The sequence below is a fragment of the Haemophilus haemolyticus genome (genome assembly GCF_003352385.1).
GTDB classification, from domain to species: domain Bacteria; phylum Pseudomonadota; class Gammaproteobacteria; order Enterobacterales; family Pasteurellaceae; genus Haemophilus; species Haemophilus haemolyticus_I.
The window spans coordinates 1,046,887-1,104,557 of the sequence record NZ_CP031243.1 but is presented as its reverse complement, the minus strand read 5'-3'; the positions used below and the strand labels follow the sequence as shown (position 1 = coordinate 1,104,557).

At 38.8% G+C, this 57,671-nt stretch carries 42 protein-coding genes (2 of these 42 only partly in view); 18 read left to right on the top strand and 24 right to left on the bottom strand.

Annotation, left to right across the window (positions count from 1 at the left end; translation table 11 throughout):
• The 3 genes from DV428_RS05415 to dapD all read right to left on the bottom strand — a co-directional run.
• On the bottom strand, positions 1–2,991 hold the 5' portion of the coding sequence (locus DV428_RS05415; protein ID WP_153066467.1) for a Hia/Hsf adhesin N-terminal domain-containing protein. 774 nt of this gene lie to the left of the window's left edge; the window shows 2,991 of its 3,765 coding nt (coding positions 1–2,991); the start codon lies at positions 2,989–2,991; its stop codon lies off the left edge, out of view.
• Entirely contained in the window at positions 2,937–4,892 is a 1,956-nt protein-coding gene (locus DV428_RS05410) for an ESPR-type extended signal peptide-containing protein (protein WP_114908958.1), read from the bottom strand. Before DV428_RS05410 ends, DV428_RS05415 begins: the two co-directional genes overlap by 55 nt.
• A 330-nt stretch (positions 4,893–5,222) precedes the next feature.
• The gene (gene dapD, locus DV428_RS05405; RefSeq protein WP_114908957.1) at positions 5,223–6,050 is read right to left on the bottom strand and encodes a 2,3,4,5-tetrahydropyridine-2,6-dicarboxylate N-succinyltransferase; all 828 of its coding nucleotides are present in this window, start codon (positions 6,048–6,050) and stop codon (positions 5,223–5,225) included.
• Between the two features lie 359 nt (positions 6,051–6,409).
• Between dapD and purR the strand changes: the two genes are divergently transcribed.
• Together purR and ppc are read left to right on the top strand one after the other, a co-directional pair.
• Entirely contained in the window at positions 6,410–7,420 is a 1,011-nt protein-coding gene (gene purR / locus DV428_RS05400) for an HTH-type transcriptional repressor PurR (RefSeq protein ID WP_114908956.1), read from the top strand.
• A gap of 183 nt (positions 7,421–7,603) precedes the next feature.
• Entirely contained in the window at positions 7,604–10,243 is a 2,640-nt protein-coding gene (ppc, locus tag DV428_RS05395) for a phosphoenolpyruvate carboxylase (protein WP_114908955.1), read from the top strand.
• A gap of 37 nt (positions 10,244–10,280) precedes the next feature.
• On the opposite strand, the gene DV428_RS05390 is transcribed toward ppc, so the two are convergent.
• Positions 10,281–11,693 carry a YcjX family GTP-binding protein gene (locus DV428_RS05390; protein ID WP_114908954.1) on the bottom strand — a complete coding sequence of 471 codons (1,413 nt, stop codon included), beginning with the start codon at positions 11,691–11,693 and terminating at the stop codon, positions 10,281–10,283.
• 69 nt (positions 11,694–11,762) lie between these two features.
• Here DV428_RS05390 and DV428_RS05385 point away from each other — a divergent pair, with 69 nt between their 5' ends.
• The 6 genes from DV428_RS05385 to DV428_RS05360 are packed head-to-tail and all read left to right on the top strand — an operon-like array spanning position 11,763 to position 18,189.
• Positions 11,763–13,457, top strand: a complete 1,695-nt coding sequence (locus DV428_RS05385) for an ABC transporter substrate-binding protein (protein ID WP_114908953.1) — start codon at positions 11,763–11,765, stop codon at positions 13,455–13,457.
• Positions 13,457–14,422 (top strand): ABC transporter permease, encoded by a 966-nt coding sequence (locus tag DV428_RS05380; RefSeq protein ID WP_114908952.1) that lies wholly within the window; start codon positions 13,457–13,459, stop codon positions 14,420–14,422. Before DV428_RS05385 ends, DV428_RS05380 begins: the two co-directional genes overlap by 1 nt.
• Entirely contained in the window at positions 14,412–15,299 is an 888-nt protein-coding gene (locus tag DV428_RS05375) for an ABC transporter permease subunit (protein WP_114908951.1), read from the top strand. Before DV428_RS05380 ends, DV428_RS05375 begins: the two co-directional genes overlap by 11 nt.
• A gap of 3 nt (positions 15,300–15,302) precedes the next feature.
• The gene (locus DV428_RS05370; protein ID WP_114908950.1) at positions 15,303–16,352 is read left to right on the top strand and encodes a peptide ABC transporter ATP-binding protein; all 1,050 of its coding nucleotides are present in this window, start codon (positions 15,303–15,305) and stop codon (positions 16,350–16,352) included.
• The gene (locus DV428_RS05365; RefSeq protein ID WP_114908949.1) at positions 16,352–17,161 is read left to right on the top strand and encodes a peptide ABC transporter ATP-binding protein; all 810 of its coding nucleotides are present in this window, start codon (positions 16,352–16,354) and stop codon (positions 17,159–17,161) included. The genes DV428_RS05370 and DV428_RS05365 overlap by 1 nt, the downstream gene beginning before the upstream one ends.
• An 11-nt stretch (positions 17,162–17,172) precedes the next feature.
• Positions 17,173–18,189, top strand: coding sequence for a YeiH family protein (locus DV428_RS05360; protein ID WP_114908948.1), 1,017 nt, complete (start codon positions 17,173–17,175; stop codon positions 18,187–18,189).
• Between the two features lie 92 nt (positions 18,190–18,281).
• Here DV428_RS05360 and truA read toward each other — a convergent pair whose 3' ends face one another.
• A complete protein-coding gene (truA, locus tag DV428_RS05355; protein WP_114908947.1) occupies positions 18,282–19,091 on the bottom strand; it encodes a tRNA pseudouridine(38-40) synthase TruA in 810 nt (269 codons plus the stop codon).
• Positions 19,092–19,325: 234 nt separating this feature from the next.
• Between truA and fbp the strand changes: the two genes are divergently transcribed.
• Positions 19,326–20,327, top strand: coding sequence for a class 1 fructose-bisphosphatase (gene fbp / locus DV428_RS05350; RefSeq protein WP_114908946.1), 1,002 nt, complete (start codon positions 19,326–19,328; stop codon positions 20,325–20,327).
• 84 nt (positions 20,328–20,411) lie between these two features.
• On the opposite strand, the gene DV428_RS05345 is transcribed toward fbp, so the two are convergent.
• The 3 genes from DV428_RS05345 to rsmI all read right to left on the bottom strand — a co-directional run bounded on the left by DV428_RS05345 (position 20,412) and on the right by rsmI (position 23,488).
• Entirely contained in the window at positions 20,412–20,963 is a 552-nt protein-coding gene (locus DV428_RS05345) for an NlpC/P60 family protein (protein ID WP_114908945.1), read from the bottom strand.
• Between the two features lie 122 nt (positions 20,964–21,085).
• Complete coding sequence (tldD, locus tag DV428_RS05340) at positions 21,086–22,534, bottom strand: metalloprotease TldD (protein WP_114908944.1); 1,449 nt, start codon at positions 22,532–22,534, stop codon at positions 21,086–21,088.
• Positions 22,535–22,636: 102 nt separating this feature from the next.
• Positions 22,637–23,488, bottom strand: coding sequence for a 16S rRNA (cytidine(1402)-2'-O)-methyltransferase (gene rsmI / locus DV428_RS05335; protein WP_114908943.1), 852 nt, complete (start codon positions 23,486–23,488; stop codon positions 22,637–22,639).
• A 71-nt stretch (positions 23,489–23,559) separates the two neighbouring features.
• Between rsmI and DV428_RS05330 the strand changes: the two genes are divergently transcribed.
• The 6 genes from DV428_RS05330 (at position 23,560) to nrdB (ending at position 30,627) form a co-directional block, all read left to right on the top strand.
• Positions 23,560–25,287 (top strand): penicillin-binding protein activator, encoded by a 1,728-nt coding sequence (locus DV428_RS05330; RefSeq protein WP_114908942.1) that lies wholly within the window; start codon positions 23,560–23,562, stop codon positions 25,285–25,287.
• Positions 25,287–25,646 (top strand): YraN family protein, encoded by a 360-nt coding sequence (locus tag DV428_RS05325; protein WP_114908941.1) that lies wholly within the window; start codon positions 25,287–25,289, stop codon positions 25,644–25,646. The genes DV428_RS05330 and DV428_RS05325 overlap by 1 nt, the downstream gene beginning before the upstream one ends.
• A 12-nt stretch (positions 25,647–25,658) precedes the next feature.
• Positions 25,659–26,243, top strand: coding sequence for a D-sedoheptulose-7-phosphate isomerase (locus DV428_RS05320; protein ID WP_114908940.1), 585 nt, complete (start codon positions 25,659–25,661; stop codon positions 26,241–26,243).
• A 55-nt stretch (positions 26,244–26,298) separates the two neighbouring features.
• The gene (gene dolP / locus DV428_RS05315; protein WP_114908939.1) at positions 26,299–26,880 is read left to right on the top strand and encodes a division/outer membrane stress-associated lipid-binding lipoprotein; all 582 of its coding nucleotides are present in this window, start codon (positions 26,299–26,301) and stop codon (positions 26,878–26,880) included.
• Positions 26,881–27,124: 244 nt separating this feature from the next.
• Complete coding sequence (nrdA, locus tag DV428_RS05310; RefSeq protein ID WP_114908938.1) at positions 27,125–29,395, top strand: class 1a ribonucleoside-diphosphate reductase subunit alpha; 2,271 nt, start codon at positions 27,125–27,127, stop codon at positions 29,393–29,395.
• Positions 29,396–29,496: 101 nt separating this feature from the next.
• Positions 29,497–30,627 carry a class Ia ribonucleoside-diphosphate reductase subunit beta gene (nrdB, locus tag DV428_RS05305; RefSeq protein ID WP_005628461.1) on the top strand — a complete coding sequence of 377 codons (1,131 nt, stop codon included), beginning with the start codon at positions 29,497–29,499 and terminating at the stop codon, positions 30,625–30,627.
• Between the two features lie 115 nt (positions 30,628–30,742).
• On the opposite strand, the gene odhB is transcribed toward nrdB, so the two are convergent.
• The 8 genes from odhB to proQ all read right to left on the bottom strand — a co-directional run bounded on the left by odhB (position 30,743) and on the right by proQ (position 41,405).
• Complete coding sequence (gene odhB, locus DV428_RS05300; protein ID WP_114908937.1) at positions 30,743–31,972, bottom strand: 2-oxoglutarate dehydrogenase complex dihydrolipoyllysine-residue succinyltransferase; 1,230 nt, start codon at positions 31,970–31,972, stop codon at positions 30,743–30,745.
• 106 nt (positions 31,973–32,078) lie between these two features.
• Positions 32,079–34,886 (bottom strand): 2-oxoglutarate dehydrogenase E1 component, encoded by a 2,808-nt coding sequence (sucA, locus tag DV428_RS05295; protein WP_114908936.1) that lies wholly within the window; start codon positions 34,884–34,886, stop codon positions 32,079–32,081.
• 204 nt (positions 34,887–35,090) lie between these two features.
• The gene (locus tag DV428_RS05290) at positions 35,091–35,723 is read right to left on the bottom strand and encodes an MBL fold metallo-hydrolase (protein ID WP_114908935.1); all 633 of its coding nucleotides are present in this window, start codon (positions 35,721–35,723) and stop codon (positions 35,091–35,093) included.
• A gap of 9 nt (positions 35,724–35,732) precedes the next feature.
• On the bottom strand, positions 35,733–36,488 hold the full coding sequence (locus DV428_RS05285; RefSeq protein WP_114908934.1) for a TatD family hydrolase: 756 nt from the start codon (positions 36,486–36,488) through the stop codon (positions 35,733–35,735).
• Between the two features lie 52 nt (positions 36,489–36,540).
• A complete protein-coding gene (gene mepK, locus DV428_RS05280; RefSeq protein ID WP_114908933.1) occupies positions 36,541–37,101 on the bottom strand; it encodes a peptidoglycan L,D-endopeptidase MepK in 561 nt (186 codons plus the stop codon).
• A 27-nt stretch (positions 37,102–37,128) separates the two neighbouring features.
• A complete protein-coding gene (locus tag DV428_RS05275) occupies positions 37,129–38,589 on the bottom strand; it encodes a L,D-transpeptidase family protein (protein WP_479680704.1) in 1,461 nt (486 codons plus the stop codon).
• 75 nt (positions 38,590–38,664) lie between these two features.
• Positions 38,665–40,740, bottom strand: a complete 2,076-nt coding sequence (gene prc, locus DV428_RS05270; RefSeq protein ID WP_114908931.1) for a carboxy terminal-processing peptidase — start codon at positions 40,738–40,740, stop codon at positions 38,665–38,667.
• Between the two features lie 26 nt (positions 40,741–40,766).
• A complete protein-coding gene (proQ, locus tag DV428_RS05265; protein ID WP_162790781.1) occupies positions 40,767–41,405 on the bottom strand; it encodes an RNA chaperone ProQ in 639 nt (212 codons plus the stop codon).
• 179 nt (positions 41,406–41,584) lie between these two features.
• Between proQ and DV428_RS05260 the strand changes: the two genes are divergently transcribed.
• Positions 41,585–42,835, top strand: a complete 1,251-nt coding sequence (locus DV428_RS05260) for a PqiA/YebS family transporter subunit (protein WP_114908930.1) — start codon at positions 41,585–41,587, stop codon at positions 42,833–42,835.
• A complete protein-coding gene (locus DV428_RS05255) occupies positions 42,819–45,461 on the top strand; it encodes a PqiB family protein (protein ID WP_114908929.1) in 2,643 nt (880 codons plus the stop codon). Before DV428_RS05260 ends, DV428_RS05255 begins: the two co-directional genes overlap by 17 nt.
• 44 nt (positions 45,462–45,505) lie before the next feature.
• Here DV428_RS05255 and DV428_RS05250 read toward each other — a convergent pair whose 3' ends face one another.
• The 3 genes from DV428_RS05250 to lptF all read right to left on the bottom strand — a co-directional run bounded on the left by DV428_RS05250 (position 45,506) and on the right by lptF (position 48,611).
• On the bottom strand, positions 45,506–46,348 hold the full coding sequence (locus DV428_RS05250; RefSeq protein ID WP_114909581.1) for a patatin-like phospholipase family protein: 843 nt from the start codon (positions 46,346–46,348) through the stop codon (positions 45,506–45,508).
• Between the two features lie 86 nt (positions 46,349–46,434).
• Positions 46,435–47,511, bottom strand: a complete 1,077-nt coding sequence (lptG, locus tag DV428_RS05245) for an LPS export ABC transporter permease LptG (protein WP_114908928.1) — start codon at positions 47,509–47,511, stop codon at positions 46,435–46,437.
• 5 nt (positions 47,512–47,516) lie between these two features.
• Complete coding sequence (gene lptF, locus DV428_RS05240) at positions 47,517–48,611, bottom strand: LPS export ABC transporter permease LptF (protein WP_009500994.1); 1,095 nt, start codon at positions 48,609–48,611, stop codon at positions 47,517–47,519.
• Between the two features lie 107 nt (positions 48,612–48,718).
• Here lptF and DV428_RS05235 point away from each other — a divergent pair, with 107 nt between their 5' ends.
• Positions 48,719–50,194: a leucyl aminopeptidase gene (locus DV428_RS05235; RefSeq protein ID WP_114908927.1), complete on the top strand. Its 1,476-nt coding sequence runs from the start codon at positions 48,719–48,721 to the stop codon at positions 50,192–50,194.
• Positions 50,195–50,229: 35 nt separating this feature from the next.
• Here DV428_RS05235 and DV428_RS05230 read toward each other — a convergent pair whose 3' ends face one another.
• From DV428_RS05230 to DV428_RS05210, 5 genes are all read right to left on the bottom strand, one after another.
• The gene (locus tag DV428_RS05230) at positions 50,230–52,257 is read right to left on the bottom strand and encodes a BCCT family transporter (protein ID WP_114908926.1); all 2,028 of its coding nucleotides are present in this window, start codon (positions 52,255–52,257) and stop codon (positions 50,230–50,232) included.
• Between the two features lie 384 nt (positions 52,258–52,641).
• The gene (locus DV428_RS05225; RefSeq protein ID WP_114908925.1) at positions 52,642–53,871 is read right to left on the bottom strand and encodes a fimbrial protein; all 1,230 of its coding nucleotides are present in this window, start codon (positions 53,869–53,871) and stop codon (positions 52,642–52,644) included.
• A complete protein-coding gene (locus DV428_RS05220; RefSeq protein WP_114908924.1) occupies positions 53,864–54,496 on the bottom strand; it encodes a fimbrial protein in 633 nt (210 codons plus the stop codon). The genes DV428_RS05225 and DV428_RS05220 overlap by 8 nt, the downstream gene beginning before the upstream one ends.
• A 13-nt stretch (positions 54,497–54,509) precedes the next feature.
• Positions 54,510–55,109: a fimbrial protein gene (locus DV428_RS05215; RefSeq protein ID WP_162790780.1), complete on the bottom strand. Its 600-nt coding sequence runs from the start codon at positions 55,107–55,109 to the stop codon at positions 54,510–54,512.
• Positions 55,110–55,124: 15 nt separating this feature from the next.
• Positions 55,125–57,671, bottom strand: partial view of a fimbria/pilus outer membrane usher protein gene (locus DV428_RS05210; protein WP_114908922.1) — the 3' portion only. The gene runs 51 nt beyond the window's last position; 2,547 of the gene's 2,598 nt are visible here — the last part of the coding sequence; its start codon lies off the right edge, out of view; the stop codon is at positions 55,125–55,127.

The window sequence follows — 57,671 nt, the reverse complement described above, 5'->3', positions numbered from 1 at the left end:
ACCTTTATCTTTTAGATATTGTACTTTAGCTTCTTCTTTCGCAGCTTTTACTGCGGCTTCAGACGCTGCAGCAATTACATCATCTGGCTGTCCCTTCAATAATTCTTTAATCTTAGTTTTTGCGGCTTCTGCAGCAGCTTCTTGTTTACCTGTCAATTCACCAAGCTGAGTTGGAGTTAAACCTTCTTCACGACTTGTTGTTGAGGTATATTTATCTCCTAAGCCATCAGGATCCATTGAAGCTGATGTACGAACGTTACTTGGTTCTAAGGCTTCTTTGGTTGTATCAGGTTTACCCTCTTTAACTGGGTACCATTTACCATCCGCAGCTTTAGCAACCTTATTACCATCCTTATCTTCAGAGGTAATTTGACTAATTGGTAAATCAACATTAAATCTCACATAAGTATTTGTGATTTTTTTACCATCTTTATTCACCTCATCCATAGTTGCAGCTTGAACTTTGGTATTTTTACCATCGGCAAAACGAACATTGTCATCTGGATTTACTTTCTCAAGTTTATCTGCTGATAAGGCTTTACTGTCACCCTTAAATGCGTCATTAGCTTTAGATGAATCAGCCAAACCAACATTCCAACCAGATTTTTCAATTGCATCACCAACTTGGTTACCCGTTACAAAACCAGCACCTTTATTTATAGTTACTGGATTTGTAGTTACATCAACTGCATCGGCACCAGTTTTAGGTTTACCATCAACACCTAAATCAGACTCTTTATACCATTTATTATCATCACCTTTCACAACATCCACTTTACCCTCAGGTGTTGTGATTGTGCCCCGTTTGCCCTCTTTATTAGTAGAAACCACATCACCAGATTTCATAGAGACTGTAATTTCTCGAGTTCCATCAGCAGTAGTTTTTCCAGTGACTTCAATACCATTTCCACCTTTAAAGTCTACTTTGTTAGCATTACGTACTTGGTCTGAATACCCATTATCACTAGTGGATACAACAAATCCTAAGTTTTGTAAATCTCCAACAGTAGCCGCATTGTTAGGATTAGAATTGCTGAAATCAACAAGACCTGATTTACCAATATTATTTGGCAGATCTGCATCTGCTATTGGAGTAGCATTTTCTTTTGGTTTGCCATTAGCCTCTACTTGAGATGCTAGATACCATTTACCATCATTAGCCACTTTCACAGGATCTTTCGCATCTGCTATTGCATCTGTACCAGGTTTTAAAATACCGTTTTCTACTTTGTCTGCAGGGTAGAACTTGTCCCCTACTTGTACAAGTTTTGTGCCATCAGCAGCTACAGGTTCAAATGTTTTTGCTCCATTTGCTACATTTGTTAATGTACTTGGTGTTCCTACTTTACCACCTTCCGCATCATTTGGATTAACCAAACTAGATACTATATTATCTTTTGCTTCTGGTTGTTTATCTAAATCTGCTCCATCAGAATTTTTAAATTTCTTAGTTGTTGGATCATACACTTTTCCTTCTAAATCTTTAGGATTGTAATATTTTCCATCTTCACCTTTTTTAACAATGTTTCCATCTGCATCTGTATATTTTACAGGTAAGTCTACAACATCAACTTTTACAGTTGTTACTGTTTTAACTTTTCCAGAAGCATCTAACTCTTCCTTAGTTGCAAGTTTCACATTGGTATTATCACCATCTGCAAATCTTAATTCATCATTAGGATTTACTTTCTCATCTTCATTTTTGAAATCTGATGCTGATAATGCTTTATTATTTTTACCTACAACAAATCCTGATTTTTCAATAGCATCTGCAACTTGGTTCCCAGTTACAAACTTAGATCCATTATTTGGAGTTACAGTTATGCCATCTATAGGATTTGCCCCATTATTTGGAGCTCCGTTTGTCACATCTCCATTGTTATAAACTTTTCCATCATTTGCTATAGTTCCAACTGGGTCTTTTCCTTGTTTAGGTTGTCCATCTGTTCCTATATCTTCAGGCTTATAAACTTTATCTCCTACTTTAACAAGTTTAGTTCCATCAGCTTTTGTTATTTCAGTTGGAGTGACTTCTCCAGCTTCCATTTCAAATGTTAATGTTCTTACACCTTTATCATCAGTTTTTCCACTTACTTGTATTCCATTTTTGCCAACGAATTTCACTTCATCAGCATTTTTTACCGTTTCAGAATATGGATTGCCCAAATCACCAGTCGTTTTATTAGAAGATACTACCCAACCCATGTTACGTAAATCACCTACAGTAGCGGCTGTATTGTCGCTTACTTTAGGTTCCCCTGTAGTAGGCTTAGACAAATCAACTAAACCACGGTTTTTATCCGTTGTACCCGGTACGTCAGCACCATTTACTTGATCACCATATTTGTTCAAGCCAGATTTCACATTAGTGACTTTCACTGGATCTGTACCATTAGGGCCAGATACTTTCAAGTCTCCATCATCTGTTTTAGATAATTTAGGGCCTTGATCTCCACCGACTTGTATAGTTGTAAACGTTACATTATCTTTCGTAGCAAATGTAAATTTGCCAGCATTTTGTGTAATCTTGATGTTTTTATCTGCTTCAAAAGTTACTGTATCGCCTGCTTTGACTTCTTGCTCTGTCTTGCCGCTATTTTCGCCATCGGTCGTTGCATCAGAAGTAGCCTTCCAAGCAGCCGCTTTAATGGCATCTGCCACGTTGCCTACAGTAGCGATTTTGTTTGCATCGCCCTTAGTTACTGTCGGCACGGCTGTAGTGCTGATGTTGCCCGTGTTGACTTTCACACCCTCATTAGTTACGGTGATTGTGTTATTTGCTGCCTTTACATCAAATTTGACGTTCGCGCCTTTCGGGGTTTTGATTTTTTCAACCTGTTTGCCGTTTTCGGTAACGGTTTCTTTTACCTCGTCCTGCACCGTCACGCTTACCGTCGTGCCGTTGCCGTTGGTGAAGTTGACCTGATCGTCCGAACCTATGCCGGCAACCTTGGCTTTCTCATCGCCGGCCACCTGCCAGCCAGATGCCACTTTGCGCGCCACGGGTTTAACTGTGAGCCGTTGATGGCATCTGTTGAATCATCTGCCACGCGACCGGCTGCCACGTTTTTCAACTGGCGTTCCGCGCCTGCGCTGCCGAAGGATACCACGTCGCCGGCGGAAGTATCGACACCGCCCGCCCATTTGAAGGTATAGGCAACATCAGGCGAATCAGAAGAGACAATTGAGCCGGCGGCATTGTAGGATACGTCGGTTTGGCGCGTGCCTTGCAACTCGGTTGTCGAACCGGTGCCGATTGCCACGGCATTTTGACGGTTTGCCACTGCCCCTGCGCCGAGCGCGATTGAACCGAGGCTGTCGGCGCGTGCGCCCGTACCGATTGCCGTGCCCAAATTCCCTTGAGACAGGGCGTGGATACCGAGGGAAATGGAGGAATGACCATTTGTTACCTTGGAGTAATCCAAACTAGTCGTGTTCATTGGCTTGCGGGTTATCTCCTCATAAGCGTCGGCGAGCGTGCCGCTTTTGTCAACCGTACCGACAACCTTGTAATGACGTTTTACCTTTTCGCCGTTGATAGTTTCCTCCACGGTAACGTCTGTTACATTATTATGGTCTTCTTTGACATAATTGACGGTTTGCTTTGCTGCCTCCGAAATATCTGAGCCGCCAATCATAATGGAGGAATGCCCTACGGCTCTCGTACCGAGACCGGCTGCTATAGCCCCTTGCAAACCAACCGATTTGGCACCTTTACCAATCGCTATGCCTGCTATATTCCCTGTCCATGACCCTGAACCAATCGCTACCGAATTATCTGCAGCAATCGCTCCATATCCAGCAGATACTGCATCCTGTCCCGCATAAGAACTAGTCCCTAACGCTAAGGCATTTTGTTTAGCTGCATTTGCCTGCGTACCTAAGGCAATAGCATTTGTTTCTCTCGCAACAGAACTAGAACCTACAGCAATTGAGTGTTCTGCCTGAGCCTGCGCATGATCACCAAGAGTTGCACTTTCTTTTCCAGTTGCTTTTGAAGTCCAACCAATGGAAATAGAATTTAAGCCATCAGCAACCGCTTCATTGGCAATGGCCACAGACCGGTATGCATTAGACTTACTGTTGTACCCAATTGCCACTGAGTCAGAACCAGTTGCTGCTGCAAGCGGTCCTACTGCAATATCGTGATTCGCTGTGGCTTTCGATTCTTCCCCTAAGGCAACTGATCCGCCACCAGAGGATACAGACGCACGTCCCATGGCAATCGCATCTGTTTTAGTACTGGATGCACCATAACCCTGTGCAATACCATATTCTGCCACTACATTTGCGTTATAGCCGATTGCAATACCTTTACTACCTACCTTAGCATTATTCCCTAAAGCAACAGATTGTTGTTTCGCCACCGTATTGCTACCAATAGCAATGGCCTCAGAACCATCTTTTGTTACCGCTGTATTACCGATAGCAATCGAGTTATTACCTGCATTGCTAGCAGATATACCAAGGGCAATAGACTCTTTTGCGCCATTTACTGCACTCTTACCAATAGCGATTGATCCCGTAGCCGCCGCTCCATTAACTGCACTTGCACCAATGGAGATACCGTCTTGATTATTAGCTCTCGCACCATTCCCAAGAGCTACTGATGTTGCTGTATTAGCACTTGATCCAGTCCCCAAAGCCACTGCTGTCGCTGGTCCAACACCTGCCGTATTGACTGCATAGGCCGTATTCGCGCCTGATAACAACCCTAACGCGACGACGGAGGATTTGAAAATTCTTCCTGAAAAATTAACCGCACTTCCTTGAGAATTTGATGAACTTTGTTTTTTGTGTGCCTTAGTTAATTCGGATACCGCCACCCAAGATTGGGTTGCTTGGCTCCATACAATACGGAAAATTTTATTCATAAATGCCTCACTAATCATATAAAAAACAAATTCCCACTTCTTTTTTCTATTTATAAAGAAGTGAGAAATAAAATCGCAGAGAGTATATGAGTATGCAGATAAAACTCAATAAAAGCGCGAACAATTGCTTTTTTTTTAAACAGAATTTGTATATTATTTATACAAACATGTTTATATTTACAGTCTTTCAGCGAGAAAAAAGTTAAAAAGTGCGGTTAATTTTGGGGATATTTTTGGGGGTAAAGTTTCAGCGACTTGCCAATAAAAATCTGCCCTTAATCAGTGAGAGTCAAACTCACTTTTCAGGGCAGATGATAAAAGTGCGGTATTTTTTTATGAAGTTTTTAATTATTCTTCGATAGAACGTAATAATTCGTTAATACCTACTTTACCTAAAGTTTTTGCATCCACTTTTTTCACGATCACGGCGCAATATAAGCTATATTTTCCACATTTTGATGGAAGGCTACCTGATACCACTACAGAACCTGCTGGTACACGGCCGTAGTGAATTTCACCGGTTTCACGATCATAAATTTTGGTTGATTGACCGATGAATACGCCCATTGAGATAACACAGCCATCTTCAACAATCACGCCTTCCACCACTTCTGAACGTGCACCGATAAAGCAGTTATCACCGATAATGGTTGGGTTAGCTTGCAATGGTTCTAATACGCCGCCGATGCCCACACCACCCGATAAATGCACATTTTTACCAATTTGTGCGCATGAACCTACCGTTGCCCAAGTATCTACCATGGTGCCTTCGCCAACGTAAGCACCAATGTTTACATAAGATGGCATTAATACGCAGTTTTTAGAAATGTATGCTCCTTTACGCACCGTTGCTGAAGGCACAACGCGGAAACCTTCTTCAGCAAAACGTGCTTCAGTGTAATCCGCAAATTTTAATGCCACTTTGTCGTAATATTTTGTTTCTGCGCCGTCAATGATTTGGTTGTCATTAATACGGAATGAAAGTAAAACCGCTTTTTTTAACCATTGATGTGTTACCCATTCGCCATCAATTTTTTCGGCAACACGATATTTTCCAGAATCTAATCCTTCGATCACTTCTTCAATTGCCGCACGCGTTTTTGCATCAACAGTTTTCGGTGTAATTTCTGCACGTTTCTCAAATGCAGCTTCAATAATTGCTTGTAAATTTGACATAGAACTTCCTATATATGTTGTGAATAAAACGGCGTTAGTTTTACCATATTTTAAACGGGCAAGCAAAACACCGAAAAAAATCACCGCACTTTGTAGAAACAAAACTGCGGTGATAATAAAAAGTTGGTTTGATTAAAAGATTGAAAGTGCAAGCCCCACGACAACAGACATACTAAAAACAACCATAATCATTGCATAACCAAAATCGCTCATTTTGTTCTCCTCATAAAAAATAACGCAGACATTCTAGCAAGAATAATACGAAAAAATCACTTCTTTTTATAAAAAATTTGCAATAAAGATGACTAAATTCTCAACAAACCTTTATAATAGGAAAAATTTTTTAGGGATTTAAATATATGGCAACAATTAAAGATGTGGCAAAAATGGCTGGCGTGTCCACCACAACCGTATCTCATGTTATTAATAAAACCCGCTTCGTTGCAAAAGATACGGAAGAAGCGGTGTTATCCGCAATTAAACAACTTAATTATTCCCCTAGTGCTGTGGCGCGCAGTTTGAAAGTCAATACCACCAAATCCATCGGAATGATTGTGACGACCAGTGAAGCACCGTATTTTGCGGAGATTATTCATTCAGTCGAAGAACATTGCTATCGACAAGGTTATTCTTTATTTTTGTGTAACACACAAAATGATCCTGAAAAAGTCAAAAACCATTTGGAAATGTTGGCGAAAAAACGGGTTGATGGTTTGCTGGTGATGTGTTCTGAATATACGCAAGACTCCTTGGATTTGCTTTCATCATTTTCCACTATTCCAATGGTTGTAATGGATTGGGGCCCAAATGCTAATACCGATGTGATTGATGATCATAGTTTTGATGGCGGATATTTAGCAACCAAACACCTCATTGAGTGCGGTCATAAAAAAATCGGGATTATCTGCGGTGAACTCAATAAAACTACGGCAAAAACGCGTTATGAAGGCTTTTTAAAAGCGATGGCAGATGCGAATCTTGAGGTGCGTGAATCTTGGATTTTCGAAGGTGCATTTGAGCCTGAAGATGGTTATGAATGTATGAATCGCTTGCTGGCGCAAGAGGAATTACCAACTGCCCTATTCTGTTGTAACGATGTGATGGCGCTCGGTGCAATTTCTGCACTGACAGAAAAAGGCTTACGCGTGCCAGATGATATATCCATTATCGGCTATGATGATATTCATGCTTCACGTTTCTATGCGCCACCATTAACCACCATTCACCAATCGAAGCTACGGTTAGGCAGACAGGCGGTGAATATTTTATTAGAGCGTATTAGTCAAAAAGATCAAGGCGTTCAGCAATATAGTCGTATTGACATTGGCCCTGAGCTTATTATTCGAAAATCCGTTAAATCAATTTTATAAAACTTATTAAAAATAAACCGCACTTTTTAAACAATCCATAAAAAGTGCGGTTCTTTTTTATCTATTTTTTAGCTTTTCTTGATTATTTTCAAGGTTTCCTTGAATAGCATTTGCCCTCCACCCTATTTTTAGTTATATCTATCGCCAACTGACAAATTTTATTTTTTAATTTTAGGAGTTCCTATGACACAAGAGTACCGCACTCTGCGCAATAACATTAGTATGTTAGGGCGTTTTCTCGGAGAAACAATCAATGATGCCCAAGGTGCCGATATTCTCGAATTAATCGAAAATATTCGTAAACTTTCTCGTAATTCTCGTGCGGGTGATGATAAAGCAAGACAAGAATTGCTCGACACGCTCGGTAGTATTTCTAATGAAAATATTATTCCTGTCGCACGTGCTTTCAGCCAATTTTTAAACCTCACGAATATTGCGGAACAATATCAAACGATTTCGCGTGAACATTCTCTTGCTCAAAGTTCTTCTCAATCCCTAAGTGAACTTTTCAAACGCTTAAAAGAACAAAATGCTTCTGTGGAAGATGTGCATAAAACCGTCGAAAAATTATTAATTGAGCTTGTTCTGACTGCACATCCAACAGAAACAACACGTCGTTCACTCATTCATAAACATATTGAAATCAATAAATGTTTAAGCAAGCTAGAACATCATGATTTAACAGAGAAAGAACGCAATATTATTGAGCGTCTCTTGCTTCGCTTAATCGCTGAAGCATGGCATACCAACGAAATTCGTACTGTTCGTCCAACACCATTTGATGAAGCAAAATGGGGCTTTGCGATGTTGGAAAATAGTTTGTGGCAAGCTGTGCCAGAGTTTTTACGCCAACTCAACGAAACCGCTCGTGAATTTTTAGGTTACGATTTGCCAGTAGGATTAAAACCTGTGCGTATTTCCTCTTGGATGGGTGGCGACCGTGATGGAAATCCATTTGTCACCGCACAAATCACCAAAAAAGTGCTTTATTTTGCCCGTTGGAAAGCGGCGGATTTATTCTTACAAGACATCAGCAAATTAGCTGATGAACTTTCAATGGTGAAATGTAGCGATGAATTTCGTGCTAAATACGGTGATCATTTAGAACCCTATCGCTTTGTGGTGAAAAATTTACGCAATCAGCTTACGGCAACATTAGCTTATTTTGATGATCATCTATCAGATCGCACACCGCGCGTATCCGAAAGCGAAATTATTTTGGAAGATAATCAACTTTGGGAACCGCTTTACGATTGTTATCAATCTTTAATTCAATGCGGTATGCGCATTATTGCAAATGGTTCATTGTTGGATATTTTGCACCGTATTAGTTGTTTTGGCGTGACACTTTCTCAAATGGATATTCGCCAAGAAAGCACACGTCACACCGATGCGATTGCTGAAATCACGCGCTATATTGGTTTAGGTGATTACTCTCAATGGACAGAAGACGATAAACAAGCTTTCTTAATTCGGGAATTAAGCTCACGCCGTCCATTAATTCCGCAAAACTGGACGCCATCGCCTGAAACCAAAGAAATTTTAGATACTTGCAAAGTCATTGCTCAACAAAAACAAGGTGTCATTGCGTGTTATGTTATTTCGATGGCACGTAGCGCATCTGATGTTTTAGCCGTTCATTTACTCTTAAAAGAAGCGGGCGTGCCATATCATATTCCTGTCGTGCCATTATTTGAAACCTTAGACGATTTAGATGCAGCCGAAAAAGTGATGACTCAACTTTTCAATGTGGGTTGGTACCGTGGCGTGATCAATAATCGTCAAATGGTGATGATTGGCTATTCAGATTCCGCCAAAGATGCGGGAATGATGGCTGCCTCTTGGGCGCAATACCGTGCACAAGAAGCCTTAGTGAATTTAACAGAAAAACTTGGCATTGAACTCACTTTATTCCACGGACGTGGTGGCACAATTGGTCGTGGCGGTGCGCCAGCACATGCGGCATTACTTTCTCAACCACCTCGTTCACTAAAAAATGGTTTACGTGTAACAGAACAAGGCGAAATGATTCGCTTCAAACTGGGTTTACCGGCTGTGGCGGTAGAAACCTTTGATCTCTACGCCAGTGCCATTTTAGAAGCAAATCTGTTACCACCACCAGAACCGAAACCAGAATGGCGCACTATAATGGACGAGCTTTCCACGATTTCTTGCGATATTTATCGTGGCGTGGTTTGTGGTGATAAAGATTTTGTTCCTTATTTCCGTAGTGCGACACCCGAACAGGAACTCTCCAAACTGCCACTTGGCTCTCGCCCAGCAAAACGTAATCCAAATGGCGGCGTGGAAAGTTTACGTGCCATTCCTTGGATTTTTGCGTGGATGCAAAATCGATTAATGCTGCCCGCTTGGCTAGGCGCGGGTGCCTCTATCCGTCAGATTATTGAACAAGGCAAAGACGATATCATTCATGAAATGTGCGAAAACTGGCCGTTCTTTTCAACGCGAATCGGAATGTTGGAAATGGTATTTAGTAAATCGGATACTTGGCTTTCCCAACAATATGATCAACGATTGGTGAAAAAAGAGCTTTGGTATTTAGGCGAAAATTTACGTAAGCAACTTGAAGATGATATTCAAACTGTGCTTTCACTTTCTCACCAAAGTGAATTGATGTCTGATTTACCTTGGATTGCAGATTCAATCGCATTGCGTAATATCTACACGGATCCGCTCAATCTACTGCAAGTGGAATTGCTTCACCGTTTCCGTGAAAATCCAGAGCAAGTAAATCCCGATGTGGAACAAGCATTGATGATTACCATCACAGGTATCGCAGCTGGGATGCGCAATACGGGCTAGAAAGATGAAAAAAGTGCGGAAAATTTTCCGCACTTTTTTATTCAAATCGATCACTTAATAAAAATTGTAAAACTGCGTCCATTCTCAAATGGGGAATAGTTTCGCCATGTTCTAAAGGCTGAGGTTCAAAACTATCGAAATCAAAGTGCGGTTGTTTTTGCCAAAATTCTGTTCTTGGTAATTTACTTGGCACCGTTCCTGGATAAAGCGTAATCGGTTGTTTATCAATAGAACGAATCCCTTGAATCGCTTTTATTTCTTTTCCTTGCTGATTTACAATCACTTGCTTTGTGGTACGAACAGCCGCAATGGCAGTGTATTCCGTGTCTATTCCTTCAAATTCCACATGACGCCCCCCCTCTTGCACAATTTGGCGCATTAAACTCACTAAATTAGGAATTTGATCACGAGTAATATGATCCGCCTTCGTCGCAACAAACATTAATCGATCAATTCTCGGAGAAAACAAACGATGAAGAAAATTTCTGCTGCCATAATGGAAATTATTAAATAACTGGTTTAAACCCATTTGCATATCTAAAAAGGCTTGCTGACTGTGATTTAAAGGCGTTAAACAATCCGCCAAAATAACTTGACGATCAAAGGTAGAAAAATAATTTTCGTAAAAACCTTTCACAATTTTATTGCGATAATAATCATAACGTTTTGTCAGCACGGCAAAATAGCTATTCGATTTAGCTGTTTTTTTCAAGGTTTTCCACTGTTCTTCTGAAAGATGAATTAATGGAAAAAATTGTAATGCGGGCGCGCCCTCTAAATCACTCGGTAATACAAATCGCCCAGGCTGAATAAATTGCATGCCTTGCGACTTACATTGGTGTAAATAATCCGTATAACTTTTCGCTATCTTAGCTAAAACATCTTCATTTGCGACCGCACTTAAATCCAAATCCTGCAACATGGAAAACCAATTCAGCGCCAATTCTTCACGAACGCCAGTTGTGACCTTGATTTGCTCTTGTGACCATTGTTGAAAATCTAGATTTAATAACGGCAAATCGAGCAGCCACTCCCCCGGATAATCAAAAATATCCAGATAAAGCGTGCCGCGTTCTTTCAAATGGCGTAGCAAGCCAGATTGACGTTGAAAACGAATTGCTAAACGCGTTTCACTCACGCCACGAGTAGATTCAAACCATTGCGGCGGATTTTGTGACAAATCATTTAAATTACTTTCATAATCAAAACGTGGCACGCTGAGATCTTGTTGAGATACTCGTTTTACCGCCAAGATCGCACCATTTCTAGCTGCTTCAAATAATGGCAAATGCTGTGATGAATTTTGATTAATGGAGAGAAGTTGATTGATTAAACTTGTAATAAACGCCGTTTTTCCACTCCGACTTAACCCTGTTACCGCCAAGCGCAAAGTGCGGTCAAAACCACGATTAATAATTTGATTGATTTCGTTTTGAACCCTATTAAACATTCAATATCCTAGCCATTTTTACTAATATGCCTTACAATTTGGCACATAATTTATCACAATGCATTTGTTATGTTACGCAAAAATCTTACGTTTTTCTGTTTTCTATTTGGTATTGGCTTGAATTCCCAACTTCAAGCGGCTCCGCGCGTACCAGAACACCTCACAGAAAACGGATTAACTTATTGTACTAACGCCTCTGGATTTTCTTTTAATCCGCAAACTGCTGACGCTGGCACAAGTATGAATGTCGTCACAGAGCAAATTTATAACAAACTTTTTGAAATAAAAAACCATAGTGCGAACGTTACACCCGTGCTTGCGCAATCCTATTCAATTTTACCAGATAACAAAGAAATTTTGATTAATTTACGCCGCGGGGTGAAATTCCATCATACGCCTTGGTTTACCCCAACTCGTGATTTTAATGCGGAAGATGTGGTGTTTTCAATTAATCGTGTGTTGGGTCATGACACCTACTTGCCAACCTTAGCGGAAACCGCAATTACCTATAAAAACCCACAATATAAAGTGTTTCACGAGCAAGCAAGAAAAGTTCGCTTTCCTTATTTTGATAGCATTAAACTTAATGAAAAAATCAAATCTGTAACCGCACTTTCACCTTACCAAGTGAAAATAGAATTGTTTGAGCCAGATTCATCGATCTTGTCTCATCTTGCCAGCCAATATGCGATTATTTTTTCACAAGAATATGCCTATCAATTAAGTGCTGACGATAATCTCACTCAATTAGATACTCACCCAGTGGGCACAGGGCCTTATCAAGTAAAAGATTATGTGTATAACCAATATGTTCGCCTAGTACGTAACGAAAACTATTGGAAAAAAGAAGCAAAAATTGAAAATATTATCGTGGATTTATCTACCGATAGAAACGGGCGACTCGTCAAATTTTTCAATAATGAATGTCAAATAGCCTCTTATCCTGAAGTGAGCCAAATTGGCTTATTAAAGAGCGATGATAAGCACTACTATATGCAATCCACTGACGGAATGAATTTGGCATATCTTGCCTTCAATTTTGAAAAACCATTGATGCAGGATCGTACCATTCGAGAAGCTATCTCACAAAGTTTGAACCGCGCACGTATTATTCACAACATCTATCACAATACTGCCACAGTGGCAAATAATATTATTCCTGAAATATCTTGGGCTTCTAGCGTAAACACGCCAGAATTTGACTTTGATTACAGTCCAAAAGTCGCGAAGAAAAAATTAGAAAATAAACATCTTTCGCTCAATTTATGGGTGATTAATGAAGAACAAATGTATAACCCTGCACCTTTTAAAATGGCGGAAATGATTAAATCCGATTTGGATCAAGTCGGTGTGAAAGTGAAAGTGCGGACAGTGACACGCACATTTTTGAGTGAGCAACTTCGTAATAAATCAGAAAATTACGATTTAATTTTAGCTGGATGGTTAGCAGGAAATCTTGATCCTGATGGATTTATGCGCCCTATTTTGAGCTGTAATACACAAAATGAAATCACAAATTTATCTAACTGGTGTAACGAAGAATTTAATCATTTAATGGATCGCGCGATTGCCACCTCTAATTTATCTGAACGGGCGCGTGCTTATAATGATGCTCAAGAACTGATTCTACATGAATTGCCGATTATCCCTATCGCAAATGTAAAACGTATTTTGGTGGCAAATAGCCAAGTAAAAGGCGTGGAAATGACACCGTTCGGTAGCCTTAACTTTTCGGACTTACGCTTACACAAGGAGAAACCCTAATGTTGTGGTCTGTTATTCGCCATACCCTTTGGGTAACCTTGCTTTTGCTTGTGTTATCTTTGCTAAGTTTCGTGATTTTATTGCGAGATCCGCTTAATGCAGATCTCGTCACGCACAATATTTACACCAGTTATTTTAATTATTTAAGCACCTTATTACATGGCGATTTTGGCATTACTTATAACGGTGGAAAATCGCTGATAGATTTAATTTTAACGGTGCTTCCACCCACATTAGAGCTCTGTTTTACCGCACTTTTATTGGCATTCATTCTCGGCGTGCCGCTTGGCATTATAAGTGCGGTCAATTCTCAGCATATTTTTGCTAAGAGTTTAAAAAGTTTATCTTATGTTGGTTTGTCGATCCCGATATTTTGGCTCGCGCCGATTTTACTTTATGTGGCAGCGGTGAATCATTGGGAAATCGCTTCTATTGGGCAATACAATTTACTCTATGAAATAAAACCGATTACCGGTTTTCCTGTCATTGATGTTTGGTTTATAGATGTGCCTTATCGCACCAAAATTGTACAAAATGTTTTGCAACATTTAGCCTTACCGACACTGGTACTTTGCATTTTACCAACAATGGAAATTATCCGAATTATTCAACAACGAGCAGAATATGTTTTGAACCAAAATTTTGCCAAAGTTGCCACAACACGGGGTTGGTCAAAATGGAAAATTCTCCATCAATATGTATTCCGTAATACGTTTCCTCTACTTGTTCCACAAGTACCTCGCGTGTTTACCCTAGTATTAACTCAATGTATGTTGGTAGAAACCGCTTTAGGTTGGCCTGGAATTGGTCGCTGGCTGATCGATGCCGTAACACAACAAGATTACAATAGTATTTCTGCGGGTGTAGTTGTTATTGGAGTTTGTATTATTTTGATCGACACATTCATTAAAGCGCTTACTTTCGTGCTCGATCCATTTAAAAAGAAAGGTTGGTATGCAAGATAAAGAACCTGAAGAATTTCGAGAAAATACCTCAATATTCCAAATTTGGCTACTATTTCGCAAAAATACCATTGCGTTGTTCAGCTTTTATCTATTAACGTTGTTAATTCTAACCGCACTTTTCAGCGGTTGGATCGCGCCCTATGCTCATAATATGCAGTTTGTCGGACAAGAATTAATGCCACCATCTTGGGTAGAAAAAGGTCAAATTGCCTTTTTCTTTGGTACTGATGATTTAGGCCGTGATGTACTAAGTCGACTAATTATGGGCACAAGTTACACTATTGGATCATCATTGCTAGTCGTACTTGCAGTTGCCTTAATTGGTGGAACCCTTGGCATTGTTGCTGGTATGTTGAAAGGCCTAAAAGCGCGTTTTGTTGGTCATATTTTCGATGCTTTTTTATCGCTCCCTATTCTGCTCATTGCTATCGTAATTTCCACTCTGATGGAACCGAGTTTATTGAATGCAATGTTCGCAACACTTTTAGCGATATTGCCCTATTTCATCCATGCAATTTATCGAGCCATTCAACAAGAATTAAAAAAAGATTATGTGCTCATGTTAAAACTTGAAGGTATTTCTAACTGGGAATTATTAAAAAGTACTATTTTGCCAAATATCACCGTAATCTATGTTCAAGAAATTGCACGCGCATTTATTGTCGCCATATTGGATATTAGCGCCTTGAGTTTTATTTCCCTTGGCGCACAACGACCAACCCCAGAATGGGGTGCAATGATTCGAGATTCTTTAGAATTACTCTATCTTGCACCTTGGACGGTATTACTCCCTGGCTTTGCAATTATTTTTACCATTTTATTAAGCATTATTTTTAGCAATGGCTTAACTAAAGCTATCAACCAATATTACGAATAATTTATGGCACTACTAGACATCCGTAACCTAAATATCGAAATACAAACCTCAAATGGCCTCGTTAAGATTGTGGACGGCGTAAATTTATCGGTCAATGAAGGGGAAATCTGTGGGCTTGTTGGCGAATCAGGTTCTGGTAAAAGTTTAATCGCCAAAGTAATTTGTAATGCCATCAAAGAAAACTGGATTATTACCGCAGATCGCTTTCGCTTTCATGATGTAGAGTTACTAAAACTCAGTCCCAATAAACGTCGAAAACTGGTCGGCAAAGAAATATCCATGATTTTCCAAGATCCCCTTTCTTGTCTTGATCCAAGCCGGAAAATTGGTAAACAATTAATCCAAAATATCCCGAATTGGACATTTAAAGGCAAATGGTGGCAATGGTTTGGTTGGAAAAAACGCCGTGCCGTTGAATTATTGCATCGTGTAGGGATAAAAGAACACAAAGACATTATGGCAAGCTATCCTAATGAATTAACGGAAGGTGAAGGACAAAAAGTCATGATTGCTATCGCAGTGGCAAACCAGCCCCGCTTGCTCATTGCCGATGAACCGACTAATGCATTAGAAGCAACAACAGCATTACAGGTATTTCGATTACTTTCGAGTATGAACAAAAACCAAGGTACAACCGTTTTATTGGCTAGCAATGACATCAGAAGTATTAGTGAATGGTGCGATCAGATTTCTGTACTCTATTGCGGGCAAAATACGGAATCAGGTCCAACACAAATGTTGCTTGAAAGTCCTCATCATCCTTACACACAAGCATTGATTAATGCCGTACCCGATTTTACGCAGCCTTTAGGATTTAAAACCAAACTAAGCACCTTAGAAGGTACCGTGCCAATTTTAGAACAAATGCCTATTGGTTGCCGTCTTGGTCCTCGTTGTCCTTTTGCACAGAAAAAATGTATTGAAAAACCAACTCGATTCAAAATAAAACAACATGAATTTTCTTGCCATTATCCAATTAATTTACGCGAGAAAACCTTCAAAGAAAAAGCAATGAGTACACCATTAACACTTGCAAGCAAAGGAAATGAATAATGCCGTTATTACAAGTAGAAGATTTGACGAAAACCTTTAAAGGTCGCAAACGTTTATTTGGCACGAGTGACTTTAATGCGGTAGAAAATGTAAGTTTTTCTCTTGAACGCCAACAAACCTTAGCAATTATCGGCAAAAATGGTTCTGGGAAATCAACGTTAGTAAAAATGATCGCAGGCATTACACAGCCCACTTCTGGCAGAATTTTATTTAACGATCATAAATTGCAATTTGAGGATTTTCAATACCGCGCGCAACATATTCGAATGGTGTTCCAAGATGCAAATTCAGCGTTTAATCCTCGCTTAAATATCGGTGAGGCATTAGATGCGCCACTACGTTTAGCAACAGATTGGGATGAAGAACGTCGCAATCAAAAAATCTTTGAAACACTGTTACTTGTAGGGCTTTACCCCGATTACACAAATCTAAAAATCAAAAATCTTTCTATCAGCCAAAAACAGCGTGTCGCTTTGGCTCGCGCGCTGATTTTAGAACCTGAGATAATCATTATAGATGATGCTCTTGGCAATCTAGATGCTTCAGTACGCATTCAGCTACTAAATTTAACCCTTGATCTGCAGCAACGTTTAGGTATCTCTTACATTTATGTAGGGCAAGACCTCGGCGTGATTAAACATATTGCAGACACAGTCATCGTGATGGATAAAGGGAAAATGATAAAGAGCGGTACGCCTAAAACGCTATTTACCGATCCTCAAACAGATGTAACTGGCCGTTTAGTGGAAAGTTATTTTGGAAAAATTTTGGATGAAAGTGCTTGGGTAAAGGAAACTCATACTAACTAAGGAAAGAAAAAATGAACACTCGTCCCTTTTATTTCGGACTTATATTTATCGCGATTATCGCTGTACTTGCTAGCTACTTAGGGAGTACCGACTTTTCTCATCACTATCATATCAGTGCCTTAATTATTGCCATCTTGCTGGGAATGGTAATCGGCAATACCATTTACCCGCAATTTTCTGCACAAGTGGAAAAAGGTGTATTATTTGCGAAAGGTCCTCTTCTTCGCACCGGCATTGTGCTATATGGTTTTCGCCTAACTTTTGGCGATATCGCCGATGTTGGCTTAAATGCTGTCGTCACTGATGCAATCATGCTGATTTCAACCTTTTTTCTTACCGCACTTTTGGGCATTCGTTATCTAAAAATGGATAAACAATTAGTTTATCTCACTGGGGCTGGATGTAGTATTTGTGGTGCGGCAGCGGTTATGGCGGCAGAGCCTGTTACCAAAGCAGAATCTCATAAAGTTTCAGTGGCGATTGCCGTAGTGGTCATTTTCGGGACGCTTTCTATTTTTACTTATCCATTTTTCTACACCTGGTCACAAAATTTAATTAACGCTCATCAATTCGGCATTTATGTGGGCTCTAGCGTACATGAAGTGGCTCAAGTTTACGCTATCGGGGGAAATATAGATCCTATCGTGGCGAATACCGCCGTCATTACCAAAATGATCCGAGTAATGATGCTCGCACCATTTTTATTAATGCTTTCTTGGTTATTAACGCGTAGTAATGAGGTATCAGAAAATACGTCACACAAAATTACAATTCCTTGGTTTGCTGTACTTTTTATTGGCGTTGCCATTTTTAATTCTTTTGATTTATTACCAAAAGAACTCGTGAAATTATTAGTTGAAATCGATTCTTTCTTATTAATTTCAGCGATGGCTGCGCTCGGCTTAACTACGCAATCAAGCGCAATAAAGAAAGCAGGACTAAAACCTCTGATTTTAGGGATACTGATTTATTTATGGCTAGTGATTGGTGGATTTTTAGTGAACTATGGAATATCAAAATTAATATAAAATTCACTTAAGATTGACCGCACTTTTAAAGTGCGGTCTTTTTTTATGAAGAATATTTTCAGATATGGTGATTTAAAACATGAAATGACGCTTTATTCCAAAGTGCGATTTAATAAACCATCCTCTAAAAATAAAGGACCAATTGGGCGTTTAGGAATATCAAACTTTTGTGGATAAATCACATCCACCAAATACAATCCATCAGGTTTTGCTGTTGGTGCGGCAAGCTGACGATTTTTCTGCTTAAGTAGCCATTGCATCCATTCAATCGGCTGATTTCTAGCACCGACCTCAATCAAACTTCCCACAATATTGCGCACCATATGATGCACAAAAGCATTCGCTTGAATATCAACAATAATATATTTTCCGATACGAGACACATTCAAATGATGCACATTACGCCAAGGCGTATGAGACTGACATTGTGCAGCGCGGAAAGAGGAAAAATCATGTTCCCCTAATAAACATTGCCCTGCTTGATGCATTTTTTCGGCATCTAAATCTAAATGGCAATGAGTTATTCCCCCCGCTAAAATCGCAGAGCGTAATTTATTACAATAAAGAATATAGCGGTAACGGCGTGCTGTTGCAGAAAATCTTGCATGGAATTCATCATCGACTTGTTTTGCCCAACTCACTGCAATGTCATCGGGTAAATGAGCATTCGTACCAAAAGCCCAAGCCTTCTCTGGACGAACCGCATTCGTTTCAAAATGAATAACCTGCCCCGTTCCACTCACACCAGAATCCGTTCTGCCAGCACAAAATATGTCAATTTTTTCATTCGCAATACAAGAAAGCGCCTTTTCTAATTCTTCTTGTACACTGCGGACTTTTTCTTGTCTCTGCCAACCATAATAATTTTGTCCGTTATACTCAATGCCTAATGCGATTTTCATTTTTTACCTTTTGGCTTAATAAAGTGCGGTTATGGTAGCTCAAGTTTATTTGGAGCGCAAATTCACAAAATCGCTCCAGAATTAATTAACAAATAAGTGATAGCTTCTAAAAATTACAGCAATAAATGTGACATTTTTGTGATAAAGATCTCATTCTGATAATCTATCATTAGAGTTTACACTCCAAATTCCCTATAATTAATCAACGCATTATGAAAAACTAAAAGGAAAATTATGAAAACATTGAGTGAATTTATCGTTGAACGCCAAGCAGAATACCCAAATGCAAAAGGGGAATTGAGTGGTATTTTGTCGTCAATTCGTCTTTTAGCGAAAATTATTCACCGAGATATTAATAAAGCAGGCTTAACAAATATTCTCGGCCAATCAGGTGTTGAAAACGTACAAGGCGAAAGTCAAATGAAACTTGATTTATTCGCCCATAACACGATGAAAGCGGCATTAATGGCACGTGAAGAAGTGGCTGGGTTTGCATCTGAAGAAGAAGAAAGTTTTATCGCATTTGATACGGAACGTGGGCGCAATGCAAAATACATTATTTTAACTGATCCCCTTGATGGTTCTTCAAATATTGATGTAAACGTATCCGTCGGTACGATTTTCTCTATTTACCGCCGCGTATCTCCAATTGGCACTCCAGTCACCTTAGAAGATTTCTTACAACCAGGGAATAAACAAGTTGCCGCAGGTTATATTGTTTACGGATCATCAACTATGTTGGTATATACCACTGGTAATGGGGTTAACGGCTTTACTTATGACCCATCAATCGGTACATTCTGTCTATCACATGAAAATATGCAAATGCCAAAAACTGGCCGTATTTATTCCATTAATGAAGGGCAATACCTCAAATTCCCACAAGGTGTGAAAAAATATATTAAATATTGCCAAGAAGAAGACAAAGTGACTCATCGCCCTTACGCCTCTCGCTATATTGGTTCACTTGTAGCAGACTTTCACCGCAACTTATTAAAAGGCGGCATTTATATTTACCCAAGTGCAACTAACTATCCAAATGGCAAACTTCGTTTATTATATGAAGGCAATCCAATTGCATTTTTAGCGGAGCAAGCGGGCGGTGTCGCAACGGATGGTTATCGCCGAATTTTAGATATCGAACCAACCGCACTTCATGAACGCGTTCCACTATTTGTTGGTTCAGAAGATATGGTGAAAAAAGCACAAGAAATGATGGAAGAATTTAAAGAATAATAAAAATCTCCTCGATTAAAAGGGGAGATTTCTATCAATGAACTGATCAAAAAAACCGAACTTAATGTTCGGTTTTCTTTTTCATTACATGATACGACGCGATTGAGTGTAAGTTCTAGCCCAGTATTCTTCATCAAGGGAACTTATCGTCACACCTTGCCCTGTACTTGCGTGCATAAATTGGTTGTTACCAATATAAACACCGACATGGTTATTTTTACGGAAGAATACTAAATCGCCTTTTTTCAACTCTGATTTACTAATTTGTTTACCTAAATAACGCTGTTCAGCCGTAGAACGAGGCAATTCAATACCAAAGGCTTCAGAAAAAGTTGTTTGCATAAATGCAGAACAATCAATACCACGTTTAGTTGTACCGCCCATACGATAACTAGTGCCTACCCATTCATTGTAAACACCAGCTAAAGCCTTATCTCCCATCAATGCAGATGAACGGTTTGTTCTCACTTTGTGGAAAATACTTGCGCGATTACCTTTTTCTAAATGATTAATCAAACCGGTTAATTGAGCATCATCACTTTCTGAAATAACTTGATGATTTGCCGTTCGAGGACCATTAGAACAAGCAGTTGCGAGCGTCGCTAAACCGATAATAACTAAAATTCTTTTCAACATAATTTAAAATAATTAAAAGATATAAAAATTCAATTCTGCCCGAGACTATCAAAATTTGAATGAAATTGCCAGTAAAAATCCAATTTTAATGGGATTTTTGTGATCTTTTGCGCAATTTTGGTTTAATTTGTACCACCCACGGTAATTTCATCAATTTTTAGTGCGGGCTGTCCAACACCAACTGGCACACTTTGCCCTTCTTTACCACAAACTCCGATACCTAAATCAAGTTCTGATTTATCTGCAACCATAGAAATCTTTTGCATCACTTCAATGCCACTGCCAATTAAAGTTGCGCCCTTCACAGGTTTCGTAATTTTTCCTTTTTCAATTAAATAAGCTTCTGAAGTGGAAAATACAAATTTACCAGACGTAATATCCACTTGACCGCCACCAAAGTGCGGTGCATAAATCCCCTGTTCTACAGAAGCAATCAAATCATCAAACTGACTTTGTCCAGAAAGCATATAGGTGTTAGTCATTCTAGGCATTGGTAAGTGGGCATAAGACTCTCGACGGCCATTCCCTGTTGGTGCTACGCCCATCAAACGGGCATTCATTTTATCTTGCATGTAACCCTGCAAAATCCCGTCTTTGATGAGTACATTGCACTGGCTTGGTACACCTTCATCATCAATAGTCAATGATCCTCGACGATTTTCAATCGTGCCATCATCCACAATCGTACATAACGGTGAAGTCACTTGTTCACCAATCTTGCCTGTGAAAAGTGAACTTTCTTTACGATTAAAATCCCCTTCTAAACCGTGCCCTACAGCCTCGTGTAACAACACACCAGGCCAACCCGCACCTAATACAACTGGCATTAATCCTGCAGGTGCTGCAACTGCACTAAGGTTTACTAAAGCTTGACGAACCGCTTCTTTAGCAAATCGTACTGCTCTAATATCGCCATCAATCACTTCAAAGAACCAATCTAAACCGAAACGCCCACCAGAACCACAACTTCCTCGTTCACGTTTTCCATTTTTCTCTACTAACACAGAAATAGATAAGCGAACTAAAGGACGAATATCTGCAGCTAACGTACCATCCGTCGCCATGACTAATATTTCCTCATAAACGGAACTAAGACTTGCTGATACGCGGGTTACTCGATGGTCTTCCGCGCGTGCTGTACGATCAACCAAATGTAATAGCTCAATTTTTTTCTCTTTAGTCAAACTTTCCAAAGGATTAATCTCTGCATAACGAGCAATAGGATTTACAACATTAAAAGCGGATGGCGAAATCAAATTTCCCTGTTTTACTTGCGCAATCCCCTTTACCGCCTCCGCACATTGCTGCAAAGAAGCAAGATTAATTTGATCAGAATAAGCAAAGCCTGTTTTCTCACCAGAAACTGCCCGCACGCCAACACCACGATCAATATGAAAACCGCCTTCTTTTATAATGCCATCTTCCAATACCCAACTTTCATCTTGGCTAAGTTGAAAATACAAATCAGCATAGTCAATATTACGATGCGACATCATGTCGAAAATATTGAGCAATGCTTTAGTTGAAAGATTACTTGGTGTCAGTAATGTATTTGAAACTTGGTTTAACATATTTTTTCCAGTCTAAAAGTAAATATTTTGTAATAGCTCATATCTATTTAGTGCAACAGCACAGATTAAAATCGGATGAATAAAGTGCGGCTGATTTTGAGGTTACTTTTCCAAATGCGCTAATCCAAATTGATACAAAGCATTCTTCTTATAACCATACAACTCAGCAACAATAGCCGCCGCTTTTTTCAGCGGTAATTCCTCTGCAATTAATTCAAGCGCCTTCACCGCTTGTGGGGAGATTTCATCGTTATTGTCAGACTTTGGTTTGCCTTCCACAATCAAAACCATCTCGCCTTTTGTACGATTGGGATCTTCTAAAAGCCATTCTCGTAAATTTTTAATCGTATTACCCGTAATCGTTTCCCAAGTTTTAGTAATTTCACGGGCTAACACAATGTATCGTTCTTCCCCTAACACCGATTGCATATCTTCTAGCGTATCTAAAATACGGTGAGTGGATTCATAAAAAATCAAAGTGCGGTCTTCTTCTGAGATATTTTCTAATTTATCTTTGCGCGCTTTACTTTTCGCAGGTAAAAAGCCTTCAAAACAAAATCTATCAGAAGCAATCCCCGATGCGCAAAGTGCGGTAATTGCTGCGCATGCCCCAGGCAAAGGAACAACGCGAATGCCAGCTTCACGGCATTGTCGTACTAAATGAAAACCGGGATCACTAATTAATGGCGTCCCTGCATCAGAAATTAAAGCAATATTGCTACCTTGCTTGAGTTTTTCCACCAAAATATGGGCTTTTTCTTGTTCATTGTGATCATGCAAAGCAAAAAAGGGCTTTTTGATACCGTAATGACTTAATAAAAGGCCACTATGGCGAGTATCTTCTGCTGCAATTAAATCCACTTGAGCAAAAGTATCTAAAGCACGCTGGGTAATATCCTGTAAATTGCCAATCGGCGTGGCAACAATGTATAAAATTCCGGTTAAATCAGTCATTTTTGTTTGCTTTTAAGTTATGAGATAAGTAAGATCTGCCACAACTATTGTCTGTTCATGATGGAGCAAGAATGTCTATTCTATTACAAGGCGGACGTTTTAAAAAACGTTTAATGCCAATTTTATTGTCAATGACCTTAGCTGGCTGTTCAAATCTACTTGGCAGCAGTTTTACGCAAACTTTACAACAAGATGCGAATGCAAGTTCTGAATTTTATATGAATAAATTAGGACAAGCACAAGAACTCGAAGATCAACAAACCTATAAATTGCTCGCGGCTCGCGTGTTAATCAGTGAAAATAAAGTTGAACAATCAGAAGCTTTATTAAGTGAATTAGGTGAATTAAATGATGCGCAAAAATTAGATCGTACATTAATTGAAGCGAGAATTTCTGCTGCAAAAAATGCTAATGAAGTCGCGAAAAATCAATTACGTGCATTGGATTTAAATAAATTAAGCCCGTCACAAAAATCTCGTTATTACGAAACCTTAGCTATTGTTGCTGAAAACCGTAAAGACATCATTGAAGCCGTAAAAGCGCGGGTAAAAATTGATGAGAATTTAACAGATGTACAACGTCGCCAAGATAACGTTGATAAAACTTGGGCATTGTTACGTTCAGCAAATACTGGCATAATCAATAATGCTTCAGATGAAGGCAACGCGGCTTTAGGCGGTTGGTTAAACTTAATCAAAACCTACAATGATTATATTCGTCAACCAGTTCAATTAAGCCAAGCATTGCAAAGTTGGAAAAATGCTTACCCAAATCATGCAGCCGCAACGTTATTCCCAAAAGAATTGCTTACATTGCTTAATTTCCAACAAACGAATGTGTCACAAATTGGTTTACTATTGCCATTAAGTGGTGACGGACAAATTCTTGGTACAACCATTCAATCGGGTTTCAACGACGCGAAAGGTAACTCAACCATTCCAGTGCAAGTGTTTGATACCTCAATGAATTCTGTACAAGATATCATTGCGCAAGCAAAACAAGCGGGGATTAAAACGTTAGTGGGTCCATTACTAAAACAAAATCTTGATGTGATTTTAGCAGATCCTGCTCAAATTCAAGGTATAGATGTGCTTGCATTAAATGCCACACCAAATTCTCGTGCGATTCCTCAACTTTGTTATTACGGACTTTCTCCAGAAGATGAAGCTGAATCTGCCGCCAATAAAATGTGGAACGATGGCGTGCGTAATCCACTTGTCGCAATGCCACAAAATGATTTAGGGCAACGCGTAGGCAATGCCTTTAATGTACGTTGGCAACAATTAGCAGGTACTGATGCGAATATCCGTTACTACAATTTGCCTGCGGATGTGACCTATTTCGTTCAAGAAAATAACTCAAATACAACCGCACTTTATGTCGTAGCAAGTCCAACTGAGCTGGCAGAAATGAAAGGTTATTTAACAAATATCGCGCCTAATTTAGCGATTTATGCCAGCTCACGAGCAAGCGCAAATGCGACAAACACCAACACGGACTTTATCACACAGATGAACGGTGTACAGTTTAGCGATATTCCATTTTTTAAAGAAACCAATTCACCACAATATCAAAAATTGGCCAAAACAACTGGCGGTGAATATCAATTAATGCGTTTATACGCAATGGGTGCGGATGCTTGGTTACTCATCAACCAATTTAATGAATTGCGCCAAGTACCAGGCTATCGCTTGAGTGGCTTAACAGGGATTTTAAGTGCTGATACCAACTGTAATGTTGAACGCGATATGACTTGGTATCAATATCAAGATGGTGCAGTTGTACCGGTCGCAAACTAATGTTTTCTTTAAAACGTCAACAAGGGGCGAGCTTTGAGCATCAAGCTCGCCTTTTTTTAGAATCAAAAGGCTTAACATTTATCGCTGCTAATCAAAATTTCAAATGTGGTGAACTTGATCTTATTATGGGTGACAAAGAAACCATCGTTTTTGTTGAAGTTCGCCAGCGTTCTAATAGTGCCTTTGGCTCGGCAATAGAAAGCGTAGATTGGCGAAAACAACAAAAATGGTTGGATGCCGCAAATTTATGGCTTGTAAAACAAAATATGAGCTTAGAAGACGCCGATTGTCGTTTTGATTTAATCGCCTTTGGCAAAACGCCCCAAGATATTCAATGGATTCCTAATTTTCTCGATTAATGGCTTTTTATGATGTTACAAAAAGTAAAAGATATTTATAGCGAAAGTATTCAAATTCAAATTGCTGCATCTAGCATGCTTTCGGAAAATATTGCTAACGCCACCCAAATGGTGATGCAATGTTTGCTAGGCGGCAATAAAGTGATCGCTTGTGGCATCTCGCGTTCTTATGCCAATGCACAGTTTCTCGTATCTAACTTACTTAATCGATATGATTTAGCAAGACCGAGTTTTCCCTCTGTGCTCTTAAGTTTAGAAAGTGCGGTGGGTTCTTCTCTTGTTTTTGAACACTCGCCTGAAGAATTGTATTGTCACCAATTCAATGCCGTTGCCAAACCGGGCGACTTACTTATCGCTTTTGCACCTTTGGGAACAGAGAAAATCGTGCTAAATACTATTTCTCATGCAGTAAATAAAGAAGTTAATGTCATTGCACTCACTGGCTCTAATAACGATGCAATTCAAGGAATTTTAGCAGATAGCGATTTAGAAATATCAATTCCGGCAACCAAAGAAAGTCGAGTCCTAGAAAACCATCTTTTTGTTATCAATGCCCTTTGTGAATTAGTTGACCATACGTTGTTCCCAAGTGCTTGACAGAAAAATAAATTACTTTCAAACTACCAGTAGTTCAATCTCAAAAGGAGTTAATATGAAATTATCCCCATTAAAAAAACTGGCTGTCGTACTTGGAACAACAATCTTTTTACAGGGATGTGTTGCAGCTGTGATTGGAGGTGGAGCTGTAGCAGCTAAAGTAGGTACCGATCCTCGAACTGCTGGCACACAAGTAGATGACGAAACACTAGAATTCAAAGTAGAAAATGCCGTTGAAAAAGATGCTCAAATCAAAACTGAAGGTCGTGTAAATGCAGTGTCTTACAATGGTCGAGTACTTTTAATCGGTCAAGTTCCTAATAGTGGTGTAAAAGACACTGCCGCAGATCTTGCAAAAGGCGTTGAAGGTGTCAATGATATTTATAACGAACTGACTGTTGGCCCGAAAATCTCTTTTGCACAAATCAGCAAAGACAGTTGGATTACCACTCAGGTCAAATCAAAAATGTTAGTTGATGGTCGAGTTAAAGCAACCGATGTTAAAGTTATTAGCGAAAATGGAGAAGTTTTCCTACTCGGTACAGTGACTCACGCCCAAGCTGATGCAGCTGCAGATATTGCAAGTAAAATCAGTGGCGTGCAAAAAGTAATTAAAGTTTTCAAATACCTAAACTAATCTTCAAAGTGCGGTAAAAATTCAACGAATTTCAACCGCACTTTTCTCATTTTTACAAGTAAAAAATTTGATTTTTTTGCTCTTCGAAAAAACTGTTTATTTTTAAATAAGTTACCTATTGTCAATAATTCAAGCAAAAAATTTATTGCTTGATCTCAAGCAAAAAACACATTACCTTGTGCATGATTTCATTACAAACACTATATATTGTGTTTAACATCGTTATAATAACAAGGGTCGTACAATGAATAAAAGCTTAATGGTAACCAAGCGTGATGGCACGCAGGAACAAATCAATCTTGATAAAATCCACCGTGTTATTACATGGGCAGCAGAAGGTCTAGACAATGTATCTGTTTCCCAAGTTGAGCTTCGCTCACACATTCAATTTTATGAAGGCATTCGTACTTCAGACATTCACGAAACCATTATTAAAGCAGCCGCAGATTTAATCAGCAAAGATACGCCTGATTATCAATTTTTAGCTGCTCGCTTAGCGATTTTCCATTTACGCAAAAAAGCCTACGGTCATTTTGATCCTCCTCGTTTATACGATCACGTCAAAAAATTAGTACGCATGGGAAAATATGATCATGCGTTATTGGATGATTATACCCGTGAAGAATGGGACATAATGGACGGATTCATCGATCATTGGCGTGATATGACGTTCTCTTATGCTGCCGTAAAACAATTAGAAGGTAAGTATTTAGTTCAAAACCGTGTGACGGGAGAAATCTACGAGTCTGCACAATTCCTCTATTTACTGGTAGCTGCAAGTTTATTCTCTAAATATCCAAAAGAAACGCGTTTGGATTATGTAAAACGTTTCTACGATGCAACATCCACCTTCAAAATTTCCTTACCAACGCCAATTATGGCGGGAGTGCGCACACCTACTCGTCAGTTCAGCTCTTGCGTATTAATTGAATGTGATGACAGCTTAGATTCAATCAATGCAACGGCATCAGCTATTGTGAAATATGTTTCACAACGTGCGGGGATTGGCATTAATGCAGGTGCTATTCGTGCATTAGGTAGTGAGATTCGTGGCGGTGAAGCATTCCATACGGGGTGTATTCCATTCTATAAATATTTCCAAACTGCGGTGAAATCTTGTTCACAAGGTGGCGTTCGTGGCGGTGCTGCGACACTTTATTACCCTATTTGGCACTTAGAAGCTGAAAGCTTGCTTGTGTTAAAAAATAACCGTGGTGTAGAAGACAACCGCGTTCGTCATATGGACTACGGCGTACAGTTGAACAAATTAATGTATCAACGTTTAATTAAAGGTGGCGAGATTACTTTATTTAGTCCATCGGATGTACCTGGACTTTATGAAGCATTCTTTGCGGATCAAGATAAATTTGAAGAACTGTACGTAAAATACGAACAAGATCCAACTATCCGCAAACGCACCGTCAAAGCTGTTGAGATTTTCTCTTTATTAATGCAAGAACGTGCATCAACAGGTCGTATCTACATTCAAAACGTAGACCACTGTAATACTCACTCTCCATTTGATCCACAAGTGGCACCAGTTCGCCAATCTAACTTATGTTTAGAAATCGCATTACCTACAAAGCCGCTTGAGCACATTAATGATGAAAATGGAGAAATCGCACTTTGTACGCTTTCTGCATTTAACTTAGGTAAAATTGAAAACTTAGATGAATTAGAAGAACTTGCCGATCTTGCTGTACGTTCACTTGATGCATTATTAGATTATCAAGATTACCCTGTTGTGGCGGCAAAACGTAGTTCACTTGCTCGTCGTGCATTAGGTATCGGTGTCATTAACTATGCTTATTACCTTGCGAAAAATGGTGTTCGTTATTCTGATGGTTCAGCTAACGATTTAACTCACCGTACTTTTGAAGCCATTCAATATTATTTATTAAAAGCCTCTATGAACTTAGCAAAAGAGCAAGGTGCTTGCGAATACTTCAATGAAACCACTTATGCAAAAGGCATTTTACCTATTGATACCTATAAGAAAGATTTAGATGCCTTAACACAAGAGCCTCTACATTATGATTGGGAAAGCTTGCGTAAAGATATTCAAGAATTTGGTTTACGTAACTCAACATTAACCGCCTTAATGCCATCGGAAACATCATCGCAGATTTCCAATGCGACTAATGGTATTGAGCCACCGCGTGGTCATGTAAGTATTAAAGCGTCAAAAGATGGCATCCTAAAACAAGTTGTACCTGAGTACGAAAACTTAAGCGACAACTACGAATTACTTTGGGATATCCCAAGCAATGATGGCTACTTACATTTAGTCGGTATTATGCAAAAATTCGTAGACCAAGCGATCTCCGCCAACACTAACTACGATCCAAAACGTTTTGAAGACGGTAAAGTACCAATGAAAGTGTTGTTAAAAGATCTTTTAACCGCTTACAAATACGGCTTAAAAACCCTTTACTATCAAAACACCCGCGATGGTGCCGAAGATGCTCAAGAAGATCTTGATGACGGCTGTGCTGGTGGGGCTTGTAAGATTTAAATTAGACATTTCTTTCTATTCTTGTAGGGTGGGCTTTAGCCCACCAAAACTTTCTTATTAAAATGGTGGGCTAACGCCCACTCTACGATATGGAGACAAAAATGGCATACACCACTTTCTCACAAAACAAAAACGACCAGTTAAAAGAACCAATGTTCTTTGGTCAAAACGTTAACGTTGCACGTTATGATCAACAAAAATATGAAACGTTTGAAAAGCTCATTGAAAAGCAACTTTCTTTCTTCTGGCGTCCGGAAGAAGTGGATGTGTCTCAAGACCGTATCGACTATGCCGCGTTACCTGAGCATGAAAAACACATTTTCATCAGTAACTTAAAATATCAAACCTTATTGGATTCTATTCAAGGTCGTAGTCCAAACGTAGCATTATTGCCGTTGGTATCCATTCCTGAATTAGAAACTTGGATTGAGACGTGGACATTCTCTGAAACCATCCATTCTCGTTCTTACACGCACATTATTCGTAATATCGTGAACGATCCGTCTATCGTGTTTGACGACATCGTAACTAACGAAGAAATCATTAAACGTGCGCGCGATATTTCTTCTTATTACGATGATTTAATCCGTGACAGCCAACTTTACAGCCTATATGGCGAAGGCACCTACACTGTAGATGGTAAAGAATGTGTTGTCACATTACGTAATTTGAAAAAACAACTTTATCTTTGCTTGATGAGTGTGAACGCACTTGAAGCAATTCGTTTCTACGTATCTTTCGCTTGCTCCTTTGCCTTTGCGGAACGTCAATTAATGGAAGGTAATGCGAAAATTATTAAATTTATCGCTCGTGATGAAGCCTTACACTTAACTGGTACGCAGCACATTTTAAATATTATGGCTGCAGGTCAAGATGACCCTGAAATGGCAGAAATTGCGGAAGAATGTAAACAAGAAGCCTATGATCTATTCTTAGCCGCTGCGGAACAAGAAAAAGACTGGGCTGATTACTTGTTCAAAGACGGTTCGATGATTGGTTTGAACAAAGACATTTTGGTGCAATACGTGGAATATATCACCAATATCCGTATGCAAGCGGTCGGTCTTCCATTGCCATTTGGTGCGCGTTCTAATCCAATTCCATGGATTAACGCATGGCTTGTTTCTGACAACGTACAAGTGGCACCACAAGAAGTGGAAGTGAGTTCTTACCTTGTTGGTCAAATTGACTCAAAAGTTGATACGAATGATTTTGGCGATTTCGATCTCTAATTAAAAACACATAAGAAAATAACCGCACTTTGGAATATTCTTTTTAAATATTTAAAGTGCGGTTAATTTTTTGTTCATTTTAAAAGGCTTTCTAACACAGAAAGCCTTTTATTTCTTAGATTTCCAATAATAATCTTGTTGGGTCTTCCAACAATTCTTTAATCGTTACCAAGAAACCAACAGATTCACGGCCGTCAATTAAACGATGATCGTAAGATAAAGCAAGATACATCATCGGGCGAATCACCACTTGACCATTAAGCGCAATCGGGCGTTCTTTAATAGCATGCATTCCTAAAATTGCACTTTGTGGTGGATTGATAATTGGAGTGGACATAAGAGAACCAAACACGCCGCCATTTGTAATGGTAAAATTGCCGCCAGTAAGATCTTCTACTGTCAATTTACCATCACGACCTTTTTCAGCTAATGCTTTAATTTGTTTTTCGATCTCTGCCATACTGAGCTTATCACAATCACGAAGCACCGGTGTGACTAAGCCACGAAGAGTCGAAACCGCAATACTAATATCAAAATAATTATGGTAAACAACATCATCCCCATCAATAGAAGCATTAACTTCAGGATAACGTTTTAATGCTTCCACAACCGCTTTAATATAAAAAGACATAAAACCTAAACGGACACCATGCTGTTTTTCAAATTTTTCACCGTAGGTTTTACGCAAAGTCATTATCGGCTGCATATCCACTTCATTGAAAGTAGTAAGCATTGCTGTACTATTTTTGGCCTCAAGTAAACGTTCAGCAATACGTTTGCGCAAACGTGTCATTGGCACACGTTTTTCAGAACGCGCACTATAAGCTACCGTACTAATTGTATTTTGATCAGTAGCAGCTTCTTGTTTCGCTTGCAGTGCTTGTCGTTTTGCGATTTCACGTTCAATATCTTCACGTGTTAAACGGCCACCCACACCGGAACCTTGAATTTGATCTGCTTGCAAATCATGTTCTGCTAATAAACGTCGAATCGCAGGGCCTTGATCCGCATTATGATTATGACTATTTTCAATCGCTGCATGTTGACGATCTGATGGTGTGGCTTCATTCGTTGCTTTTAACGTCGCTGAACTGACATCCCCTTCTTGAGCCGTAGAAATTTTTCCTAGCAGCTGTTTACTCACCACAGTTTCGCCCTCTGCTTGAACAACTTCTGCCAGTACACCATCAGAAAGTGCGGGTACTTCTAGCACAACTTTATCCGTTTCAATTTCTACAATCACTTCATCACGTTTAACGGTATCACCTACTTTTTTATGCCAAGTAGCCACTATTGCATCCGCAACTGATTCAGGTAGGTCTGGAACAAGAATTTCAATGGTCATTTTATTTTTCCTTTTCTTCTTTTTTACTATATATCTTAATTATCTTGGCTCCCCTATTTACAGAGGAAAGCAAAGATATAAAAACCTTTATTAAATTAACCGCACTTTAAAAACTCAACGCATCTTCCACTAACTGCTTTTGCTGTTTAGTGTGAAGCGACATATAACCCACAGCAGGAGAAGCTGAAGCTGGACGCCCTGCATATTTGAGTTTAACGGATTCTGGAATTGCTGATTCAAAATTATGTTTGCTGCAATACCAAGCCCCTTGGTTAAGTGGTTCTTCTTGGCACCATACATAATCCGTGACATGTGCATAAGGCTCAAGCGCTTTCTTCACATCCTCATGCGGGAATGGATAAAGTTGCTCAATACGAATAATCGCCACATCTTTCTGATTATTTGCACGACGTTGTTCAAGTAAATCGTAATAAACTTTACCTGAACACATTACCACACGTTTTACATCTTTAGGATCAAGCTCGTCAATTTCTCCAATTACCGTTTGGAAAGCTCCATTAATCAACTCATCTAAACTGGATACAGCTAATGGATGGCGTAACAAAGATTTTGGAGAAATAGCAATCAATGGACGGCGCATTTTACGCAACGATTGACGGCGCAACATGTGATACACCTGTGCTGGCGTTGACGGCACGCAGACTTGCATATTTTGTTCAGCACAAAGTTGCAAATAACGTTCAAGGCGAGCAGAAGAATGTTCTGGACCCTGTCCCTCATAGCCATGAGGCAATAACATAACTAAACCACACATTCTGCCCCATTTTTGTTCGCCAGAACTAATAAATTGGTCGATAACAATTTGTGCACCATTAGCAAAATCGCCAAATTGCGCTTCCCAAATGGTTAACGTTTTTGGATCTGTTGTTGCATAACCATATTCAAAAGCAAGAACAGATTCTTCAGATAGTACCGAATCCCATACTTCAAAACGACCTTGGTTAGCATGCAAATGTGTTAATGGTACATACCCCGTACCATCATTTTGATTATGCACAACGGCATGACGATGGAAAAAGGTTCCCCGCCCCGCATCTTCACCTGATAAACGAACATTAACCCCCTCATCAAGTAAGGTTGCATAAGCCATGGTTTCAGCCATACCCCAGTCGAGCAATTTTTCGCCTTGATACATTGCTTTACGATCATTATAGATTTTTTCTACACGAGGATGCGCACGTAAACTTTCTGGATATTCACATATACGTTTAGCCAGTGTTAAAAAACGTTCCTGTGAAAATTTACTTTCATACGGCGCAGTCCAATCATAGTTGAGATATTGCAACCAATCCATTTTTGCCGTATCCATTTCTCGCCATTCTGATACGACTCGATCACCATTATCTAGCGCATCGCGATAATCATTCACCATCTCGGTGACTTGTTCTTCAGTCATCACGCCTTCTGAAATTAAACGATCTGCATAGACTTTACGCGGTGTTGGGTGTTTTTTGATGATGCTATACATCATTGGCTGAGTGGCTAATGGTTCATCAGCTTCATTATGCCCATGACGACGATAAGAAATTAAATCGATAAAAATATCTCGTTTGAATAAATTACGATATTCCACCGCCATACGCGCAGCAAAAGCAACCGCTTCAGGATCATCACCATTAACGTGAATAATCGGCGCTTGAATCATTTTCGCGATATCGGTGCAATACTCTGTAGAACGCGTGTCATTCGGGTTAGATGTCGTAAAACCAATTTGGTTATTAATCACAATACGAATCGTGCCACCCACACTGTAACCACGAGCATTTGACATATTCAATGTTTCTTGAACAACGCCCTGCCCTGCTACAGCGGAATCACCATGCACAGTAATAGCAAGCACTTGGTTACGCTCTGTATCATTCATACGAGTTTGACGAGATCGAACAGAACCCACAACCACAGGACTTACAATTTCCAAATGAGACGGATTAAATGCCAAAGTTAAGTGCACTCGCTTATCGTCCACTGCGAAATCAGAAGAAAAACCTTGATGATATTTCACATCCCCCGTACGCTCACTGGAATGTTTGCCCGCAAATTCATCAAATAAATCCTCAGGCTTTTTACCTAATACATTCACGAGCATATTCAAACGCCCACGGTGTGCCATTCCCATTACCACATCATTTACGCCTTGGCGACTAGCATGACGGATAATTTCTTTCATCAATGGAATAAACGCGTCACTTCCTTCTAAAGAAAATCGTTTCGCCCCAGGGAATTTTGCCCCTAGATAGCGCTCTAAACCGTCCGCGGCGGTAAGTTCACGAAGAAAATTAACACGTTCTTCAGATGTAAAAAGCGGTTTATCTAACACGCTTTCCATTTTGCTCTGAAGCCAAGTTTTCTGTGCCATATCCTGCACATGCATAAACTCTAAGCCAATTGAACCACAATATGTCTCTTTCAACATTTGAGCCAATTCGCCAAGTTTAATGGTATCGCGTTTGTAAACGTAGTGATTAATATTGAAGGTTTCGTTGAGATCTTGTTCAGTAAAACCGTGATGACGATAATCTAATTCAGGGACGGAAGATACTTTCCAACGATAATAATTGAGAGGATCGAGATTAGCCTCTAAATGGCCACGAAAACGATAGGCATTGATAAATTGTAGAACTTTCACTAATTTTGCACCAGCAGCAGGATCTATCACTGTCACCGCTTCATTATGATTTTCTCGTGCTAAGCGACGAAAATAATCTCGCACTGGTGTATGAGGCTGTTCAAGTGCGGTCGTTTTTGGTAAAGAATCAAAAGTGGCTCGCCAACTTTCCTCCACCGACTGCGGATCACTCAAATAGCTTTCATAAAGCTCTTCTATATAAGATTGATTTGCACCGCCTAATGCTGTGCTGGCTAACCAATCATCAAATGCCTTGTTTTGCTGCATAACTACCTCTTTATTATGATTATTTGGAACGATAGTTTTCGCTCCATTTTTTATGCATTATACATAGGATTGAAAAGGAAATAAGCCTCTTATCAGAAATTGTTACAGATTTGTGATCTGACTCAAACTCTTTCCTTTTTCAAATAAAAAGAACCGATAAAAAATCAGCTCTTTTAGAAAATAAGAATAAAATTCACCGCACTTTTAACGATTTAAAAATGGGTTTGTCTGTTTTTCTCGACCAATGGTTGTATAAGGCCCATGCCCAGCAATAATAATCAGATCATCATTCAACGGTAATAGTTTTGTTCGAATTGAAGAAATCAATGTTTCATAATCCCCGCGAGGAAAATCGGTACGACCAATTCCACCTTGAAATAATACATCGCCTGTAAATGCCACTTTTTTCTCATGTTCAATAAAGCCAATATGCCCTGGTGTGTGCCCTGGTAAATGTAAAATCTCGAAATTAAAGCCATCTAATTTTAAGATTTCACCTTCTTGATTAAACCAACGATCAGGTAAAAAGGCTTCAATATTTGGCAAACCAAAACATTGGGCTTGCTCGGGTAAACTTTCAAATAAAAATTTATCTTCTTCTTGAGAACCCCAAATTTCAATGCCAAAATGTTGTTTTAATTGCATTGCAGCACCAACGTGATCTAAATGACCGTGAGTAATCAAAATCACTTTGAGATTTAAATTCAATTCTTCAATGCGTTGAATTAGGCGTTCGGCTTCGCCACCTGGGTCAATAATTGCGGCATTTTTGTCATCATCCCAAATCAAAGAACAGTTTTGTTGAAATGCGGTAACGGGGATAATTTCGATATTCATGTTTACTCCTTATAATCGATAAAATTGTTGAGTATTCAAAAAAATTTGCTCTTGAACATAATGTAATGGCAAAGATTTTAATTCAGCCACTTTCTTTACTACTGCAAATAATTGCTCAGAAATTACCGCACTTTCAAATCCTTCATGTGTCCAAGGACTATCCGTTTCAATCATCAAAAGGTTTAACGACAAATGTTGAGCAACATATTGCGTTTTAGGATTCCATAAAATATCAGGCGTTAGGCTCGCAAAATATGGTGTAGATAAAAATTTCTGAAAAGATTTTTCATCTGTCTTAAACCAATGAAAATGGGCACGTTGAATATTATGTTTCTGCAATAATTCAAGGGCAATATCCACATCATTATGCACAATATGTAAATTTAACGGCAAATCCCATTTTTTCGCTATCAGAATAAATCGTTCCAGTAATTCAATGTAAGGTACGTAATCCAAATTTAAATTTTCACGTTTAGAATAATGTGGCAACCCCACCTCGCCAATCGCAAAAATCGATGAATGATGTTCATCAATCCATTGAAATAATTCTTCTTGCTCTTCTAAATTCAGCAAGGGCTGTTCAGGATGAAAACCAGCTGCAATATAAAGTTTCTCGGGATAAACCTGTTTTAAATTAAATAGTTTTTTAGCACTTTTTAGATTCGTACTTACTGCAAGCATACCTGTAATCTTTGAATCAGCGAGTGTTTTCTGGATATTCTCATCAGAGAGTTGATCTAAATGAAGATGACTGTCAAATAACATAGTATTTTCCAATGAAAAACCGCACAAAAGTGCGGTTAATTTTAAATTTGTTTTACACGCCTTTCCAAGTTCTTACAGGACCTGTATCTACGTGAATAAAATTGCTTGTTGGATAATAACCCACGCCACCATTTCTAAGACTTTCTGCAGAGGATTTCACTTTAATTAAAGGTACGCCTGCAATACGAAAATCAATAGCTTTTCCTTTAATATGATAGCTATTGCTTGCCACGCCCTTACTTTGGCGATGACGCATTGCATTAGTTGCGGCAGAACGATAGCCACAAATCACTTCAATTTCAGCATTGCGTAACCCCAAATTGCTTTGAATGTTATAAAACTTGTGGAATAAATTTGGATCCATTCTACGAACTTGGTTTGTTCGTTTATCGCGCATAAAATGGTCCAATTTCTTTAATATTGCGCTCGAGAAACCTTTGTGTGCAGAAAATTCACCGCTTAATCGCTCTCCCGTATTAATGTTACGGAACGTCAATATACGAGGCTTAGGTGTTGAAACCATTGCTAATACAGAATTAGGTAAAACTGATGCGCCTAAAACAATGCCGCCGAGCGACAACCATTTACGTTTCTGTTTATCAACCTTCATCATCTCTCCTTTCTATTTTTTAATGGATTATTAGAGATATTTTTTAACCACATTCCAGTTAATTCCACTGAAATTCATCAATCCATCATATTTATAAATATCTGGCAATGCCTTAATATTTCCATTCTCAACCCAAGATGTCACATAGTATATAAATACTGGGTTTTCCGAACGAATTGGTGCGGAAACCGTTTTTTTACTTTCTAAAACATTTTTTCGACGTTCATCAGACCAACCGACTTCTTTTAATAAAATACTCGCAAGTTGATCGGATTTTTCCACACGCACGCAACCAGAACTTAATGCGCGATCTTTACGGCTAAACAGTCCATGATTCGGCGTATCATGCAAATAAATGGCATCTGAGCTTGGCATATTAAATTTATAATTACCCAATGCACTATCTCCAGCGGCTTGTCGAACACGATAAGGGAATTTATTGCTAATAGATTCCCAATCAATAGAAGCTGGATCAACGACATTTCCCTGACTATCTAAAATTGAATAATTATGCTCCGCAATATAATTTGGATCCGCTTTCATTTTTGGCAATAAATCTTCATTGATTAAACGAGTTGGCGCATTCCAAGGGGGATTAACTACTACATTGCTTAATTTACTATACATTACTGGTGTTCTGCGCGAATTTTTTCCAACAATCACCCGAGATTCTAAAATCAGCTCACCATCCCGATAATACTGTAATTTATAACTTGGAATATTTACAAAGATGCCATTATGAAAATCAGGAATTACTCGCAAACGCTGTGCATTAATTGCAAGTTTCTGTCCGATCTCTGATAAACCAGATGCAGATACCATTGATGATAACGCTTTAACAGTTTGATGATATAAGTGATTATCGCCCGATAAACTTTGTACAAAACCTAAAAGTTGATCATTTTCTACCGCACTTAACCAACGTTGGATATGCTCTTCAGATGGTTGTTGAACTTGATAAGTACTAGGTGAATAAAGCCAACGTTGAGCTTGAACTCCAACATTTTGAGTATAATACAAATAATCTAGCAATATATCGCTCAATAAAACATCATAAGCTAACCCGCCTTGTTGCTCGATCAATTCAAAGGATTCTAAGGATTTTGCTGAACGTTTAGAAATACCGCTAGCCACCATCGCAGCATAATCCTGTAATAATTGGCGAGCCGCAGCATTATCTTTCCATAATAGTGTATATTTACGTTCTGCATATAAACGAGCCAACAAAGGCTTAAACTGTAAAGCATGCTCGCCTATTTCATGGGTTAGCGACATTTCTAAAATCGCTTGCTTTTCCTGTGATAAGCGCGCTTGATCTAATTTAATTTCTTCTTCGAGCTTTTGTTTTTCTTCTGGAGATAAATGCGAAACATCAATTCCATTAAGTTTCACAGATTGCTCATTTTTTGCAAAATCTGCTAAAGCGCATCCTGATGTCATCATTGATAATGACAATACAAATACTGAGAGCTTTGCAGTGCTTTTAAACATAGCCATTCCTTAAACATTTCCTAAAAACAACCGCACTTTATTTAAATGCTAAAACAAAGTGCGGTTAAAATAATTTTATTTTTTCTCTTCTACTTTTTCTGTTAGTTTCTGAGCTTCTTTACCAACATCTTGCGCACTTGAATTCAACATAACAAAATCCGCTGCCATCTTTTCCGCTTCTTTTAAGAAGAAATCTGGTGCTTCATAATCTTTTGGTAAATCATCAATATCCTTTAACGTTTTTTTGCCTTCACGTTTAAAACGTTCATTAATATCTTTTAAACGTCTTGCATCATCTTTATCATTTTCGGCTTTACGTGTTTGATAATTCAACGATAAGAATTTGCGATCACGGCGCTCATTACGAATTTTTAAATCTTCATTCAATGCAACAAATTCAGGATCTTTAGCAATACGCTCAAGATGTTTTTTATTTAATACATCAACATCTTTGCGAGCATTGCCAACTTCTTTATAAGTTGCGGATGGAATTTTATCCCACGGCAATGCATTATCTTCTTTATCTTCACCGTACTCTTTCGCATCGATAATTTCAGGGAAATTAATATCTGCAGCAACACCTTTTAATTGTGTTGATCCACCATTAATTCGATAGAATTTTTGGATCGTATATTGCAATAAACCTAACGGCGTCTGATCCAAATCATACACAAAATTCAAAGGACGACTTTGCTGAACGGTACCTTTACCGTAAGTATTTTGTCCAATAACAATACCGCGATTGTAATCCTGCATTGCCGCTGCAAAAATTTCTGATGCAGAAGCACTGTAACGGTTAATCATCACAAACAAAGGACCTTTATATTGTTGCTCAGCATCATCATCTTCATGTACACGAATTCGTTGATAAGCATCACGTACTTGCACAACAGGACCATTAGTAATAAACAAACCACTTAAAGCAACCGCTTCTGTTAATGCACCACCACCGTTCTCACGCAAATCAATAATTAACGCATCGGCTTTTTGTTTCTCTGCTTTAACCAATAATTTTTTAACATCATCAGTTAAACCAATATAGAAACTTGGCACTTTGATTACCGCAATATTTTTACCATCGGCTTTATCCATGGTTAATTTTGCGGCTTGATCTTCAATACGCACTTTATCGCGCACTAAAGTAATAATACGGGATTTTCCACCTTTAGACGGCTCAATTTCTAACCGCACTTTTGTGCCTTTTTTACCTTTGATTTTCTCAACAATATCTTCTAAACGCCAGCCAACGATATCTTCAATCTCGCCTGTTGCTTGTCCCACACCGATAATTTTATCTCCAGGATGTAATTTTTTACTTTTCTCCGCTGGTGCGCCAGGAACAAGCGACTTAATGCTTGTTTCATCATCTTCTGATTGTAACGTTGCCCCAATCCCCTCAAGAGAAAGATTCATACTTTCGTTAAAACTTTTTGCGGTTCTTGGTGCAAGATAGCTGGTATGTGGATCAATTTCGCGAGCAAATGCATTTAAATAAGTTTGAAGAATGTCATCTGCCTTTGTTTGAGTTAAACGGCGAATTGCCAAATTATAACGTTTGGTAAGTTTTGTTTTAATTTCTGACCATTTTTTATCTTTTAATTTAAGATTGATAATGTCATTTTTTACTCGTTCTTCCCAAAGTTTGTTGGCTTCCTCTTCTGTTTTCGGAAATGCCGCTTTTTCACGATCAATTTCAATTTGATCCTGTCCATTCAAATCAGGCTCTTTATCTAATAAAGACAACGCATAAGCATAACGTTCATAACGACGTTTCATCATTACATCATAAATATCAAAAGCAGCAGAAAGATCACCTTGATTTAACTGGTCATCCAACTTAGCACCATATTTTTGACGAAGTTCATCTATATCAGATTGCAAAAAGGTGTTATGGCTAAAATCAATATTTTTGATATAACGATCAAAAATCTTCTCAGAAAAAGCATCATCCAATGAGATCTTTCGATAATGAGATTGGGTTAATCGAGTCGTTGCACGCTTAGTTGCCAACTGATTCGCTTCGCTTGCTGTTGGAATAGTAATATCGCTCAGTTTTAATTTAGGCTGCACAGCCAAAGCAGGCACAGAGCCGATTAACAATGCCGATAACAATGCGCTAGTAATCACATTTTTTGAAATATTAGATCTCATAATCTTTCCCGAGTAGAATTAAATCATTATGCAAATAAACGATCTGCAGCTACGCTCATAACCAAACCGTTTTCAAACTGAACACGAGCTGAATCTTTTAGGACTTCCACTACCGTTGCTTTTTTCGCATGATCACCAGCTTTCACTTTCACCACAGAACCAACAGAAATTTGTGAAAAATCAACCGCACTTAATGACGGCTTATTGAAATGTTTAGCATTTTTATTTGCTGGTTTACGTGGGCGTTGTTTTTGTTGAGCTTTTTTCGATGCAGCCTCTGCTTTACGCTTTTCAGCGACACGCGCTTTAGCATCTGCAAGCTGTTGAGCTGCATGGGCTACATGTTCAGCTTCTAACACGCCAGCTGGATTACCTTGTAAATCTACGCGCACTGCACCTTCGCGACAACCATGTAAATAACGCCAATTTGATGTATATTGACGAAGAGCCTGACGCAACTGAGTTTTGCTTACACGCTCATCATCTTGTAATGCCTCCGCTAAATCTTGGAACAGACCAATTTTTAATGGTTTTGCTTCGCCTTCTAAAATAAAGCAAAGTGGGAATTTTTCAGCCAAATACGCAATAATATCTTTTGTATTGGTTAATTTTTGTGAATTTACTTGCGCATCAGCTACCTGAACGCTAGATTGAGAATCAGTCATGTTAGTTATCCTAGGGTAAATATAAACTGGTTTAGTTTATCGCACTTTTTACAAAATTTACAATGAATCAAAACATTGTGAATAAATTTCGCACAAAAATAGTCAAGATCACTTCACATACAAGCTGAAACAAGGCTAAAATGCGCCGTTTTTAACAACAGAATAAAAGATAATCTTTCGTGCAAGAATCAAACCTCACACAAAAATCATTTCAAATTATAAAATGCGAAGAATGTGATGCTAGCGTAAAAACACCTTTAATATTAAATAAAGATGAACAAGCTGAATGTCCACGTTGTCATCACCATTTAGTTACAGGTGGGCGTTGGTCTGTTCATCGTTGCGCAATGGCTGCTTTGTCGATCCTTATTTTGATGCCATTTGCCTTAGGTTATCCCCTATTAAGTCTTCATTTATTAGGTGTAAAAATTGATGCCTCTATTTGGGAAGGTATTTGGAAAATGTCAGTGGCTGGCTATGAATACACTGCCTTTATGGTGTTTATCTGTGCCGTTGTGATGCCAATTACCTTTGCAATTTTAGTCATCATGCTCTGGATTGCAAAAATTTTGCATATTAAACCACGCAGTATTTTGCTTTTTTTAGGTTATATAAAACCTTGGGTTATGTTTGATGTATATTTAGTCGCGCTGGGCGTCACAATGTTCAAAGTACGTGAATATGCAACACTGGAAATCAATGTTTACTTAATTCCCTTTATTTTCACCGCACTTTTGACAACCTTACTTTTTATCAAATTAAACCTTAAAGCATTATGGAAAGAGTTTTATCCCGAAAATGAACCAGCTTATGATGCAAACAACATTGAATTATGTGATGCTTGTAACTATACATTTTCAGAAAATGGTATTCATTACGATAAAAAGAACAACCCACGATGTCCGCGCTGTTTATCGCCTGTTCATATTTCAGATAATATTAAGTTACAACGCACTTGGGCAAGTTTAATTGCTGGGATTATTATGCTTTTCCCAGCAAATTTATTACCCATATCAGGCATTTATTTAACAGGTGCGCTCTCTGAAGATACATTAATATCTGGTGTAATATCTTTTGTTAACATGGGCAGTTATTTTGTTGCTTTCGTGGTATTCTTTGCGAGTATTTTTGTCCCAATCAGTAAAGCAGCAATCTTACTTTACTTACTAAGTTGTGTTCATTTTAAATGGCGACACTCTATAAAATGGCAAATACGTTTATCACATATTGTGCATTTCGTTGGACGCTGGTCGATGCTCGATTTATTTGTATTAGCCTTAATGATGTCTCTAGTAACGCGCGGTGAAATTATTAATTTTACCGTTGGTCCTGGCGCATTTTACTTCGGTGCTGCCGTATTTTGCAGCATGATTTCAACCTCACAATTTGATAGTCGATTAATTTGGAAAATTTATGACAGAGAAAAATAGTTCTTCAATGAAAGATCAACATACAGAAATGACAGCGACAGTACGAAAAACTCGTCGTATTTCTCCATTTTGGTTACTTCCCTTCATTGCATTATGTATTGGAGCAATTTTATTCTTCCAAATTGTTAAGGAACGTGGCACAAGCATCACAATTACCTTCACCAATGGTTCTGGTATCGTTGCGGATAAAACACAAGTTCGCTACCAAGGTTTGCAAATTGGTGTGGTGAAAAAAGTAAATTTCACAGATAACATGCAAAAAGTGGAAGTTGTTGCCAATATCAATCCTGAAGCGTCAAGTATTTTACGTGAAAATACAAAATTCTGGCTTGTTCAACCAAATGTTTCACTTGCAGGCATTTCAGGTTTAGATTCTCTCGTATCAGGCAATTACATCACTCTTCAACCAGGTGATGGCGATCGCGAAGATGAATTTATTGCGGAAGAACAAGGCCCCATTGCCCAAGTTTCTCCTGGAGATTTATTGATTCACTTAATTTCTGATGATTTAGGCTCAATTTCTATCGGTGCATCCGTCTATTTTAAAAAACTACCTGTAGGAAAAATTTACGATTACCGCATTAATAAAGACAATAAAGTAGAAATAGATGTGGTGATTGATAAAGCCTATGCACAGTTTGTGAAAAAAGATTCACGTTTTTGGAACATCAGTGGCATTAACGCTAACATTAGCCCATCTGGCCTAAATTTAAATGTAGAAAGTTTAAATGCGGTTGTACAAGGTGCCGTTTCTTTCGACTCTCCAGCTGACAGCCCAAAGGCAGATGAAAATAGTTATTTCACGCTCTATACCAATTTAAAAGCGGCAAAACGTGGGATTGAGGTCAACGTAAATATCCCCGCATCTGCTGGTCTCGTTGCAGGACAGACCGAAGTTTATTCTCAAGATAATCCTATCGGGATTCTTTCTAAAATAAGTGCGGTTGAAAATAACGATGAAATTTTAGAAGGCAGTTTATTGATAGATCCAAACCAAGCCTCTTTATTTAAAGCGAATAGCAAAATCGTACTTCGCAATAAAAAAACGGATCTTGGTAATTTAGCTGATCCTAAAAAATTCTTTCGTGGCGAATATTTTGATGTCATTGCTGGAGATGGTGAAACTAAGCATCAATTTGATGTCATTAAAGAAAATGAGTTATTACTCAATGCACCTAATACATTAGTTTTAACACTCACCGCACCAGAAAATTATGGTGTAAGTGAAGGTCAAAATGTGTTTTATAACAACATGCCAATCGGACAAATTGTTTCACAAAAAGTGGATGTAAATGGTGTGCAACTTAAGGTGGCGATTGCCTCGGAATATCGCAATTTAATTCACGAAAATAGCCAATTTGTGGCAGCAGCCAACTTTGATATTAGCGTTGGATTAGACGGATTACGTTTTGAATCAGCAACACCAGAAAAATGGTTGCAAGGCGGTGTACGAGTGCTGGCAAAACAAGGTCAGGGAAAAGCTAAAGTAAGTTATCCGCTTTATCAAAATATTAGCAATGCTGAACATGGCATCACAGGAAATATTCTTACGCCAACGATAACCTTACACACCCAAACATTACCAAGCATTGATAAAGGATCTCTCGTACTATATCGTCAATTTGAAGTGGGGAAAATTTTAAATATTAACCCCAAAACTAATAGCTTTGATGTAGAGGTTTATATTTATCCCGCCTATCAACATTTGTTGACAGATAAAAGCCGATTTTGGGTAGAAAGTGCGGCGAAAATTGATATCACACCTAAAGGAATTAGCATTCAAGCGACGCCACTTGCGCGTTCATTAAAAGGGGCTATTAGCTTTGATAATAGTGGTTCGGGCAATAATCGAACACTTTACGAAAATGAAAGTTATGCAAAATCCATCGGGCTTGCCATCACCTTAACGGCAGATGATGCAACCAATCTGAGTAAAGGGATGAGTCTGCGCTATTTGGGTTTAGACGTGGGGCAAATTGACAGTATTCAGCTTGATGCAAAATCTAAACGCATCACTGCAAAAGCATTAATCAACCATAATTATATGAATATGATTGCAAAAGAAGGTTCTAACTTTACGATTATCTCACCACAAATTTCAGCAGGTGGAATAGATAATCTTGATAGCCTATTACAGCCTTATATCGATATTGAAATTGGGAATGGCAACACAAAAACACAATTCAATTTAGCGCAAACAGCACCACAACATAATAAATTTAGTAATGGTACGCCATTTATTTTAGAAACACGTGATGCAATGAATTTAAGTGAAGGTTCACCAATTCTTTATCGAGGCGTAGAAGTGGGGACCGTGAAAAAATTTGAGCTTAACAGTCTTGGTGATCGCGTCTTAGTGCATATCGCAATCATGCCGAAATATAGTCATCTTGTTCGACAAAATACAGAGTTTTGGATTGCATCAGGTTATGACTTCACCTTAGGCTGGAAAGGTGCGGCATTTAATACAGGAAGTGTTCAACAATTGCTAAAAGGTGGTATTTCTTTCTCCACACCAGCAGAAAAAGAAATTCAACCACAGGCGCAGCCAAACAAACGTTTCTTACTTCAGATAAAACGCTCTGAAGAAGTAAAAACTTGGGGAAGCGGCGCGTTACCACAATAAATAAAAAATGGATTAAACGATAAAAGGTTTAATCCATTTTTTTATTATCGATTTAAATAGTCCAATAAGTTTTTCCACTGTAATTGCATATCTTTTATACCCAACTCATACATTGCCTGCAATTTATTGGGATCTTTTTCAATACGCTTAATTTTCAAATCAACAGAAGGTCGAATAACAAAAATATCGCCTTTTTCTGCTAGCTTAATCACATTTTCAACTTGTCGATTATACATAGCATAACGCTCATTTACGGCATCTGCAAAATGTGGATAACGTCGATAAAACCATTTGGCAATCCAAGTCATTGGCTTAGATTTTCTATAATCTAAAGTGCGGGTAAGAATAACAATAATTTTATCGTATCCTAACTTCTTCATTTGTTCCATAGGAATAGAATCCGCAATGGCACCATCCAAATAAGGAATTCCGTCTATCTCAACAGGACGAGAAACATAAGGCATAGCGGAAGTAGCTCGCAATACCTCCATTTGTGCCAAAGGATCTGTTAATTTGACATATTCCGCTTGGGCGGTTTGTAAATTAGTCACAGCCACATAAAAATCGATATCTGATTCTTTAAACGTTTTATTATCAAACACATCATATTTGAAAGGTACTTCATAAAAAGCAAAATCTTTATTCACGATATTGCCTGTGCTCACCAAACTTTTAAAACTGATATAACGATTATCTGATATAAATTTCTTGTTATAACGAATTGCACGTCCTTTTTGCCGAGAAGGATAATTAACACCAAACAATGCACCTGCAGAAACAGAAATGATACCATCCACCCAAAAATCTTTATCTAAGAAGGTATCTAGTACACCCGCCGTGTACATGCCTCGCATCGCCCCACCTTCTAATACTAAGCCAATTTTCATTGATTTTTTAACTTCTTCCATTTAAAAACTACACATAAAAATATTGCGTGCCATTTCTGAACACGCAATTATTTGAACAATCTAAATTAATCCCGTTTCCGACTCAGCAACCACCAAATCATCACAATAAATAGCAAACTTGGCATTATCGCACCGAAAACAGCAGGTATATTATAAACAACGCTCATTTGCCCGAAAATTTCATTTACGACATAGAACAAAAAGCCAAAACAGATGCCAGTTACAATTCTAGCTCCTGCCGTCACACTGCGTAGTGATCCAAAAATAAAAGATAATGCCAATAACATCATCACACCAACAGACACAGGTTGGAAAATTTTTCGCCAGAATGTAAGTTCAAAGCGACTCACATCCTGACCTGTTTCACGTAAAAATGAAATGTAATTATACAAACCTGAAATAGACAGTGATGTGGGACGTAAAGAAACAGCGCCTAATTTATCTGGCGTTAAATTTGTTTCCCATTTTTCCGATAAGCGATTACTTGTCGTGATTTCATCTTTATTAATCATAGAATGGTTCACTTGACGTAAGGTCCATTTACTTTCATCTTCCGAATAACTTGCTTGGTTAGCATGTTTCAATTCCGTCAAATTACGATGTTGATCAAAAGTATAAATATAAATATCGTTTAATTTTGTATCATCCATAACACGTCGAACAAACACAAAATGATTACCATCTTTTGCCCAGACACCATTTTTTACTGAAAGCATAGAGCCACCAGAAAGCGCTCGAGCACGCATATCACGTGCGAACTGTTCTGTTTGCGGAATCCCCCACTCACCAATCACCATGGTTAACAACACTAGTGGTAATGCGGTTTTCATCACTGCCATACCAATTTTAAAACGAGAAAACCCTGCGGCTTGCATCACAACGAGTTCACTTCGACTCGCAAGATTACCTAAAGCCATTAGCGCACCAAGCAATGCAGCCATAGGAAAGAAAGTTTCAATATCTTTTGGAATGGTTAATCCAGTAAAAGCCACCGCTTGCCAAATATCATAAGTACCTTTACCCACACTACGAAATTGTTCCACAAATTTGATAATGGCAGAGAGCCCAACCAATGTAAGCAAAGTAGCAAAAATCGAGCCAAGAATACTTTTTCCAATATAACGATCAAGGGTATTCATCATTTTGCTTATCCTTTTCTACTGAATAAATGGCGGAATTTATACATCGCAGCGCTATCCCAACCGTTTAACACGATACCAAGCAACAAAAAGCCAATATTAACAAGAGGCATAAAAATAGCCGCATCTAATTTTCCTGCTGCCCCCGCAGATTTAAAGGAGCTTTGTAATAAGAAATAAATTAAATAAAGTAAAAGTGCGGGTAAAATTTTGGCAAATCGACCTTGTCGAGGATTTACACGACTTAATGGCACAGCAATTAACGCCATGAGTGGAACAGCAAGGATTAATGTAATACGCCAATGCAATTCGGATTTCGCAGAAGGAGAATCTAAACCTATAAGTTGCGATAACGTTAATTCCGCTACTTCATCATTCGTATTTTCTGTTTCCTGATGACCTAAATAGGCTTGATATTCATCAAAATGCGTAATGCGGAAATCAGGCAAAACAGACGTGCCTTCAACTCGTTGCGTATTTTGTAAATTCAGAATTTGATCGCCATTTGGCAACGCTTTTAATTCGCCTTTTTCAGCAGTCACGACGGATGGTTTCGTTTGTCCTTTTGGTGCAGTTTGGAACAAATACACGTCATTGATTTGATTTCCCTTGATACTATCAATAAATAAAACAAAATTGTTGTTATTCGTTGCTATAAACTGACCAGAAGCAAGCGCCCCCATTGTTGGATTCGCTTTGGCATCTTCCACAATTGCAGCTTGTTTTTGAATTGACCAAGGCGAAAGCCACAAGACGTTATAAGCAGCAAGTCCCGCAGTAATCAATGAAAGCATTAACGCCACACGCACTAAAACACGCTGTCCGACACCACAAGCACGCATCACCGTTATTTCACTTTCCGCATAAAGACGACCAAAAGTGAGTAAAATCGCAATAAACAAACATAATGGCAACATTAATTGCGCCATAGCAGGCATGCCTAGCCCAAGCAAGGAAAATACCAAATCAGCTGGCACTTTACCATTAGCCGCAGATCCAAGTACGCGCACTAACTGCTGAGAGAAAAAAATCAGCAATAAAATGAACAAAATGGCGACTTGGCTCTTAAATACTTCTTTCGTTAAATATCGAATTAAAATCATCTTATTTCATTTGTTTTTCTAAATCTAAAACGGGGGAAAACTGGATAAAAGCGGTCGCGTATGATACCTTATTTTCGCTGAATTAAACAGAAATTTAAGGACAACAAATGAAATATCAAGCAAAAAATACCGCACTTTCTCAAACCACTGATTGCATTGTTTTAGGCGTCTATGAAAATAATGAATTTTCAAAAAGTTTTAATGAAATCGATCAATTAACCCAAGGCTATTTAAACGATTTAGTGAAATCAGGTGAGCTAACTGGCAAATTAGCCCAAACTATTTTACTTCGAGATCTTCAAGGTCTGGCTGCCAAACGCGTGTTAATCGTTGGCTGTGGCAAAAAAGGAGAGCTCACCGAGCGTCAATATAAACAAATCATCCAAGCTGTATTAAAAACACTAAAAGAAACCAACACGCGTGAAGTTGTTTCTTATTTAACTGAAATTGAATTAAAAGATCGCGATCTTTATTGGAATATCCGCTTTGCCATTGAAACGATTGAACACACTAATTATCAATTTGATCATTTCAAATCTCAAAAAGCGGAAACCTCTGTTTTAGAATCGTTCATCTTTAATACGGATTGTGAGCAAGCACAACAGGCTATTGCTCATGCCAATGCGATTAGCTCAGGTATAAAAGCAGCACGCGACATCGCAAATATGCCACCAAATATCTGCAACCCCGCTTATCTTGCTGAACAAGCAAAAAATTTAGCAGAAAATTCTACCGCACTTTCTTTGAAAGTTGTGGATGAAGAAGAAATGGCAAAACTTGGAATGAATGCTTATCTTGCCGTCTCAAAAGGCTCTGAAAACAGAGCTTATATGTCTGTTTTAACATTCAATAATGCACCAGATAAAAATGCCAAACCAATTGTACTTGTCGGCAAAGGATTAACCTTTGATGCAGGCGGTATTTCACTTAAACCTGCTGCTGACATGGATGAAATGAAATATGACATGTGTGGTGCAGCTTCTGTCTTCGGCACAATGAAAGCCATTGCAGAGTTGAATTTGCCATTAAATGTTATTGGTGTTTTAGCTGGTTGTGAAAATCTGCCTGATGGCAATGCCTATCGCCCAGGTGATATTCTCTCTACTATGAACGGTTTAACCGTAGAAGTGCTGAATACCGATGCAGAAGGTCGCTTAGTCCTTTGTGATGCCCTTACTTATGTTGAACGTTTTGAACCTGAGCTTGTTATTGATGTTGCAACCTTGACGGGGGCTTGTGTGGTTGCCCTTGGGCAACACAATAGCGGCTTAGTTTCTACAGATAACGATCTTGCCAATGCACTACTCCAAGCGGCAACAGAAACCACAGACAAAGCGTGGCGTTTACCATTAAGCGAAGAATATCAAGAGCAACTGAAATCACCTTTCGCCGATCTTGCCAACATTGGCGGGCGCTGGGGTGGCGCAATTACTGCTGGTGCATTTTTGTCTAACTTCACGAAAAAATATCGCTGGGCACATTTAGACATTGCAGGTACAGCGTGGTTACAAGGCGCAAATAAAGGCGCAACTGGTCGCCCTGTTTCGCTATTAACCCAATTTTTGATTAATCAGGTTAAATAACCACAAAACTGGCACACGTTGCACCTTTAAATCGATTACTCTGCTAGTTCGGTTTGCTCGTGTGCCATCAGTTCCTGACCCACATCATCAAGCAAACTTAGATAACGTTCATATTGTTTCAACATATCGGCAATCAATTCATCTTGATCCATATATTGAACATCGTAACCGACTCGTCCATCAAAGAAATAAGTGTAAGGCTCGTAAGTAACACTATGCTGAATGTGCGGTAGATTTTCATCATTAATTAATTGCTCTGACACTTCTCGCCCAACAGATTTAATACCATACATAAAATCTCGCATTGATTCTTTATGAATTACCAATTCCAAAGCTGGCTCTTCTTGCTCAAATAATGTGTTGATTTCTACACTTAAATTATATTTTCCTGTTAATTCTTGACGTAATTCTCGCATAGCGGGTAACGCCGTATTTTTAAGGAAACGTAAAATATCTTTCTCTTGCGTTTGGTTCATCATTTGCTCTAAATGTGATTTCCATTTATCGCCGCTCCAGAAAATACTAGTTGGATTGACTTTAGTAGAAAAATATTTTTTATCCGCAATTAAGCCTTTCCATAAACTAAAACACATTACCAACATCAATAAAGCAAAAGGCAAGGCAACAATTAATGTCATTGTTTGCAAATTAGCAAGTCCACCAGATTGCATAAGTACAATTGCAACAACTGACATCAAAGTTCCCCACATTATCGCTTGCCATGCAGGCGAAGCTAAACTTTTATCTCGAGATGCAATGTTATTTAACACATAAATACCTGAATCTGCCGAAGTGATAAAAAACAATGAAATCACTAATAAACTCACAAAGCCAGTTATTGTTGGCAAAGGCAAATAATTTAAAAATTTAAATAACAAGATCTCTGGTGAAGAAATAAATTCCCCAAGACTACCTGCAGCAATACCATCATTCAGCCATACTGCTGTATTACCAAAAACAGTAAACCATAAAATACCAAATAAACTTGGAATAACTAATACGCCAAAAATAAATTCACGAATAGTTCGTCCTTTGGAAATTCTAGCGATAAATAAGCCAACAAACGGAGCCCAAGAACACCACCATGCCCAATAAAGAATCGTCCATCCACTAAACCAACTTGTGTGTTCTTGCTCATAAGCATAAGTTTTAAAGCTGAGTTGCACTAAATTACTAAAATAATTACCAATGTTGTCGCTAAATGCAGATAAAAGGTATAACGTAGGGCCTGCAATTAAAACAAAAAGAAGTAAACAAAATGCTAAAGTTAAGTTAATTTCACTTAATATTTTTACGCCTTTTCCAACACCAGAAATGGCAGAAAACACCGCTAAACACATTACCACAACAATAACGCCAACTTGTAAAGCAAAGCTGTTCTGACTTATCCAACCTATTTGTTCAAGCCCTGCACCAAGCTGTGATGAACCGAAACCTAATGTAGTAATAATCCCAAATAACGTAGCAAGTAACGCCATAACATCAATCGCATCGCCGATTTTGCCATTAATACGCTCTTTTAATAAAGGATAAAAACAAGAGCGCAATGCTAAAGGCAATTTATAACGAAACCCAAAATAAGCTAATGCTAAAGCAATGGTGCCATATACTGCCCAAGCGTGAATGCCCCAGTGGAACAGGGTGTGAAGTAAAGCCTCTTGTTGTTTATGTTCAGCTGAACCTGTTGTAATGTCAGAAAGATAATGGGTTAATGGTTCTGCTACGCCAAAAAACATCAGCCCAACTCCCATTCCAGCGGCAAATAACATCGCAAGCCAAGATAAGAAACTAAATTCAGGTTCTTCTTCGTCCTGCCCTAGTTTTATATTGCCAAGACTACTTACTGATAAAATTAATAAAAATCCTAAAAACACTGAAAAAGTGAGAACATAAAACCAACTAAAATTGGCAAAAATGCTAGTTTTAGCTTGATTCAATAATGCTTGAGTTTGTGCTGGAACAATTAAAATCATCGCCATAAGTAACAACACAAAAAATAATGTAACGCCAATTACCAAAGGATTAAATGACGTTCGCTTTGTCATAAATTGAAATAAAGACAAACTTTTCCCCTTAACGATTAAGTGAATAGATTAAAAAATAGATTTAATAAACATTGCCTAGAGGCAAAAATGTGTAATGGAACCACTACAAATGACAGCACATAGAAGTGCGATTTTGAAGGAAACGTTCAGTAGGAATTGAAGGTTTGTTTCCTAAAAGCCAATATATAATAGCAAAATGCAGTTATTATTTCAAATTAGTGAAGATTAAAGCTGTAAAAATGCGGTGAAAATTCACCGCACTTTATACTTGTTTTAACTGGGTTATTGATATGACAACATATAATCCAATGTAGGGTGGGCGTAAGCCCACGCGTTTAACCCAAATAATTATCCTTAGGCATATTTATTTTTCGTGGGCTTACGCCTACCCTACGGGCTTGGTTATTGATAAGAAAGCGTATAGGTTGCTAAACCTTCTAAAATGCCGCCATCTACGTTTGCACTGCTATTCTTTTTAATTAACTCAGGGGTAAACGTAACGGAAAAATGATTATTCCCGATAGGGGTCATTTTAAATTGGTTCGTTATCCCCTTTTTAGAACTATCAGGGCCGAATTTAATGTAGGTTGAATCCGTTTTTTTACGTAATTTTACGCCAACGTTAGATGCTACGCCACCAGTGTAAAACATACTTAATACATCACTTGTGTTGTTAGGTGTGTTTGCATCGCTAAACACAATATGGGGATCGATCTGATAGCGCCCACAGTTTACGATGATGCTCATCTCTGGTCCTTGTTTTGGCGTCTTCAAATCGATACTTCTTATTTTACCGAAATTATGGGCATGATTTTTAGTACCAGTAATATCACAAGTTGTGGCATTAATTTTAATGGTTACATTACTACCAATAATTGATGCCCCCCCCTCGTCTTCTACGTCTACTCGCCAAGTGTTTCCAGTAGATGCATCTCGACCTTGCAAATAGAAACGCCCGAATGTAATGTTACTCAAATTAATATCGACTTTCCCATCCTCAAATTTGAGGTCTGTTGGAATGTTGTTTAGTACTATAGGTTCGATTTCCATCTTAGGGGTTATCCTCATTGCTGCAGAACCTGTACAGCTAGTAGGAAACGTGAACTCCGCTGAATTAACATCATGCCATTGATCGTAATTTTGCCCTATACCTGCATTTCTTTGAGTATGTGTTCTTACTCTTATCTTAAAACCTAAATACGGGAAACTTTTAACTTGCCACACCGTTCCAAAAGCAGTTGAGATAGGTGTTAAATTCTGATTATCAATGAAATAACGAGCTTGGAAACAGCCTAAAGTATTTACCCCTGAAACAGGAATCCTATAAGTTGCCATGTTATATTCTTTTTTTGGTAATCGTGTTGTTAGATTACTCATGTCAAGAGAAGAGGGGGGATTATCTCGAGGAAAGGTATAAACGTTACTGACAACAGGTCCTTCAGGATAATGTGATACTTCAAGCCTATTATCAAAAACAAGATATGGACGCTGGGCTGCTGTACGGGGTTCCCATCTACCTATCTTATCAGCTGCCCATAATGAGGAACTACCAAATATAGCAATTATCCCAATAGCCATAATTGGCGATAGAGCTGTTATTTTTTTATTTACTTTAACTAGGGTGCTATTCATACCATACCTCAAAGTTCATTTCGCTAGTTACTTGCCCTGGTTTATCAGCAGTACCATTTGTTACAGCATAAAATTTAGCACTGAGATCAATATTAACATCAGCATTAACTCCTGTGCCAGTAACGGTTGCACCTAATTCTCGTCCAGTGTATCCACCCCCGTCTCTGTTAGTATTCGGCAACGCCCGATTTGTCACCTGAAGCACATTTCCTGCATTGGTGCCATTTTTAATAAAGACTTGTACTCCCACGCTATTCTGGTTAGGTGATGTCGCTGTATTTTTTAAATAATAGTCATAGCCCCCAGCTAGAGGATTTATTGTAGCAGCAGGAGACACAAAGTAATAAGTTAAACGGTGGTTGTTAGCGTTAGAAATATCTATGCCACAGTCGGTTACCGAAAGTGTGAATTCTTGATTACCAGCAGTAGCCCCCGCTGTAGGAAGTTGAGCTCTTGAGATAGTCCCTAGTGGCACGATTTTATTTACTGAATCAGCTTTTACCGTGCACAATTTCCCAGCAATAACTTCACCAGTAAATTTAACCTTTCCCGAGGTTACTGCTTGTCCGTAAGAAAAGAGCGATGTGCCCAGTAATAAAAAAAATATAACAGCATTATTTCTCATTTTTGATCCTTAATTATTCGTAGAATACAGCAAAAGTTACTTCTGACTCCACTTGGCCTTCTTTATTTGCAATTCCATTAGTTAGGGAATAAAAGCGTGCTTTTAATGGGATTTCAAAGCCATAAGGAGGCTTTAAAACAGCACCTAGATCGTTCCCTGATGTGCGTCGTGATTGAGTAATGGTTGGTAATCCCGATGGACTAAATCCAATTTCAATGGGCGTTCCACTATTCGAAATGAGTTGAACACCAACCGTATTCCGATTTATTGCTGTAGTGTTCTTGTTAGGTAACACCCCTGTAGGTAAATCATCTGAAGCAGAAGTTCTAGATAGTGCAAATTTAATATGATTTGAGTCTGTTACGTCGCCACACTTTTCAACGTTAAGTTTAAAGGGCGTTTCATTGGCAGTAGAACCTTGGTTAATTAAATTTTGGGCTAAGGTTATATTGAGATTAACCGTTTTGTTTACCGAATCTGTACTTACTTCACAGGTGCCCGCCTTGGTAATTTCTGCTTTAAAACGTATTTCACCATCATAGGCAGAGGCAAATGATGCAAAAAATAGACCGCTTGTTAGCAGGAATAAATATTGAATCTTCAATTTCTTCACAATTTATTCTTCCTATTACTTACACTGTTTCGTGTGTTGTTGCATATGTTCAGCATTATCTAATTTCACCTCATAATCAAAACGGCATTGCCCTGTTTCCCCGCTTGCCCAGCTGACGGTAATAGTGCCTTTTGGCTGTTTTAATCCGCTCGCAAAGAGCACACCACCTTGTACAACATAGCCGACAAAATTTCCTTTATCATCAAAGGCTTCAGATGCCATTGGCAATAATTCGCCATTTGGTCGTGAAAGGTTAAACAACACTAGGCTATTACGTGTAGTACCAAAGTTCACCACATGAATGCTGTTGGCACGTGGAATAATTTTCTGCTCAGTGCTATCAAATTCCATATTAATCGGTAGATTTTGTGGGTCAATCCCGATTTCGTTAATACGATAAGGTTGTGTATAAGGCAATACCGCATTGCCGAACCAATCTAACACTTGCCCTTGACCGCTATTGACTTCCGCACCTGCTGCACCATCAGCGTGTACAATCGCAAAGCTCTCACCAACAGATTCACCAAAGGTTACGCCATAACGGTGTGCGACGATCACGCCAGATAACGCATTGCTAAATTGTCGTGAACCGTGGCTATCTTTTGAGATAGAAGAGTTAAAGTTAAAGTGTGTATTGCGGTAATTCATATTGCCCGAAATATTACGATACCCAGCTTGACCTGAGTTTGTATGCAAACCATAACTCCATTGGTTATAATCACCGAAGCTGCCATTTATACCAACGTGAGCATTTTTCTGCCCTGAACCTCGTGTTTGGTTTGCTGATAATGAATGGTTGCGGCCTAATGGAATGCTGAAACCAAGATAAATTTGGTTATCACGTTGACCATTTTCACGGTGAATCGTTTGTGAAAATCCAATCTGGTAGTTTAACAGCTTAAAGTTGTTTGCGTAGGAAACTTGATATTGACTATAAGTTCCTGGTCTATTCCAGTAGTTGCTGGTAGATCCGACTAAATAGAGGCTACCAAAGCCTTTCAGATCTTGAATAAGCGAGATCTGATATTGGTTTCTTGGGCGCATTCCTGTTAATGAAAATTGACTTTCACTACCAAATTGTTTTGCGTTTACTACATCGCTCAAATTATAAAAATCGCGAGAAGAGTATCGATAAGCTGCAAGGGTTACGTTGGTACCCGTGCGGTTAAAGTTAATACTATAACTGCCGTGTAGGCTGTAGCCTTCACGTACTTCACGGTATTGGTTTAATGTCTCTTGAGCAACTAATACTGTGTTAGGCAAGAAGATACTTCTTGTCCAAGTGTTATCAAATGAAAATGCACCAATAGGCGTGTTTAAACCAATCCCTACAGTGCCCGCCCGATAATTTTGGGTGAGCGTAACCCCCGTATTGAGGGTGAGATTGTTAAGTAAACCATATTGCAACATTGCTTGCCCAACGTTGACATCATAAATTTGTTGTCCGTTACGATAACGCCCGGCGGTAACTTGATAGCGGAATTGCCCCATACGAATAAGGGGGGCTATGTTAGAAAAGGGCACAATAAAGGAGCGTACTTGGCCGTTAGCTTCTTTAATTTCTACTGTTAAATCGCCGTTATAACCCGTAGAGTAGAGGTCTTCAATAACAAAAGCCCCTGGGGTTACATTAGTTTGATAAACAATATTACCATTTTGGCGAATAGTGACCACTGCATTACTATTGGCTATACCTTGTATGCGTGGAGCAAACCCCATCTGGGAAGGAGAGAGCATGCGGTCATCGGATGCAAGTCCGATCCCACGGAGAGCAAAGCCCTCCACAAATTGACCTGAAGTATAAAAATCACCTATAGTCATTATCCCACGAATAGGGGCAAAATCTTTTTGCAAATAGGTTTCGTAAGTTTGGTATGGCATATGAGCGGATTGCCCCTCAGCTTCACTCCATACTTTTGAGCCAGAGTGACGAAATGCCCAATCGCCTAAGTTAATACCTGTACGTAAATTTAAATATGCCTGCGAAGAGTGCGTATTAAATTGGCTGGTATAACGGCTGTGGTTTACATCATAATTCACAAACGCAGCACTGCTACCCGTTTGCCAACGGCTTGGGGCAATATAATCACGTGGGCGATTGATGGTTAAGGCTTGTGCAATGGTAAATTCTAAGCGTTGTAACCCTGTATTAAACACCGCTTTACCTTCAGGAATTGCTTCTTGAATAGAGACACATTGATCTTCTTTTGGGGCAAGTTTAATAGCAGTCCGTTCAAGATCGAGTAAATCACTTAATTCTGGGGTAAAGCAGAGCTGTGCGTGTGGTTGAGCCGCATTTTCGCTATCACGAAAACGCAACGTCATTTCGCCTTTTTCTTTGCCGTTTACCCAAACTTCTGCAGGATACTCACCAGGTAGAACGCTGTTTTTTTGTTGGAAACGTGCAACATCAACAGTAGAACCATTCCCCCCCATTTGTAAAAAGGTGGCACTGAACTCAACATCTTCATCGTTGCTTTCTAATGGCACTTTCTCTTCTTGTGAAATGGGCAGGGATTCTTCTGCACAAGCTGTTTCTACAAAACCTGCAAATGCCAGCCC

What these genes read in the sequence shown, in the direction of transcription:
- DV428_RS05410 (WP_114908958.1), bottom strand. Translation starts at nt 4,892, where the DNA reads ATGATTAGTGAGGCATTTATGAATAAAATTTTCCGTATTGTATGGAGC.
- dapD (WP_114908957.1), bottom strand. Translation starts at nt 6,050, where the DNA reads ATGTCAAATTTACAAGCAATTATTGAAGCTGCATTTGAGAAACGTGCA.
- purR (WP_114908956.1), top strand. Translation starts at nt 6,410, where the DNA reads ATGGCAACAATTAAAGATGTGGCAAAAATGGCTGGCGTGTCCACCACA.
- ppc (WP_114908955.1), top strand. Translation starts at nt 7,604, where the DNA reads ATGACACAAGAGTACCGCACTCTGCGCAATAACATTAGTATGTTAGGG.
- DV428_RS05390 (WP_114908954.1), bottom strand. Translation starts at nt 11,693, where the DNA reads ATGTTTAATAGGGTTCAAAACGAAATCAATCAAATTATTAATCGTGGT.
- DV428_RS05385 (WP_114908953.1), top strand. Translation starts at nt 11,763, where the DNA reads ATGTTACGCAAAAATCTTACGTTTTTCTGTTTTCTATTTGGTATTGGC.
- DV428_RS05380 (WP_114908952.1), top strand. Translation starts at nt 13,457, where the DNA reads ATGTTGTGGTCTGTTATTCGCCATACCCTTTGGGTAACCTTGCTTTTG.
- DV428_RS05375 (WP_114908951.1), top strand. Translation starts at nt 14,412, where the DNA reads ATGCAAGATAAAGAACCTGAAGAATTTCGAGAAAATACCTCAATATTC.
- DV428_RS05370 (WP_114908950.1), top strand. Translation starts at nt 15,303, where the DNA reads ATGGCACTACTAGACATCCGTAACCTAAATATCGAAATACAAACCTCA.
- DV428_RS05365 (WP_114908949.1), top strand. Translation starts at nt 16,352, where the DNA reads ATGCCGTTATTACAAGTAGAAGATTTGACGAAAACCTTTAAAGGTCGC.
- DV428_RS05360 (WP_114908948.1), top strand. Translation starts at nt 17,173, where the DNA reads ATGAACACTCGTCCCTTTTATTTCGGACTTATATTTATCGCGATTATC.
- truA (WP_114908947.1), bottom strand. Translation starts at nt 19,091, where the DNA reads ATGAAAATCGCATTAGGCATTGAGTATAACGGACAAAATTATTATGGT.
- fbp (WP_114908946.1), top strand. Translation starts at nt 19,326, where the DNA reads ATGAAAACATTGAGTGAATTTATCGTTGAACGCCAAGCAGAATACCCA.
- DV428_RS05345 (WP_114908945.1), bottom strand. Translation starts at nt 20,963, where the DNA reads ATGTTGAAAAGAATTTTAGTTATTATCGGTTTAGCGACGCTCGCAACT.
- tldD (WP_114908944.1), bottom strand. Translation starts at nt 22,534, where the DNA reads ATGTTAAACCAAGTTTCAAATACATTACTGACACCAAGTAATCTTTCA.
- rsmI (WP_114908943.1), bottom strand. Translation starts at nt 23,488, where the DNA reads ATGACTGATTTAACCGGAATTTTATACATTGTTGCCACGCCGATTGGC.
- DV428_RS05330 (WP_114908942.1), top strand. Translation starts at nt 23,560, where the DNA reads ATGTCTATTCTATTACAAGGCGGACGTTTTAAAAAACGTTTAATGCCA.
- DV428_RS05325 (WP_114908941.1), top strand. Translation starts at nt 25,287, where the DNA reads ATGTTTTCTTTAAAACGTCAACAAGGGGCGAGCTTTGAGCATCAAGCT.
- DV428_RS05320 (WP_114908940.1), top strand. Translation starts at nt 25,659, where the DNA reads ATGTTACAAAAAGTAAAAGATATTTATAGCGAAAGTATTCAAATTCAA.
- dolP (WP_114908939.1), top strand. Translation starts at nt 26,299, where the DNA reads ATGAAATTATCCCCATTAAAAAAACTGGCTGTCGTACTTGGAACAACA.
- nrdA (WP_114908938.1), top strand. Translation starts at nt 27,125, where the DNA reads ATGAATAAAAGCTTAATGGTAACCAAGCGTGATGGCACGCAGGAACAA.
- nrdB (WP_005628461.1), top strand. Translation starts at nt 29,497, where the DNA reads ATGGCATACACCACTTTCTCACAAAACAAAAACGACCAGTTAAAAGAA.
- odhB (WP_114908937.1), bottom strand. Translation starts at nt 31,972, where the DNA reads ATGACCATTGAAATTCTTGTTCCAGACCTACCTGAATCAGTTGCGGAT.
- sucA (WP_114908936.1), bottom strand. Translation starts at nt 34,886, where the DNA reads ATGCAGCAAAACAAGGCATTTGATGATTGGTTAGCCAGCACAGCATTA.
- DV428_RS05290 (WP_114908935.1), bottom strand. Translation starts at nt 35,723, where the DNA reads ATGAATATCGAAATTATCCCCGTTACCGCATTTCAACAAAACTGTTCT.
- DV428_RS05285 (WP_114908934.1), bottom strand. Translation starts at nt 36,488, where the DNA reads ATGTTATTTGACAGTCATCTTCATTTAGATCAACTCTCTGATGAGAAT.
- mepK (WP_114908933.1), bottom strand. Translation starts at nt 37,101, where the DNA reads ATGATGAAGGTTGATAAACAGAAACGTAAATGGTTGTCGCTCGGCGGC.
- DV428_RS05275 (WP_479680704.1), bottom strand. Translation starts at nt 38,589, where the DNA reads ATGTTTAAAAGCACTGCAAAGCTCTCAGTATTTGTATTGTCATTATCA.
- prc (WP_114908931.1), bottom strand. Translation starts at nt 40,740, where the DNA reads ATGAGATCTAATATTTCAAAAAATGTGATTACTAGCGCATTGTTATCG.
- proQ (WP_162790781.1), bottom strand. Translation starts at nt 41,405, where the DNA reads ATGACTGATTCTCAATCTAGCGTTCAGGTAGCTGATGCGCAAGTAAAT.
- DV428_RS05255 (WP_114908929.1), top strand. Translation starts at nt 42,819, where the DNA reads ATGACAGAGAAAAATAGTTCTTCAATGAAAGATCAACATACAGAAATG.
- DV428_RS05250 (WP_114909581.1), bottom strand. Translation starts at nt 46,348, where the DNA reads ATGAAAATTGGCTTAGTATTAGAAGGTGGGGCGATGCGAGGCATGTAC.
- lptG (WP_114908928.1), bottom strand. Translation starts at nt 47,511, where the DNA reads ATGATGAATACCCTTGATCGTTATATTGGAAAAAGTATTCTTGGCTCG.
- lptF (WP_009500994.1), bottom strand. Translation starts at nt 48,611, where the DNA reads ATGATTTTAATTCGATATTTAACGAAAGAAGTATTTAAGAGCCAAGTC.
- DV428_RS05235 (WP_114908927.1), top strand. Translation starts at nt 48,719, where the DNA reads ATGAAATATCAAGCAAAAAATACCGCACTTTCTCAAACCACTGATTGC.
- DV428_RS05225 (WP_114908925.1), bottom strand. Translation starts at nt 53,871, where the DNA reads ATGAATAGCACCCTAGTTAAAGTAAATAAAAAAATAACAGCTCTATCG.
- DV428_RS05220 (WP_114908924.1), bottom strand. Translation starts at nt 54,496, where the DNA reads ATGAGAAATAATGCTGTTATATTTTTTTTATTACTGGGCACATCGCTC.